The sequence below is a fragment of the Mesorhizobium dulcispinae genome (genome assembly GCF_033977345.1).
GTDB classification, from domain to species: domain Bacteria; phylum Pseudomonadota; class Alphaproteobacteria; order Rhizobiales; family Rhizobiaceae; genus Mesorhizobium; species Mesorhizobium dulcispinae.
In genome coordinates, this window is sequence record NZ_JAVIIY010000017.1 from 1 (window position 1) to 56,501 (window position 56,501).

50 protein-coding genes and 2 pseudogenes (1 of these 52 running past the window's edge) are annotated in these 56,501 nt (G+C 62.8%); 26 read left to right on the top strand and 26 right to left on the bottom strand.

Going from position 1 to position 56,501, the window contains the following annotated elements; translation table 11 throughout:
* Positions 1-161 (top strand): annotated as a pseudogene (locus tag RFN30_RS26830) (IS630 family transposase); the annotation flags it as partial.
* Positions 162-234: 73 nt separating this feature from the next.
* On the opposite strand, the gene RFN30_RS26835 reads toward RFN30_RS26830, so the two are convergent.
* Together RFN30_RS26835 and RFN30_RS26840 are read right to left on the bottom strand one after the other, a co-directional pair.
* Positions 235-1,710, bottom strand: a complete 1,476-nt coding sequence (locus RFN30_RS26835) for a cobyric acid synthase (protein WP_320265074.1) — start codon at positions 1,708-1,710, stop codon at positions 235-237.
* On the bottom strand, positions 1,710-2,318 hold the full coding sequence (locus tag RFN30_RS26840) for a dimethylsulfonioproprionate lyase family protein (protein WP_320265075.1): 609 nt from the start codon (positions 2,316-2,318) through the stop codon (positions 1,710-1,712). The genes RFN30_RS26835 and RFN30_RS26840 overlap by 1 nt, the downstream gene beginning before the upstream one ends.
* A 139-nt stretch (positions 2,319-2,457) precedes the next feature.
* On the opposite strand from RFN30_RS26840, the gene RFN30_RS26845 reads away from it, so the two are divergent.
* Together RFN30_RS26845 and mmsB are read left to right on the top strand one after the other, a co-directional pair.
* On the top strand, positions 2,458-3,624 hold the full coding sequence (locus RFN30_RS26845) for an isobutyryl-CoA dehydrogenase (protein ID WP_320265076.1): 1,167 nt from the start codon (positions 2,458-2,460) through the stop codon (positions 3,622-3,624).
* Between the two features lie 23 nt (positions 3,625-3,647).
* Positions 3,648-4,532: a 3-hydroxyisobutyrate dehydrogenase gene (gene mmsB, locus RFN30_RS26850; RefSeq protein ID WP_320265077.1), complete on the top strand. Its 885-nt coding sequence runs from the start codon at positions 3,648-3,650 to the stop codon at positions 4,530-4,532.
* A 329-nt stretch (positions 4,533-4,861) separates the two neighbouring features.
* Here the strand turns inward: mmsB and RFN30_RS26855 are convergent, their stop codons facing one another.
* The 4 genes from RFN30_RS26855 to RFN30_RS26870 all read right to left on the bottom strand — a co-directional run bounded on the left by RFN30_RS26855 (position 4,862) and on the right by RFN30_RS26870 (position 9,773).
* Positions 4,862-6,241 carry an aspartate aminotransferase family protein gene (locus RFN30_RS26855; protein WP_320265078.1) on the bottom strand — a complete coding sequence of 460 codons (1,380 nt, stop codon included), beginning with the start codon at positions 6,239-6,241 and terminating at the stop codon, positions 4,862-4,864.
* Between the two features lie 51 nt (positions 6,242-6,292).
* On the bottom strand, positions 6,293-6,415 hold the full coding sequence (locus tag RFN30_RS26860; RefSeq protein WP_320265079.1) for a capsid protein: 123 nt from the start codon (positions 6,413-6,415) through the stop codon (positions 6,293-6,295).
* Positions 6,416-6,461: 46 nt separating this feature from the next.
* Entirely contained in the window at positions 6,462-8,531 is a 2,070-nt protein-coding gene (locus RFN30_RS26865) for a prolyl oligopeptidase family serine peptidase (protein WP_320265080.1), read from the bottom strand.
* An 81-nt stretch (positions 8,532-8,612) separates the two neighbouring features.
* On the bottom strand, positions 8,613-9,773 hold the full coding sequence (locus tag RFN30_RS26870; RefSeq protein WP_320265081.1) for an MFS transporter: 1,161 nt from the start codon (positions 9,771-9,773) through the stop codon (positions 8,613-8,615).
* A gap of 291 nt (positions 9,774-10,064) precedes the next feature.
* Here RFN30_RS26870 and RFN30_RS26875 point away from each other — a divergent pair, with 291 nt between their 5' ends.
* The 4 genes from RFN30_RS26875 (at position 10,065) to RFN30_RS26890 (ending at position 17,348) form a co-directional block, all read left to right on the top strand.
* On the top strand, positions 10,065-11,642 hold the full coding sequence (locus RFN30_RS26875) for a trimethylamine methyltransferase family protein (RefSeq protein WP_320265082.1): 1,578 nt from the start codon (positions 10,065-10,067) through the stop codon (positions 11,640-11,642).
* A 178-nt stretch (positions 11,643-11,820) separates the two neighbouring features.
* Complete coding sequence (locus tag RFN30_RS26880; RefSeq protein ID WP_320265083.1) at positions 11,821-14,391, top strand: GcvT family protein; 2,571 nt, start codon at positions 11,821-11,823, stop codon at positions 14,389-14,391.
* Between the two features lie 83 nt (positions 14,392-14,474).
* The gene (locus RFN30_RS26885) at positions 14,475-15,986 is read left to right on the top strand and encodes a glycosyltransferase family 39 protein (protein ID WP_320265084.1); all 1,512 of its coding nucleotides are present in this window, start codon (positions 14,475-14,477) and stop codon (positions 15,984-15,986) included.
* Positions 15,987-16,001: 15 nt separating this feature from the next.
* Positions 16,002-17,348 carry a M24 family metallopeptidase gene (locus RFN30_RS26890; RefSeq protein ID WP_320265085.1) on the top strand — a complete coding sequence of 449 codons (1,347 nt, stop codon included), beginning with the start codon at positions 16,002-16,004 and terminating at the stop codon, positions 17,346-17,348.
* Here RFN30_RS26890 and RFN30_RS26895 read toward each other — a convergent pair.
* Both RFN30_RS26895 and RFN30_RS26900 read right to left on the bottom strand, forming a co-directional pair.
* Entirely contained in the window at positions 17,310-18,155 is an 846-nt protein-coding gene (locus RFN30_RS26895) for a phosphate/phosphite/phosphonate ABC transporter substrate-binding protein (RefSeq protein ID WP_320265086.1), read from the bottom strand. The two genes, RFN30_RS26890 and RFN30_RS26895, sit on opposite strands and share 39 nt — an antisense overlap.
* A gap of 76 nt (positions 18,156-18,231) precedes the next feature.
* Positions 18,232-19,242 carry a fatty acid desaturase gene (locus tag RFN30_RS26900; RefSeq protein ID WP_320265087.1) on the bottom strand — a complete coding sequence of 337 codons (1,011 nt, stop codon included), beginning with the start codon at positions 19,240-19,242 and terminating at the stop codon, positions 18,232-18,234.
* Positions 19,243-19,471: 229 nt separating this feature from the next.
* Here RFN30_RS26900 and RFN30_RS26905 point away from each other — a divergent pair, with 229 nt between their 5' ends.
* The 3 genes from RFN30_RS26905 to bmt all read left to right on the top strand — a co-directional run bounded on the left by RFN30_RS26905 (position 19,472) and on the right by bmt (position 22,123).
* Complete coding sequence (locus RFN30_RS26905; RefSeq protein WP_320265088.1) at positions 19,472-20,329, top strand: helix-turn-helix domain-containing protein; 858 nt, start codon at positions 19,472-19,474, stop codon at positions 20,327-20,329.
* A gap of 68 nt (positions 20,330-20,397) precedes the next feature.
* On the top strand, positions 20,398-21,000 hold the full coding sequence (locus RFN30_RS26910; RefSeq protein ID WP_320265089.1) for a DUF1989 domain-containing protein: 603 nt from the start codon (positions 20,398-20,400) through the stop codon (positions 20,998-21,000).
* 100 nt (positions 21,001-21,100) lie between these two features.
* Complete coding sequence (gene bmt, locus RFN30_RS26915; protein WP_320265091.1) at positions 21,101-22,123, top strand: betaine--homocysteine S-methyltransferase; 1,023 nt, start codon at positions 21,101-21,103, stop codon at positions 22,121-22,123.
* Positions 22,124-22,132: 9 nt separating this feature from the next.
* On the opposite strand, the gene RFN30_RS26920 is transcribed toward bmt, so the two are convergent.
* From RFN30_RS26920 to RFN30_RS26945, 6 genes are all read right to left on the bottom strand, one after another.
* A complete protein-coding gene (locus RFN30_RS26920; RefSeq protein WP_320265092.1) occupies positions 22,133-22,411 on the bottom strand; it encodes a hypothetical protein in 279 nt (92 codons plus the stop codon).
* A 136-nt stretch (positions 22,412-22,547) separates the two neighbouring features.
* Entirely contained in the window at positions 22,548-24,686 is a 2,139-nt protein-coding gene (locus RFN30_RS26925; protein WP_320265094.1) for a vWA domain-containing protein, read from the bottom strand.
* Positions 24,687-24,688: 2 nt separating this feature from the next.
* Positions 24,689-25,252: an RNA polymerase sigma factor gene (locus tag RFN30_RS26930; RefSeq protein ID WP_320265095.1), complete on the bottom strand. Its 564-nt coding sequence runs from the start codon at positions 25,250-25,252 to the stop codon at positions 24,689-24,691.
* Positions 25,253-25,429: 177 nt separating this feature from the next.
* Complete coding sequence (locus tag RFN30_RS26935) at positions 25,430-26,161, bottom strand: dienelactone hydrolase family protein (protein WP_320265096.1); 732 nt, start codon at positions 26,159-26,161, stop codon at positions 25,430-25,432.
* Between the two features lie 103 nt (positions 26,162-26,264).
* Positions 26,265-26,954, bottom strand: coding sequence for a 4Fe-4S dicluster domain-containing protein (locus tag RFN30_RS26940; RefSeq protein WP_320265097.1), 690 nt, complete (start codon positions 26,952-26,954; stop codon positions 26,265-26,267).
* 89 nt (positions 26,955-27,043) lie between these two features.
* Positions 27,044-28,618: a trimethylamine methyltransferase family protein gene (locus RFN30_RS26945; RefSeq protein ID WP_320265098.1), complete on the bottom strand. Its 1,575-nt coding sequence runs from the start codon at positions 28,616-28,618 to the stop codon at positions 27,044-27,046.
* A gap of 279 nt (positions 28,619-28,897) precedes the next feature.
* Here RFN30_RS26945 and RFN30_RS26950 point away from each other — a divergent pair, with 279 nt between their 5' ends.
* The gene (locus RFN30_RS26950; protein WP_278072931.1) at positions 28,898-29,596 is read left to right on the top strand and encodes a cobalamin B12-binding domain-containing protein; all 699 of its coding nucleotides are present in this window, start codon (positions 28,898-28,900) and stop codon (positions 29,594-29,596) included.
* 82 nt (positions 29,597-29,678) lie between these two features.
* Here the strand turns inward: RFN30_RS26950 and RFN30_RS26955 are convergent, their stop codons facing one another.
* Positions 29,679-29,816 (bottom strand): entericidin A/B family lipoprotein, encoded by a 138-nt coding sequence (locus RFN30_RS26955; RefSeq protein ID WP_081296086.1) that lies wholly within the window; start codon positions 29,814-29,816, stop codon positions 29,679-29,681.
* Between the two features lie 52 nt (positions 29,817-29,868).
* On the opposite strand from RFN30_RS26955, the gene RFN30_RS26960 reads away from it, so the two are divergent.
* A complete protein-coding gene (locus RFN30_RS26960) occupies positions 29,869-30,498 on the top strand; it encodes a DUF1638 domain-containing protein (protein ID WP_320265100.1) in 630 nt (209 codons plus the stop codon).
* A gap of 6 nt (positions 30,499-30,504) precedes the next feature.
* Here the strand turns inward: RFN30_RS26960 and RFN30_RS26965 are convergent, their stop codons facing one another.
* Positions 30,505-31,419 carry an NAD-dependent epimerase/dehydratase family protein gene (locus RFN30_RS26965; RefSeq protein WP_320265101.1) on the bottom strand — a complete coding sequence of 305 codons (915 nt, stop codon included), beginning with the start codon at positions 31,417-31,419 and terminating at the stop codon, positions 30,505-30,507.
* A 122-nt stretch (positions 31,420-31,541) separates the two neighbouring features.
* Between RFN30_RS26965 and RFN30_RS26970 the strand changes: the two genes are divergently transcribed.
* From RFN30_RS26970 to RFN30_RS26980, 3 genes are all read left to right on the top strand, one after another.
* A complete protein-coding gene (locus RFN30_RS26970; RefSeq protein ID WP_320265102.1) occupies positions 31,542-32,117 on the top strand; it encodes a DUF4893 domain-containing protein in 576 nt (191 codons plus the stop codon).
* A gap of 65 nt (positions 32,118-32,182) precedes the next feature.
* Positions 32,183-32,965 carry a formyl transferase gene (locus RFN30_RS26975; RefSeq protein WP_320265103.1) on the top strand — a complete coding sequence of 261 codons (783 nt, stop codon included), beginning with the start codon at positions 32,183-32,185 and terminating at the stop codon, positions 32,963-32,965.
* 57 nt (positions 32,966-33,022) lie between these two features.
* Positions 33,023-33,289, top strand: a complete 267-nt coding sequence (locus tag RFN30_RS26980; protein ID WP_320265104.1) for a type II toxin-antitoxin system TacA family antitoxin — start codon at positions 33,023-33,025, stop codon at positions 33,287-33,289.
* A gap of 113 nt (positions 33,290-33,402) precedes the next feature.
* Here the strand turns inward: RFN30_RS26980 and RFN30_RS26985 are convergent, their stop codons facing one another.
* Entirely contained in the window at positions 33,403-33,915 is a 513-nt protein-coding gene (locus RFN30_RS26985; protein WP_320265105.1) for a hypothetical protein, read from the bottom strand.
* Positions 33,916-33,950: 35 nt separating this feature from the next.
* Between RFN30_RS26985 and RFN30_RS26990 the strand changes: the two genes are divergently transcribed.
* From RFN30_RS26990 to RFN30_RS27020, 7 genes and pseudogenes are all read left to right on the top strand, one after another.
* Positions 33,951-34,253: a virulence factor gene (locus RFN30_RS26990; RefSeq protein WP_320265106.1), complete on the top strand. Its 303-nt coding sequence runs from the start codon at positions 33,951-33,953 to the stop codon at positions 34,251-34,253.
* Positions 34,246-34,836 (top strand): methylenetetrahydrofolate reductase C-terminal domain-containing protein, encoded by a 591-nt coding sequence (locus tag RFN30_RS26995; RefSeq protein ID WP_320265107.1) that lies wholly within the window; start codon positions 34,246-34,248, stop codon positions 34,834-34,836. The genes RFN30_RS26990 and RFN30_RS26995 overlap by 8 nt, the downstream gene beginning before the upstream one ends.
* A complete protein-coding gene (locus RFN30_RS27000; protein WP_320265108.1) occupies positions 34,833-35,924 on the top strand; it encodes a methylenetetrahydrofolate reductase in 1,092 nt (363 codons plus the stop codon). Before RFN30_RS26995 ends, RFN30_RS27000 begins: the two co-directional genes overlap by 4 nt.
* A gap of 142 nt (positions 35,925-36,066) precedes the next feature.
* Complete coding sequence (locus RFN30_RS27005; protein ID WP_320265109.1) at positions 36,067-37,044, top strand: methyltetrahydrofolate cobalamin methyltransferase; 978 nt, start codon at positions 36,067-36,069, stop codon at positions 37,042-37,044.
* Positions 36,986-39,156: pseudogene (locus tag RFN30_RS27010) on the top strand (ASKHA domain-containing protein). Before RFN30_RS27005 ends, RFN30_RS27010 begins: the two are co-directional and overlap by 59 nt.
* 182 nt (positions 39,157-39,338) lie before the next feature.
* The gene (locus RFN30_RS27015) at positions 39,339-39,524 is read left to right on the top strand and encodes a hypothetical protein (RefSeq protein ID WP_320265110.1); all 186 of its coding nucleotides are present in this window, start codon (positions 39,339-39,341) and stop codon (positions 39,522-39,524) included.
* A gap of 246 nt (positions 39,525-39,770) precedes the next feature.
* Positions 39,771-40,736 (top strand): alpha/beta hydrolase, encoded by a 966-nt coding sequence (locus RFN30_RS27020; protein ID WP_320265112.1) that lies wholly within the window; start codon positions 39,771-39,773, stop codon positions 40,734-40,736.
* Between the two features lie 106 nt (positions 40,737-40,842).
* Here the strand turns inward: RFN30_RS27020 and RFN30_RS27025 are convergent, their stop codons facing one another.
* Positions 40,843-41,742 carry a LysR substrate-binding domain-containing protein gene (locus tag RFN30_RS27025; RefSeq protein ID WP_320222916.1) on the bottom strand — a complete coding sequence of 300 codons (900 nt, stop codon included), beginning with the start codon at positions 41,740-41,742 and terminating at the stop codon, positions 40,843-40,845.
* 221 nt (positions 41,743-41,963) lie between these two features.
* Here RFN30_RS27025 and RFN30_RS27030 point away from each other — a divergent pair, with 221 nt between their 5' ends.
* Positions 41,964-42,149 (top strand): hypothetical protein, encoded by a 186-nt coding sequence (locus RFN30_RS27030; RefSeq protein ID WP_320265113.1) that lies wholly within the window; start codon positions 41,964-41,966, stop codon positions 42,147-42,149.
* A 255-nt stretch (positions 42,150-42,404) separates the two neighbouring features.
* On the opposite strand, the gene RFN30_RS27035 is transcribed toward RFN30_RS27030, so the two are convergent.
* Positions 42,405-42,758: a hypothetical protein gene (locus RFN30_RS27035; RefSeq protein WP_320265164.1), complete on the bottom strand. Its 354-nt coding sequence runs from the start codon at positions 42,756-42,758 to the stop codon at positions 42,405-42,407.
* Positions 42,759-42,960: 202 nt separating this feature from the next.
* On the opposite strand from RFN30_RS27035, the gene RFN30_RS27040 reads away from it, so the two are divergent.
* Positions 42,961-43,899 (top strand): GlxA family transcriptional regulator, encoded by a 939-nt coding sequence (locus RFN30_RS27040; RefSeq protein ID WP_348628162.1) that lies wholly within the window; start codon positions 42,961-42,963, stop codon positions 43,897-43,899.
* An 81-nt stretch (positions 43,900-43,980) separates the two neighbouring features.
* Here RFN30_RS27040 and RFN30_RS27045 read toward each other — a convergent pair whose 3' ends face one another.
* The 3 genes from RFN30_RS27045 to RFN30_RS27055 form a co-directional block, all read right to left on the bottom strand.
* Positions 43,981-44,373, bottom strand: a complete 393-nt coding sequence (locus RFN30_RS27045) for a beta/gamma crystallin family protein (RefSeq protein WP_320265115.1) — start codon at positions 44,371-44,373, stop codon at positions 43,981-43,983.
* A gap of 65 nt (positions 44,374-44,438) precedes the next feature.
* Entirely contained in the window at positions 44,439-45,287 is an 849-nt protein-coding gene (locus RFN30_RS27050; RefSeq protein ID WP_320265117.1) for a DUF1194 domain-containing protein, read from the bottom strand.
* An 88-nt stretch (positions 45,288-45,375) separates the two neighbouring features.
* Positions 45,376-47,937 carry a GcvT family protein gene (locus RFN30_RS27055; protein ID WP_320265118.1) on the bottom strand — a complete coding sequence of 854 codons (2,562 nt, stop codon included), beginning with the start codon at positions 47,935-47,937 and terminating at the stop codon, positions 45,376-45,378.
* Between the two features lie 221 nt (positions 47,938-48,158).
* Between RFN30_RS27055 and RFN30_RS27060 the strand changes: the two genes are divergently transcribed.
* Both RFN30_RS27060 and RFN30_RS27065 read left to right on the top strand, forming a co-directional pair.
* Positions 48,159-49,292: a hypothetical protein gene (locus tag RFN30_RS27060; protein ID WP_320265119.1), complete on the top strand. Its 1,134-nt coding sequence runs from the start codon at positions 48,159-48,161 to the stop codon at positions 49,290-49,292.
* On the top strand, positions 49,279-52,803 hold the full coding sequence (locus tag RFN30_RS27065; protein WP_320265120.1) for a DUF4062 domain-containing protein: 3,525 nt from the start codon (positions 49,279-49,281) through the stop codon (positions 52,801-52,803). The genes RFN30_RS27060 and RFN30_RS27065 overlap by 14 nt, the downstream gene beginning before the upstream one ends.
* A gap of 91 nt (positions 52,804-52,894) precedes the next feature.
* On the opposite strand, the gene RFN30_RS27070 is transcribed toward RFN30_RS27065, so the two are convergent.
* The 4 genes in view from RFN30_RS27070 to RFN30_RS27085 are tightly spaced (at most 24 nt apart) and all read right to left on the bottom strand, a layout consistent with a single transcriptional unit that may run on beyond the window.
* The gene (locus RFN30_RS27070; protein ID WP_320265121.1) at positions 52,895-53,650 is read right to left on the bottom strand and encodes an FkbM family methyltransferase; all 756 of its coding nucleotides are present in this window, start codon (positions 53,648-53,650) and stop codon (positions 52,895-52,897) included.
* Positions 53,647-54,882: a hypothetical protein gene (locus tag RFN30_RS27075; protein WP_320265122.1), complete on the bottom strand. Its 1,236-nt coding sequence runs from the start codon at positions 54,880-54,882 to the stop codon at positions 53,647-53,649. The genes RFN30_RS27070 and RFN30_RS27075 overlap by 4 nt, the downstream gene beginning before the upstream one ends.
* 9 nt (positions 54,883-54,891) lie before the next feature.
* Entirely contained in the window at positions 54,892-56,364 is a 1,473-nt protein-coding gene (locus tag RFN30_RS27080) for an aspartate aminotransferase family protein (protein ID WP_320265123.1), read from the bottom strand.
* 24 nt (positions 56,365-56,388) lie between these two features.
* On the bottom strand, positions 56,389-56,501 hold the final stretch of the coding sequence (locus RFN30_RS27085) for an NAD-dependent epimerase/dehydratase family protein (protein ID WP_320265124.1). 895 nt of this gene lie beyond the right edge of the window; 113 of the gene's 1,008 nt are visible here — the last part of the coding sequence; its start codon lies beyond the right edge, outside the window; it ends in the stop codon at positions 56,389-56,391.

Consider the following 56,501-nt stretch of genomic DNA (forward strand, 5'->3'; position numbering starts at 1 on the left):
TCGAGCAGGCCTTCGCCAAGATCAAACACTGGATGCGCCAGGCGCAGAAACGCACCGTCGAGGACACCTGGCGCCACATCGGCCACCTCGTCGAAACCATCGAGGCAGCCGAATGCATGAACTACTTCGCAAACGCCGGATACGCTTCCGTCAAAACGTGAAAGACTCTAATCGTCGAAGTAGTCGCCTCCATCAGACCAGCAAAGCTGATCCGACAACTTCCGTATCGAGCAACTATCGCGCCAACGCAAAAATCGCGTCACAGTCGAGATGGCTCTCCAGCTCGGCCGCGACCTCGTCCAGCGCCTTCTCGACCTCGGCGCGGTAGTCGATGCCGCCGCCGCTGACGCCCAGGCTCTCCAAATACGCGGTGCGGAAAGCGTCGGCGGAGAACAGCCCGTGCAGATAGGTGCCGATCACCTTGCCGTCGGCGGAAACCGCACCGTCCTCGACGCCGTTGATGATGGTCGACGGCCTTGCCGTATCAGGCCCCGTGGTGCGGCCGAGGTGGATCTCGTAGCCTTCGAGCGGCAGGCCGAACTGCACCGAACGGGCGCTTGAATTGCGCACCGTTTTTTCCGGCTCCATCACCGTTTCGATATCGAGCAGGCCAAGGCCTTCGGTCTCGGTGACGCTGCCCTCGATGCCATCGGGATCGCGCACCATGCGGCCGAGCATCTGGTAGCCGCCGCAGATGCCGACGACATGGCCGCCGCGCTTGCGGTGAGCGATGAGGTCGCGATCCCAGCCATTGTCGCGGATTTTCAGGAGATCGCCGATCGTGGATTTCGAGCCGGGGATGACCACCAGCCCGGCATCCTCCGGCAGCTTCTTGCCCGGCGGCACGAACACCACCTCGACCTGTGGCTCGGCCTTGAGCGGGTCGAGATCGTCGAAATTGGCGATGCGGGCCAGCATCGGCACCGCCACCTTCAGCGCCCGCTCATCGCCTGAGGCGAGGCGCTCCAGCACCACCGAATCCTCCGAAGGCAGCCGCGCGGCAGCCTTCAGCCAGGGCACCACGCCGAAGCACGGCCAGCCGGTGAACTTCCCGATCGCCTTTATGCCGTCGTCGAACAGCGAGACATCGCCGCGGAACTTGTTGATGAGATAGCCGGCGACCATGCGCCGGTCTTCCTCCGGCAGGATCAGATGCGTGCCGGCGACCGAGGCGATGACGCCGCCGCGGTCGATGTCGCCGACCAGGATCACCGGCACATTGGCGCGCGTCGCAAAGCCCATATTGGCGATGTCGCGGCTGCGGAGATTGATCTCGGCCGGCGAGCCGGCGCCCTCGACGATGACGAGGTCTGCCCCCTCCCCGACCTTCGCCCAGGAGTCCAGCACCGCGTCCATCAGCCTGGCTTTCATCGCCTGATAGTCGCGCGCCCGCGCCTCGCCGAACACCTTGCCCTGCACCACCACCTGCGAGCCGATATCGCTCTGCGGCTTGAGCAGCACCGGGTTCATGTGCACGGTCGGCCTTACCCCACAGGCCAGCGCCTGCAGCCATTGCCCGCGGCCGATCTCGCCGCCGCCGGCCCTGTTGTCGCCGGGGATATCGGCGACGGCGGCGTTGTTCGACATGTTCTGCGGCTTAAACGGCCTGACCTTCAGCCCGCGTTTTTTCGCCGCGCGGCAAAGGCCCGCCACCAGCACGGTCTTGCCGACATCCGAGCCGGTGCCCTGCAGCATGATCGCCTTGGCCATCAGTTCCTGCCCTCAGTGCCGCCGATGACCGACTTCTGTGCCAGCGGCCCATCACGCCAGATATAGAGCGCCATCAACGGTTCCTTGCCCGTACGCATGGCGTGGCTGACGTTGGATTCGTGGTGAATGATCTCGCCGGCCGCGCGAAGGTGAAAGCCGCCCTCGCCCATGCGCCATTCGGTACCGCCGGTCAGCGGGATGTAGATCTCTTCGGCGATATGGTGATGGTCGGGATAGACGATGCCGGGCCCAAGCACCAGCAGGCCGGCCGCGACCTCGTCATTGGCGAAATGGCCGCGCGTGCCGAACACCTCCAGCCAGCCATAATTGTCGATGAAGGCCTGGCCGAAATCGGCGGCTGTATAGGTCTGCCCCCAGCGCAGCTCATTCCGATGCTCGGCCACGAATCGCGCCAGCGGCCTGGCGCCCTGCGGCGCAAGTTCCGCGATGCGATCGAGATGGCGAAGGCAGTCGAGAGCGCGTGGTTCAAGCGGGCGAAAAGGCATGTGCCAATCGATGCGCGCGACCGAGTCCGCGACCAGATCGCTGTCGACGCCGGCGAGATAGAAGTGGAACCGGTCCAGCAACGCATCGAAAATTGTCGGCACGCAAAGGCTCCGTTGATCAAACCATGCACAGCCGGTCCGCAGGAGGCCGGGTTGCGCGGCGGCATCATTGGTCTAGATTGAACGGCGCGCAAAGCCAAAAACGACAGGCCACAAGGCCTGAAACGACAGGGAGCACGCCATGGACGCGGCAGTCGATGCGGGCACTGGCCAATTCGAACTCACCGAGGAGCAGCGCGCCATCCAGGAGATGGCTCAGGCCTTTGCGGCCGACCGCGTCGCGCCAAACGCGCTCGACTGGGACCGGGCAAAGCACTTCCCCGCCGATGTGATCCGCGAAACAGGGCCGCTCGGACTCGGCGGCATCTATGTCAAGGACGATGTCGGCGGCTCGGCGCTCGGCCGCCTCGATGCGGTGCTGATCTTCGAGGCGCTCGCCCACGCGGATCCGGCCTTTTCGTCCTTCATCTCCATCCACAACATGGCGGCCTCGATGATCGATCGCTTCGGCAGCGATGAGCAGCGCCAGCGCTTCCTGCCGAAGCTGACCTCGATGGAATGGCTGGCGAGCTATTGCCTGACCGAGCCCGGCTCAGGTTCCGATGCCGCGGCGCTGAAGACGCGGGCGGTGAAGAGCGGCGGCGACTATGTCTTGAACGGCGCCAAGCAGTTCATCTCGGGCGCCGGCGACAGCGATCTCTACGTCGTGATGGCGCGCACCGGCGGCGATGGGCCGAAAGGCATTTCGGCCCTCGTCGTGCCGAAGGACGCGCCCGGCCTTTCCTTCGGCGCCAACGAACACAAGATGGGTTGGCACATGCAGTCGACCCGCCAGGTTATCTTCGAGGATTGCAAGGTTCCGGCCGAGAACCTGCTCGCCAGCGAAGGCGCCGGCTTCGGCATCGCCATGGCCGGGCTCGACGGCGGCCGGTTGAATATCGCCGCCTGCTCGCTGGGCGGCGCGCAGTCGGCGCTCGACAAGGCGCTGGCCTATACGGCCGAGCGCAAGGCTTTCGGATCGAAGATCAACCAGTTCCAGGCGTTGCAGTTCAGGCTGGCCGACATGGAAACGGAGCTGCAGGCGGCTCGCATCTTCCTTTACGCCGCTGCCTCGAAGCTCGACCGCAAGGCGCCGGATGCCGGCAAATGGTCTGCCATGGCCAAGCGCTTCGTCACCGATATCGGCTTCGACGTCGCCAATGAGGCGCTGCAGCTGCATGGCGGCTACGGCTATCTGCACGACTACGGCATCGAGAAGCTGGTGCGGGACCTGCGCGTCCACCAGATCCTCGAAGGCACCAACGAGATCATGCGTGTCATCATCGCGCGTGCTCTGATCGGCCGCTGAAGCAAAGATTCTGGAGAACGACGATGACCACCATCGCCTTTATCGGCCTCGGCAATATGGGCAACCCGATGGCCGCCAATCTGGTCAAGGCGGGGCATACGGTGCTGGGTTTTGATCTCATTCCCGAGAACCTGACTGTTGCGACAGAGCATGGCGTCACCGTCATGGCCAATGCCGTCGCCGCGGTGAAGGACGCCGAAGTGGTCATCACCATGCTTCCCGCCGGCAAGCACGTCCTGTCGGTATACGAGGACATCGCGCCCAAGGCCAAGAAAGGCGCGCTGCTCATCGATTCCTCGACCATCGACGTCGAATCGGCGCGCAAGGCGCACGCCATTGCCGCAAGGCACGGCCTGCCGTCGATCGACGCTCCGGTCTCCGGCGGCACCGGCGGCGCCACCGCCGGCACGCTGACTTTCATGGCCGGCGGCTCGGACGCGGCCTTTGCCGCCGCCGAGCCGATCCTGGAGCCGATGGCCGGCCGCATCGTCCATTGCGGCGGCGACGGCGCCGGCCAGGCCGCCAAGATCTGCAACAACATGATCCTCGGCATCTCGATGATCGGCGTCTCCGAAGCCTTCGTGCTGGCCGAAAAGCTCGGCCTGTCGCATCAGGCGCTGTTCGACGTCGCCTCCACCTCCTCCGGCCAGTGCTGGTCGCTCACCGCCTACTGCCCGGTGCCAGGCCCTGTTCCGGCATCGCCCGCCAACCGCGACTATAAGCCGGGTTTTGCCGCGGCGCTGATGCTGAAGGACCTGAAGCTGTCGCAGGAAGCCGCGCAAAGTGCCGGCGCGGTCACGCCTCTGGGCGCGGAGGCGACGCAGCTCTACGCGCTGTTCAACGCGCAGGGGAACGCCGGCGTCGATTTTTCCGGCATCATTAGATTCCTGCGCGGCGATAAAAACTAAACGCCTGCTTTCAAAGGGTTATTAGCGGACTTTTTCGACAGAAAGCCGGCAAATTTAGATTTGCTTAAGGTCTCGATAACCCACCGGTAACGATGTGCCTTTAAAACGGACTGCGAGGCGGACATCGCAACCGCCCGGCGCTCCGGATCAGGTCTCGCGTACCGGAGCCCGTAAGTTTCGCAAGTCTCTCGTAGCGAAACGCCATGCGTATCTGGCAAAGCCGCGTTCCCGTTGGGACGCGGTTTTTGCGTTTCGGAATGGCTTCGCTGCACTCCGAATATTTCGAATAGCCGGGCGCCCCTCCCGCGAAGGGCGCCCGAGCGCGTTTCCTACCGCTTCCGCAGATCCGCCTCGGCGAGGTCGAGCGCCTTGGCGATGCGTTCGCAGGCCATGTCGATGGTGTCGCGCGTCCAGATCAGCGGCGGCGACAGGATCATCGTGTCGCCGGTGGCGCGCAGCATCATGCCTTGCGAGATCGCGTGGTCGCGCACGACTACGGCGGCACTGCCCGACGGCAGGTAGCGTTCCTTCGTCGCCTTGTCCTTGACGATCTCGATCGCCCCCATCAGGCCGATCGAGCGCACCTCGCCGACCAGCCTGTGGCCGGCGATGCGCTCCTGCAGCGCCTGCGCGAAATAGGGACCGGTGTCGGTCCTGACGCGATCGACCAGGCCCTCCCGTTCGATGATCTCGAGGTTCTTCAATGCCACCGCACAGGCCACCGGATGACCCGAATAAGTGTAGCCGTGATAGAACTCGCCGCCTTTCTCGACCAGCGTCTTGCTGATGCGGTCGCCGACCAGCAGCGCCGACAGCGGCTGATAGCCGGAGGTCAGCGCCTTGGCGGTGGTGATGGTGTCGGGCACCACGTCGAAGGTTTGCGCCGCGAACCATTCGCCGGTGCGGCCATAGCCGGTGATGACCTCGTCCAGCATCAGCAGCACATCATATTTCCGGCAGATGCGCTGCACCTCCGGCCAATAGCTCATCGGCGGGATCTTTACGCCGCCGGCGCCCATCACCGGCTCGCCGATGAAGGCGGCGACCTTGTCGGCGCCGGCTTCCAGGATCGCATCCTCGACCGCCTTGGCCGCGCGGATGCCGAAATCATGGTCGCTCTCGCCGGGCAGCGCGAGCTCGTACGCGTAGGGCATCATCACATGGACGATGTTGGGCACGGCGCCGCCGAGTTGCTTGTGCATCGGCTCCATGCCGCCGAGCGAGGTGCCGGCGATCGTCGAGCCGTGATAGCCCATCTTGCGCGAGATGACGCGGTTCTTCTCGGGCTTGCCTTCGAGCGCCCAGTAGTGGCGGACGAGCCGCAACGCCGTGTCGTTGGCTTCCGAGCCGGACGAACCATAGAAGACCTGGCTGACATGCTTGGGCGCCAATTCGGCCAGCTTCTTCGACAGCAGCACCGGTGTCGGCGTCGAGCATTTGAAGAAGGAGTTGTAGTAAGGCAGTTCCTTCATCTGGGCATAAGCGGCATCCGCCAGCTCGTCGCGGCCATAGCCGACATTGACGCACCACAGGCCGGCCATGCCGTCGAGGATCTCCGATCCTTCCGAATCGTAGATGAACGGGCCGTCGGCGCGCGTGATGATGCGCGAGCCGATCTCACGCAGTTCCTTGTGGTCGGTGAAGGGATGAAGGTGATGCGCGGCATCGATCTGCTGAAGCTGCTTCAGCGAATAGTTCTGATAGGTCATGGATTTGATCTTTCCTCTTGAATCAATCCGGCAGCGGCCGGGGCGGATTCGTCAGAGGAAACTGGGCGGCGAATAGCCGATGCGGGCGCACAGCCGCAAAAGCTCGGCACGCAGCGTGCGCGGTGACGGCGTCACCGCGACCCCGAAGGCGCCAGATGTGCTGATGCGAACCATGACGGCAGCTTATGCTGCCTGAGGTCCAAAATTCAAGCCGTCCCGGTCAAGCGGCGTTACCAAGCGCGCGCTGCAGAAACATGTAACGCATCGCCGTCTGCGCGGCCTGCGGCCGGCGGTCGCCCCGCCCGCCATGTCCGCCCTCCGTCTCCTCGAAGAACAGTGCCTTGCCGTGACCGGCTTCCTGCAGCCGTGCCGCCATCTTGCGCGCATGTCCGGGATGGACGCGGTCGTCGGCGGTCGAGGTCATCAACAGCACTGGCGGATAGGCAACCTCCGCCGCGACATGCTGATAGGGCGAATAGGCGCCGAGCCATGCCGCCTCCTCAGGCTTCGAGGGATCGCCATATTCGGCGATCCAGGAAGCGCCGGGCGGCAGTTCGGTGTAGCGCAGCATGTCGAGCAGCGGCACGTCGATGATGACGGCGCCGAACAGCTCCGGGCGCTGTGTCAACGACACGCCGGTGAGCAGGCCGCCATTCGAGCCGCCCTGGATGCCAAGCTGGGCAGCCGTGGTGATGCCGCGCCTGACGACATCCTCGGCCACGGCCGCGAAATCGTCGAAGGCCTTCTGGCGTTTTCCCTTGAGCGCGGCCTGGTGCCACGCCGGGCCGAACTCGCCGCCGCCGCGGATGTTCGCCTGCACGTAAGCGTTGCCCTTCTCCAGCCAGAGCCTGCCGCGAATGCCGGCATAGCCGGGCAAGAGCGGCACTTCGAAGCCCCCATAGCCATAGAGCAGCGCCGGCACCGGCCCTTTCTGATCGCGCGGGCGCACGACGAAATATGGGATCATCGTGCAGTCCTTCGAGCGCGCTTCGAACTGCTCCGAAACATAGGGCGAGGCGTTGAAGCGGGCCGGCTGTGATTTCACTGTCGCTAGCGTCTCGCCATCGTCGTCCGACCAGATGATCGAGCTCGGCGTCAGGAAATCGGTGAACGAGAAGGAGACTGTTGCGCCGAAATGCTCGGCATGGCTGATGCCGACATTGCCGTTGTCGGGCAGGCCGACCGGCTTCAGCGACCAGCCATTGGCCGTGCGATCGCAGGCGACGACCTTGCCGCGCACATTGTCCATCAGGTTGATGAACAGCCGGTCCTGCGTCCTCGCCAGACCCGCAATGGAAACGCGATGCTCCGGTTTGAGCAGCGTCTCGATCGGCTCGAACATGCCCGTTTCAATCCAACGGTCGAAATCCACCGAATAGAGACCGTCGGGCAGGCAGCGCGTGCCGTCGGGCGCCTGCCAGGGGCTGCGCACACCGAAGACGAGCTGCCCCTTGAAAATCGCGGTATCAGTCGCGTCGTCCGGCAGCGGGATGCGTCGGTTCTCGCCCGAGGCCAGGCGCAGGAAGCTGTGCGAGGTGAAGAAGTCGATGGTCCTGCCAAGCAGCACGTGCCGCTTGTCGCCATCGAACTCCACGCCGCCGCCGACCGCGAGATGATGCTTCTCGCCTTCGAAGATCGGCGTTGCGTCTTCCAGCTTCGTGCCACGCCGCCAGAGCTTGATCACGCGCGGATAGCCGGATTGGGTCTTGTCCTCTTCCTCGAAGGCCGCCGAGACGATCACCGTGTCCTTGTCCAGCCAGGAAAAGCCCGACTTCGAAGCCGGCGCGCGAAAACCGTCCTCGACGAAGGATTTCGTCGCGATGTCGAACTCGCGCATCTCGCTGGCGTCGCCGCCGTCCGGCGACATCGAGAGCAGGCAGCGCTCGAAATCCGGATAGAGTCGGCTCGCCCCGCCGAACACCCACTTCACGCCTTCTTTGACCGAGAGCTGGTCGAAATCGATGATCGTTTCCCAGTCCGGCCTGTCAGTCTTGTAGGAAGCGACCGGCGCACGCCGCCAGAGGCCCAGCGCATTGGTCTTGTCCTGCCAGAAATTATAGACATGGCCGGCAAGTGCTGCCCCAATCGGCATATTGTCCTCGGCCGTCATCAGGTCGAGCGCGGTGTCGAAGGCAGCCTGGTAGGAAGCATCGCCCTGCAACTCGGCGACCGTCACCGCATTCTGGCGATGAACCCAGTCGAGCGCTTCCTTGCCGTTGCGGTCTTCCAGCCAGAGGAACGGATCCTCGGCGGCGAGTTCGGGCTGGGTCTTGGTCATTGTGCTAGTCATGCAGGTCTCCGGGGTCTGGGCCATGCCTACATCGCGTTCGCAACGCCAACATTCAAGAGCCGGCTCGACGGCTTCCCGGCCTTACACGATCCGCCGGCGAAAGACAGTCGTGACGGCAAGCGCCGCGCAGATGATGCCGAGCGTCGCCGGCAGGCCTGCCGCGCCGATCACGTCCATCACGCTGCCGGTGAGAGGTGGCACCACGATCCCGCCGACGCCCCACATCAGCGAGAAGGCCGCGTTGCCGGCGACCAGCGTCGAGCCGCTGAAGCGCTCGCCGAGCTCGATGATCGACATCGTGTAGATGCCGTAGGAGACGGCACCCCAGACGAACACGCAGGGCCAGATCAGCGGCGTCTCGATGAGAACCGGCAACAGCAAGCATCCGAGGATCGTCACCGAAACACAGCCGAAGCGCACCAGGCGCGCCGTCAGCCTTTCGGCGAGCAGGCCGAGCGGTACCTGCATGGCGATATTGCCGGCAATCATCATCGACAGCAGCGCCGACATACGCGCCTCGGGAATGGCGTAATGCGTTCCATAGACGGGAAGCAGCGCCAGCACCGACTGCTCGAAACCGGCGGCGACGACGACCGACGACAGGAGCAGCCAGGCGAGCGGCATGAAGCCCAGCACCGAAACATTCTCGCCGGCCTCGTCGACCTTGGGCAGGCGCTTCACCACGACAGCCAGGCAGCCGCCGCAGAAGAGGAAGGCAAAGATGCCGACCAGGAATGGCGGCCAGCCTTCGGTGCCGACCGCAAGCAGGCAAAGCGGCCCGGCTGCGAAACCGGCCGAGATGATGGTCGAATAGATGCCCATGACGCGGCCGCGCCTCGACGGCGGCGCCAGCGCGATCACCCAGATTTCGCTGAGCACATAAAGCGGATTGGTCACCGCGCCGATCAGGAAGCGCAGCGGAAACCACAAATAGACGTCTTGCGTCCAGCCGATCAGCGCCAGCACCAGCGCCGACAGCACCGCGCAGGTGAGCGCGGTGCGCCCTGCTCCGAACCGGCGCGCCAACCCCGGGATCAGCGGCGAGGACAGGATGAAACCGATCGGCGTCATCGCCGCCGACAGGCCGATCACCGCAGGCGAGACGCCCTGGCGCTGCAGGATGAAGCTGAGCAGCGGATAAGAGAGCCCTTGCGCGATGGCGAACACCGACACGGTCGCGATCACGCCGGTGATCGCCGCCCACTGCACCCGTTCGCCGGTCTCCGATTTCGCCAGAGCCATCATTCCTGCTCCAATCGCCCGGAGCCTTAGCCGTTATGGCCGATGGCCGTAAGGCCCACCGGCGGCGAAAGCGCATGCTCCAGTCAGGACCTGTCAGGAGCGCTGCGCTTCAATCGTCTGTGCGCATTGTCGACCGGAACGGCGCACGGACGCCTCAGCAGCGGCAATTCGGCGATCCAGCCTGCCGTTCCGTCATGTCGCTTCCCTCGCCCTAGTAGTCGCCGCCTCCTCACCGGCAGCATTGCCGGCGGTCCATTATGCCGGCCACTTTCGCATCCTATGAGGCTTCTCATGACCGCCGCCCTTCATCCCGCCGAACCGGCATTGGCAACAGATCGCGCCCGCCGCGGCGGCCGTGCAGGAAAGCGCGCCGGCGGATCGGCGGCCTTCGAGCAGCCGGCCTTCCGGCAGCTGAAGAACCCGCTGACGCCGACCAAGCTGGTATCCGACGACGAGCTGGAATCGATCCACCTCGCCTCGCTGCGGGTGCTGAAGGAAATCGGCGTCGACGTGCTACATGAGGAAGCCCGCCGCATCATGAAGGCGCATGGCGCCGACGTTAGCGAAGGCAGCGAACGCGTGCGCTTCGACAGCGACATGATCCTCGAGCTCATTGCGCATTGCCCGCCCGAATTCACGCTGCATGCCCGCAATCCGGCGCACAATCTCCGCTTCGGCGGCAACAACGTCATCCTGTCGATGATGGCTTCGGCGCCCAATTGCTCCGACCTCGATCGCGGCCGACGCCCCGGCAACCAGGCCGACTACCGCAACTTCCTGCGCCTGGCGCAGATGCATAACATCCTGCAGTGCACCGGCGGCTATCCGGTCGAGCCGATCGACATCCATCCCTCGGTCCGGCATCTCGAATGCATCCGCGATCTCGCCATGCTGACCGACAAGGTCTTCCACATCTATTCGCTCGGCAAGGAGCGCAATGTCGACGGCATCGAGATCGCCCGCATCGCCCGCGGCATCAGCCGCGAGCAGCTGATGCAGGAGCCGTCTGTCTTCACCATCATCAACACCAATTCGCCGCTCAAGCTCGACGTGCCGATGATGGAAGGCATCATCCAGATGGCAAGCATGGGCCAGGTGGTGATCGTGACGCCGTTCACGCTGTCGGGTGCCATGGCGCCCGTCACCATCGCCGGTGCGTTGGTGCAGCAGAATGCCGAGGCGCTTTCCGGCATCGCCTTCGCGCAGATGGTGAAGAAGGGCGCGCCGGTCGGCTATGGCGGCTTCACCTCGAACGTCGACATGAAGTCCGGCGCGCCGGCCTTCGGCACGCCAGAATATATGAAGGCGCAGCTCGTCGGCGGCCAGCTCGCCCGCCGTTACAACATCCCGTATCGCACCTCCAACACCTGCGCGGCCAACACGGTCGACGCGCAGGCCGCCTATGAAAGCGTCTTTTCGCTGTGGGGTGCGATCCAGGGTGGCGGCAATCTGATGATGCATGGCGCCGGCTGGCTGGAAGGCGGCCTGCGCTGCTCCTACGAAAAGACCATTCTCGACATCGACCTTCTGCAGATGGTGGCCGAGTTCCTCACCCCGCTCGACATGTCCGAAAATGCGCTCGGCTTCGACGCCATCCAGTCGGTCGGCCCGGGCGGCCATTTCTTCGGCACCCAGCACACGCAGGAACGCTACAAGACCGCCTTCTATTCGCCGATCGTCTCAGACTGGCGCAATTTCGAGACCTGGACCGAAGCCGGCTCGCCGACGGCGCTGGAGCGGACCAACAAGGTCTGGAAGGAGCGCCTTGCCGCCTACGAGGAGCCCTATATGGACCCGGGCATCCGCGAGGAACTCAACGACTTCGTCGACAAGCGCCGCGCCGAAGGCGGCGCGCCGACCGACTTCTGATTTTCTGGTTGCTGATGAGCAGTCGACACCCACTCCGTCGAGCTGCGCTCGACACCTCTCCCCCGATCGACGGGGGAGAGGAAAGGCGCGAGGCGATTCCAGCTGGCGCCCTTCCTCTCCCTCCGGAGGGGGGACCCCGCTCACTCGATTCAATCTCTACAAGAACGGACCTATCTTCATGAAATCCCACGTAAAAGCGGTTGTTATCGGCGGCGGCGTCGTTGGCTGCTCGGTGCTCTACCACCTCGCCAAGGCCGGCTGGACCGACATCATGCTGATCGAGCGTTCGGAATTGACCTCCGGCTCGTCCTGGCACGCGGCGGGCGGCTTCCATACGCTCAACGGCGATCCGAATGTCGCCAAGCTGCAGGCTTATACCGTCCAGCTCTACAAGGAGATCGAGGAGCTTTCCGGCCAGTCCTGCTCGCTGCATCTGACCGGCGGCGTGATGATGGCGGATACGCCCGAGCGCATGGACTTTCTGCGGCTTGCCCACGCCAAGGGCCGCTATCTCGGCATGGACACCGAGCTGATCACGCCTTCGGAAGCGAAGGCGATGTTCCCGCTGATGGACGAGAAGAATTTCGTCGGTGCGATGTGGGATCCGGTCGAAGGCCATCTCGACCCGTCCGGCACCACGCATGCCTACGCTAAGGCGGCGCGAAAGCTCGGCGCCGAGATCGTGCTGCGCAACCGCGTCGTCGAGCTGACGCAGGAAGCCGACGGCACCTGGAACGTCGTCACCGAACATGGCACGGTCAAGGCCGAGCATGTCGTCAACTGCGGCGGCCTGTGGGCGCGCGAGATCGGCCGCATGGTCGGCGTCGAGCTGCCGGTTCTGGCGATGGAGCACATGTACCTGCTCACCGAGCCGATGCCGGAGGTCGAGGAATTCAACAAGTCGACCGGCCGCGAGATGATCGGCGTGCTCGACTTCAAGGGCGAAATCTACACCCGCCAGGAGCGCAACGGCATCCTGCTCGGCACCTATGAGAAGGCCTGCAAGCCGTGGTCGCCGGTCAACACGCCCTGGGATTTCGGCCATGAATTGCTGCAACCAGACATCGACCGCATCGCGCCGTCGCTGGAGATCGGCTTCAAGCATTTCCCGGGCATCGAGAAGGCCGGCATCAAGCAGATCATCAACGGCCCCTTCACCTTCGCGCTCGACGGCAACCCGCTGGTCGGCCCGGTGCAGGGCCTGACCAATTTCTGGTGCGCCTGCGCCGTCATGGCCGGCTTCAGCCAGGGCGGCGGCGTCGGACTCGCGCTGTCGAACTGGATGGTCCACGGCGATCCGGGCTTCGACGTCTGGGGTATGGATGTCGCGCGCTTCGGCGAATGGGCGACGCTGCGCTACACCAACGCCAAGGTGCGCGAGAACTATTCGCGCCGCTTCTCGATCCGTTTCCCGAACGAGGAACTGCCTGCCGCCCGGCCGGCGCAGACGACACCGCTCTACGACACCATGCTCGCCAACAACGCGGTCATGGGCGACTCGTGGGGTCTCGAAACCCCGCTCTGGTTCGCGCCGAAGGGCACCGAGCCGAAGGACATCGTCTCCTTCCACCGCTCCAACGATTTCGGCCCGATCGGCGAGGAAGTGCGCGCGACGCGCGACAAGGTCGGCGTCACCGAGATCGCCAATTTCGCCAAATACGAGGTGTCGGGTCCAGCGGCCGAGGATTTCCTCAACCGGCTGATGACCAACCGCATGCCGAAGACCGGCCGCATCGTGCTGACCCCGATGGTCAACGAGTTCGGCAAGCTGATCGGCGACTTCACCATCGCCAAGACCGGCGAGGACCGCTTCATGATCTGGGGCTCATCGGCCGCGCAGAAATATCACATGCGCTGGTTCGAGAAGCACCTGCCGAAGGATGGTTCGGTGCGCATCCATCGCTTCGACCAGACGCTGGTCGGGCTCTCGATCGCAGGACCGAAATCCCGCGACCTGTTGCAGAAGCTGGTCGATGTCGATGTCTCGACCAAGGCCTTCCGCTTCATGGATTTCCGCGAGATGGCGGTCGGCGGCGCGCCCTGCATGGTCAACCGCATCACCTATACCGGCGACTTGGGCTATGAGATCTGGATGGCACCTGCCTACCAGCGCCTGGTCTACAAGGCGATCAAGGAAGCCGGCGAGGAATTCGGCATCGTCGATTTCGGCATGCGCGCGCTGCTGTCGATGCGTCTCGAAAAGAACTTCCCGACCTGGTTCCGCGAGCTGCGGCCGATCTACGGGCCGTTCGAGGGCTCGATGGACCGCTTCATCAAGCTGGAGAAGAACGATTTCATCGGCCGCGAGGCCGCTGCCAAGGAGCAGGCGCAAGGCCCGAAGCTGCGCCGCGTTTCCTTCATCGTCGATGCCGCCGACGCCGACGTGATGGGCGACGAACCCATCTGGGCCAAGGTCAGCAAGGACTACGGCACGGTCGAAAAGCCGCATGGCTACGGTGCGCCGCGCTTCGATGAGACCGGCAAGGAAGTGCGCGGCTCCAAGGCCGCCGAAGGCGCTTCGGCCGTGCGCGGCATTGTCGACGGCGAATGGCGCGTCGTCGGCTGGGTCACATCCGGCGGCTACGCGCATTACGTGCAGAAGTCGATGGCGCAGGGCTATGTGCCGGCAGCATTGGCCGAGGACGAAAGCGCCGGCCTGTTCGAGATCGAGATTCTCGGCCACCGCCGCCCGGCCCGCATCAATATCGAGCCGCCCTTCGACCCGAGTGGCGAAAAGATGCGCACATAAGGTCCGGTACCGCTTTCGGATCGTGTGGGTGGTCGGCTATATAGCAGCCGGCCACCAACCCACCAGAAGAGACGACGACCCCTTTGCGGAAGCTGGAAAAATGGACCGACTGGCTCTGCGATGAACGGGTCGGCCCTTTCAGCGCCGCGATCGCATTTGTCCTTGCCTATTGCCTAGTCCAGATCGTGGTGATGACGTTCTCGTCGCACTTCGTGGGCACCGCTGTCGGCGTCGACGACTCCGAGCAATTGATGGCGATGCGCTTCCTCGCGGCCGGCTACGGCAGCTCGCAGCCGCCTTTATACACCTGGCTTGGCATCCTCACAGCCTCGCTGGTCGGAACCAATATCCTTGCGCTCAAGATCGTCAAATACAGCCTGCTGGCCGGTGGATTGACCGCGTGCTTCGCCGCGGTGCGCCGCCTGGGCTACTCGAACCGCGCGGCGACCGCCGCCATGTTCGGCCTGCTGCTTTTTCCGCAGATCGTGTGGGAGATGCAGCATGCCCTCACCCATTCGGTCGCGGTTTTTTGTTTTTCGTCGCTGCTGCTCCTGGCGGTGGTCGAGTTGCAGAAGCGGCGCTCGACGGCCGCTTATGTGCTGCTTGGCCTGGCGGCGGCCGCCGCCATGCTCTCGAAATACAATGTGGTAATCTTTCTCGCCGCGCTGTTCCTTGCGGCGCTGTCGCTTCGCGAAACGCGCGAAGCGATCTTCGATCGCCGTTTCGTGATCAGCGTGGTTGTGGCGATCCTTGCCTGCCTGCCGACATTCTACTGGAGCTTGATGCATCTGGCCGATCTGCTGGCGCATAGCGGCGGCTTGGGCGTCGCCGAGGGCGGCAGCGCGGCAAAGACCTTGTCTCGCGGCATCCTCGGCCTGGGCAATGCGATACTCAACTTCGCCGGGCTTCCGGCCGCGATCTTTGCCGTCGCGTTCTTCCTGGCGCGTGGGAAATCCGCACCATCGCCCGTGGCGGCACCGTGGCCGGAGAAGCTGGTCTGGCGGGCGATCGCCTTCGCCTTTCTGATCACGCTCCTGGTGGTGCTGGCGGGCGGCATCACACAGTTTCGCGACCGCTGGATGCTTCCCGTATTTGTGCTGCTGCCGGCCGCCCTTGCCATGCGCTTGGACGCGATGGGGGAACGAGGCAGGAAGACGCAAGCGACGATCGTCTTCGTCGGCGCCGTGATCGCCATCCTGGTGCTGCCGGTAAGCTGGTACATGCACGTCCACGGCGGCGACAACCGCGGCAGCATCGTGCGGATGGACTACGCTTCGCTCCATCGCCAGCTGACCGCCGACGGGCCCGTCGACACAGTGGTGTCGAGCTGGTTCTGGATCGGCAATCTCCGCCTGGTCGATCCCGGCCTCGTCGTGCTCGATGACGAGATCCCCGATTTCGCCAAGTCGATCCGCGAGCCCGCGGTGCTTCTCCTGGCGGACGATGAAGAACCAGCTTCGCTCATTTTCGACAGGATCGCCAAAGCCGGCTATGTGATGGACACCGCCCATCGCAGCATCGCGGTGCCGCAGCTCTTCGGAGGCATGCCGCGCCAGGTGACCGTCACCAGATTGCACAAGATGAAAGCGCCGTAGAGCGCCCGGGGATCCATGCACACACAACGCTTCGGCCGCCACCGCAAGATCATGCCGTTCGAACCGGGCTCGGTCGAGGCGCTGCGCGAGGCTTCTCGCGAGAAAGCCGCCGCGCTCAACCAGCATGTGCTGGGCTACGGCACGCAGGCCGAAGCCGAATGGGCGGCGGCAGGCATCGCCGCGCCCGACCTGCCGGCCATGCGAAGCTACCGGCTCGAGCGCATCCGCGCCGAGCTCAAGCGCCGGGGCTATGCCGGAGCCCTGCTCTACGACCCGGTCAACATCCGTTACGCGACCGACTCGACCAACATGCAGCTCTGGGTCGCACACAATCCGACCCGCCACTGTTTCGTCGCCACCGAAGGCCCAGTGGTGCTATTCGACTATTTCTCCTGCGAGCACCTGTCGGATCACGCTGGCATCGTCGACGAGGTGCGGCCGGCAGTGTCGTGGATGTATCTCTACAGCGGCGAGCTGACCGACAAGAAGGTCCGCCGCTGGGGAGCCGGCATCGCCGAACTCCTTGCCGAGCACGGCGGCGGTAACCGGCGCATCGCCGTCGACCACATCAACCCGGAAGGCGTCGAAGAGCTCGCCCGCCGCGGCATCACGGTCGGCAATGGCGAGGCGGTGATGGAGAATGCGCGCCTCATCAAGTCGCCCGACGAGATCCTTGCCATGCGCCGTGCCATCGTGGCCTGCGAGGCCGCGATGGGCGATATGGAAGCGTCGCTGAAGCCGGGCATTTCCGAGAACGAATTGTGGGCGGAACTGCATCGCAGCAACATCGCGCGCGGCGGCGAATGGATCGAGACCCGGCTTCTGTCGTCGGGGCCGCGCACCAATCCCTGGTTCCAGGAATGCTCATCCCGCATCATCGAGGACGGCGATCTCGTCGCCTTCGACACCGACCTCATCGGCCCCTATGGATTTTGCGCCGATCTTTCGCGCACCTGGCTTTGCGGGGATGGGAGGCCATCGAACGAGCAGCGCGACCTGTTCCGCATCGCCGCCGACCAGATCGCGCACAACACCGGCCTGATGCGGCCGGGCATCTCGTTTCGCGATCTCGTCGAGCGCGCGGCGGTGCCGCCCGGCGACTGCTTTCCGGCGCGCTACGGCGTACTCTACCACGGCGTCGGACTGGCGGACGAGTATCCGACCCTGCCGCATGCCGGCGACTGGACGGACGACACGCCGGACGGCGTGCTCGAACCCGGCATGGTGCTGTGCGTGGAAAGCTATATCGGCCGGCTGGGCGGCCGCGAGGGTGTCAAGATCGAGGAGCAGATCCTGATCACCGAGACCGGCAATGAAAAGCTCTCAGCCTACCCGCTCGACGACAGGCTGCTTGGCAACTGATCCTTCGAGGCCAAGCTCGGCGATGGCCTCACGCATGGACGCGACGACATCTGGCGATGTGGTCCTGGCGGTAATGAACGGCAAGCCCTTCCGTCTGGCCGTCCAGCCGACCACCTTCACCTGCCGCGCCGCCGGTTCGAAACGCTGCGCCAATGCCCAGCTTTGGCAGTCGATGGTGGCGATATCGGCCCTGCCCTCGGCGATAGCGACGATCGACGACCGGTGGCCGCCGCTTTCGCTGCGCGAGGCGAAGATCTCGAGACCTTCGCCGATCGCCTCCAGGTCGCGTGTCAGCCCGAGCAGCCCGGACATCGAATCGGGATTGTTGAAGGTGAACCGCTTGCCACGGATGAGATCGAGCGGAATGACGGCCTTGCCATCATCGGGGGAGAGAACCGATGGCCCGCCATCGGCAAGCGTCACCAGCGCGCTGGAGTAGAGCTCGCCCTGCCCGCCCTCGAATTCGTCGTAGCTTGGCTGGGCAATAACCTGCACATGCCGGGCCAAGCCAAGTTCCATCGGCCCCCAGCAGGTTTGCCCGAAAAGCAGCGTCGGGCTCAGCCAGAGCTGGTGAAAATCGAACTCGTCCGGGGGCAATGTCGCCGGGTCGGGCGCGATCAGCTTTCCGGCGCCGTCGCGGATGCCGCCGGGCACTGGCGGCAGGTCGCGATTGCTGCGCACCACCGCTTCCGGCGCATCGATACCCCTCTGCCGGAAGGCATCGCGGAGCCGCACCCACTGCGCGTCGACGTCGCCACGCACCTCGGGCCAGTCATACATAGGCAGGGCGGCAACCAATTTACTCATGACGAACAGCTTTCAAAAACAGGCGGCCATCGGCGCCTGCGTCCCGCGGCGAAAAAACAGTCGCGGAAAGTCGAAATTATTCCTTGGGCGGCTCAGCCGGCACTGGGGCCGTTCCAAGTCCATTCACATTACGCGCTCTGATGCGCGGTTTGAAGGCGCGGCCGGGTTCGGGCGCGCGGCGCAGCACCGGATGCACCACCGGTTCCTTGGCCTTGAAGGCAAAGGATTTGATCAGCGCGAAATAATTCGGATAGACATAGCCGTTGTTCATCCGCAGCCATTCTTCGCGGCGATCGCGAAACATCTTCGGCAGTCTGTACCAGGCGACCGTCGGGCTCTTGTGGTGCACGAAATGCAGGTTGTTGTTGAGGAACAGGAAGGACAGCGGCGACCGCTCGACGATGATCGTGCGGCCCTCCGGGTGTTCCGACCATTGATGCTCGGCATAGGTGCGGACAGAAATCAGCGACTGGCCAAGCCAAACCGGCACCAGAATATAGAGCCAGAGCGGGATGCCGAAGCCGAAGGTAACGATCGGTATCACAACGGCAAGGCCTATGGCATGCAGCAGCCAAGCCTTGCGGATCGTCTTGTCGCCGGCGGCCATCTGCCTGGCGTCGTCGATGAAGAAGCCGATCGACGACAGCCACGGGCCGAGGATGAAGCGGCCGACCATGGCGTTGTTGATTTTGAGCAGGAATTTCATTGCCGGCGGCATTTCTTCATGCATCCAGAGCGCCTGGTAATAGCTTTCCGGATCGTCGAGCGGATCGGTCAGCCGCTCGTCGGCATGGTGGCGAAGATGGATCGCCTTGAAGCGGCGGAACGGCCAGACCAAGCCGATCGGGAGGAAGACGAAGGCTTCATTGATGCTGCCGTTGCGGGTCGGATGGCCATGCAGCACTTCGTGCATCAGCGAGGATTGCAGGGCCAGTATCAGGGCAAGGATTGCGAGCGCCAGCAGCGGATAGGAAGGCCAGAGCAGGAAGCCGGCGGCGAGCCAGGCGCCGTAGCAGAAGAGTGTGAGGAATACCGTCGGCCATTCCACGGCCGGTGTGCTGCTGCGTCTCTTGCTTATGCCAGTCATGCTATCGACCACTGCCCTCCAGTCGCCGGAACCAGTTTGATTCCTGACAAGATTGTGTCAGGAGCCTGCGGTTACATCAACGCGACAAAGCGCACAAACTGTTGCGAATGCGCATTTTTGGCTGCATATGTTATACTTTGTAAACAAACTTGGGGATTCATTTGCGCTCTGAGCAGCCATTGGAACGGCCGCAGCGCAAATTTTTCCTCCTCGGGACAGGAGTGGCGTGATGGACAAGCGTGATCTGTCGACGATCTTCCGGGAGCGCCTGAAATTGCTCTTGACACGCTCCGACCTGAACCAGTCAGCCTTCGCGACGGCCGTCGGCATCGACCGTTCGGCGCTGTCGCAATTGCTGTCCGGCGCCTCGACGCGCCTGCCCCGCGCCGAGACGCTTCTCAACATCGCCGCCGAGTTCAAGGTGTCGCTCGACTGGCTGCTGGGCCTGAGCCAGGACGAAGGCGTCACCGGCGAGATTCGCGAAAGCCTGGAGATCGAGGAGGCGCCGGACGGCTTCGACCGCACCTTGCTCGCCAAATGGCACGCCGAGGCGGCAGGCACCAAGATCCGCTACGTGCCGGCGGGCATTCCGGACCTCCTGCGCACCGAGGCGCTGGTGGAATACGAGGCAGGCATCGCCAACAAGAGCCGCGAGGCGCAGGCCGGCGAAACGCAATACCGCATCGACTATAACAGGCGGCCCGAGACCGACATGGAGGTCTGCATGCCGCGCCATACGCTGGAGATCTTCGCGCGCGGTCTCGGCGTCTGGGACCGTTTCCCGGAAGTCGAACGCCGCAGGCAATTGCTGCATATGGCAACGCTGCTCGACGATCTTTACCCGACCTTCCGCCTGTTCCTCTACGACGGCCGCATGCGCTATTCGATCCCCTACACGATCTTCGGCCCCTACCGCGCCGCGATCTATGTCGGCGACATGTATCTGGTGCTCAACGCCACCCAGCCGGTCCGCACCCTGACCAGCCATTTCGACAATCTGATCCGCGCCGCCGACATCAACGCGCACGAGGCGGCGAGCTTCACGCAAAAGCTGGCCGGTATGTCCTTCCCTTCAGGCTCTGTCTGAACGCTGCGATCGTCGTCATCCTGGCATGCGGTCAGCAGTCTGGCCGACCCATCGTTTCAGGGAAATCCATGCAAGAACCACGTCATATTGTCGTTCCTCCGCAATCCGGCCGCTCCTTTCGCGTCAAGGCTGGCGACCGCATCCGCATCATCGATCCCAAGGGCCAGCAGGTCTCCGACCTCTGGGCCTTCTCGACCGACGGCAGGCTCGACTGGCTGAGCACCTCGCAGACCCGCGACATCACGGAAAGGCTGTTTCCGAAACCCGGCGACCATTTCTACAGTGCCGCCGGCAAGCCGATGCTGGCCTTGGTCGAGGACGCCTCGCCCGGGCCGCACGACATGCTCTACCCGGCCTGCGACAGCGCGCTCTACGAGCGGGCCGGATTGCCGAACCATCCGAACTGCCGCGACAATTTGATGAAGGCGCTCAACGCCGAAGGCATCGAGCTGCCCTTCGCGCCCGACCCCGTCGACCTTTTCCAGAACTCCATGCCGCAGCCCGACGGCACGCTTGTGGTCGAAGCCTCGATCAATCCGCCGGGCGCCTATGTGACGTTGCGGGCCGAACAGGATCTGCTCCTCGTCGTCACCGCTTGCTCGGTCGACCATCATCCGACCAATGGCGGCGTCTGCACCGAGATCGAGGTCGAGATCATTCCCAGGCCGTAAAGTCGGTTGTTCGACACGTCGCTGCGACCGCAAGTTCATTGACTAGATATAAAGACTTCTTTATATCGTTATCCGAATTCAGGATACGAAAGCCAAAGCCATGACCGCGACCAATCCGATCGACGCATTGCTTGCCGAAAAGGGCGTGCTCTTGGCCGACGGCGCCACCGGCACCAATTTGTTCGCCATGGGCCTCGAGGCCGGCGAAGCGCCCGAGTTGCTCAATGAGACGTCGCCCGACACCATCGCCACGCTGCATCAGAATTTCGTCGATGCCGGCGCCGATATCATCCTGACGAATTCCTTCGGCGGCACCCGCCACCGGCTGAAGCTGCATCACGCCCAGGACCGCGTGCACGACCTGAACAAGCGCGCCGCCGAAATCGCCCGTTCGGTCGCCGACAAGGCCGGCCGCAAGGTCATCGTCGCCGGCTCCGTCGGCCCGACCGGCGAGCTGCTGATGCCGCTCGGCGCCATGACATATGAGGATGCTGTCGACGCCTTTGCCGAGCAGATCGAGGGCCTCAAGGCCGGCGGCGCCGAAGTCGCCTGGATCGAGACCATGTCGGCGCCGGACGAGATTCGCGCCGCGGCGGAAGCGGCGATCCGCGTCGGCCTGCCCTATACTTACACCGGCTCCTTCGACACCGCCGGCCGCACCATGATGGGGCTTTTGCCGAGGGACATCCATGGCGTCGCCGACGGACTTTCACAGGCTCCGCTCGGCGTCGGCGCCAATTGCGGCGTCGGTGCCGCCGATATCCTGGCCTCGCTGCTCGACATGACCGACGCGAAGCCGGAAGCGACCGTGATCGTCAAGGGCAATTGCGGCATTCCGGAATTCCGCGGCAGCGAGATCCACTATTCCGGCACGCCCGAGCTGATGGCCGACTATGTCCGGCTGGCGGTCGATGCCGGCGCGAAAATCGTCGGCGGCTGCTGCGGCACCTCGTTCGCCCATCTCGCCGCCATGCGCAAGGCGCTCGACGCGCATGAAAAATCGGCGCGTCCGACCGTCGAGACCATCGTCGAGCGCATCGGCCCGATGCGCAACAAGCTCGCCTCAGCCGGTTCGGCCGAGGCCGGCGAAGGTCGCCGCGAGCGCCGGCGCAGCCGCGCCTGACGCGCTTTTCTATTCGCTGTTTTCGGCGTAGCGCGACAGCGCCGTATTGAGGTCGGTAGCGGCGCTGTTGTTGCTGTCGGCGCCCATCGTCATCAAGGCGCCGGACGCGCGCGGGTCGCTGATCTGTTCCAGCATCACGCGGAAGCGGTCATTGTTGAGCGCTGAGAGCGCCGTAGTGCGGGCCGCGTCGACATCGTTTCTGATACGCGCGGATTCGGCCGACGAGGTGGACGGTGCTCGCGCCTGAAGCTTACCCGCGGTCGACGTCACGTTCCCGGTGATATTCAATTCCAGTCCCTCAAACCTTCTATCAGCTTTGACTAACAGGAGGGCATTGCGACGAGGTTCCGGAAAAGCCACGCAATTTAACGATCGGCAAAAGGCCGGCGGGTTCCGCGCCGGCCTTTTGTCTAAGGTGAGCGTCCTATTTGGTGCCGCCGAGCGACGAGGCAAGCCGCACCAGCGACAGGAATTCGGCTCTGTAGCCGAACGGATCGGCGCCCCTGGCCGCGTTGGCAATCTCCAGGATGCGGTCGTAGCCGAAATTCGCCGTCTGGTCCTCGTCGCGCAGCTTCTGCCCGAAGGCGGCGACGGCGACCGAGAAGCGCTGGTCGCTTCCCGCCTCGGCGAAGGACGGCACCTCGTTGGCCGCGGTCACCGGCGTGGCGATCAGCTTGGAGACGTCTTCGTTGGGCAACTTGTAACGGATCTTGACGAAGGCATATTCGTCCGCATTGGCGACGCCGCCATTGTCGACCTTCGCCTCGCCGTAGCGCAGCGGATCGACCTGCTCGGCGCCGCTGCCCTTGGGCGTGATCTCATAGACTGCCGTCACTGAATGGCCGGAGCCGATGTCGCCGGCATCGACACGATCATTGTTGAAATCCTCGCGCTTCAAGGCGCGGGTCTCATAACCGACCAGGCGATATTCCGAGACCTTGGCCGGATTGAACTCGACCTGGATCTTGACGTCCTTGGCGATGGTGAACAGCGTCGATGAGGCATCCTCGACCAGCACCTTCTCGGCCTCGGCAAGCGTGTCAATATAGGCCGCCGTGCCGTTGCCGTTCTGGGCGATGGTCTGCATCATCTGGTCGTTGAGATTGCCGCGGCCGAAGCCGAAGACCGACAGGAACACGCCGGTCTTGCGCTCCTTCTCGATCAGCTGCTTGAGGTCGTCGTCATCGGTCTGGCCGACATTGAAGTCGCCGTCGGTCGCCAGCATCACGCGGTTGACGCCGTCCTTGACGAAGGACTGCTGCGCCAGCTTGTAGGCTTCCTTGATGCCCGCCTCGCCGGCCGTTGAGCCGCCGGGCTCGAGATTGTCGATTGCCGCAAGGATCTTCTGTTTTTCAGCCGCCTTGGTCGGCATCAGCACCGTGCCGGCATTGCCCGCATAGGTGACGATGGAGACGGTGTCGTCGGGCTTCAGCTTGCTGACCAGCAGCCGGAAGGCGGATTTCAGCAACGGGAGCTTGTCCGGCTCGTCCATCGAGCCGGACACGTCAATCAGGAACACCAGATTAGCCTTGGGCGCCTCGGCCGGCTTCACGTCGAAACCCTTGATCGCGACGTGCATCAGCTTGGTGCGCTCGTTCCAGGGCGTTGGCATGACGGTGACGGTCGAATTGAACGGCGTTGCGGCCGAGTCCGGCCCCTTCCAGTCATACGGAAAGTAATTGATCATCTCCTCGACTCGAACCGTATCCGGGTCAGGCAGGGTACCTTCCTTCAGCGAGCGCCGGACGAAGGAATAGGACGCGGTATCGACATCGATCGAGAAGGTCGAGACGGGATTTTGGGCGGCTTCGTGCACCGGATTGGTTTTGAAGGTCTCGATGCGGTCGCGGTTCTCCTCCTGCGGCTGCATCTGATCGGCGGGTATCGGCGCCGGCTGCACCATCAGCTTGGAATCGGCGATCGCGCCAGCGGGCATCTCGGCAGACCGCATGGCGGCTGCCGGCGCCTGAGCATTCGCGCGCCCGCCGGCAGCAAGCTGGCCGCTCTCTGCCGGCGCAGGCGGCGGTGCTGGCATAGCCTCCGGCGCCATCTCCTGTTTGACCAGGCTGTCGACCTCGGTAGCCGGCTTCGGCGGCGATGCCGGCGCGATCTGCGCCTCGTCTTCGACACGCCTCTCACTGTCAGCGTCGGCCTTCTTCTCCTTGGCGGGCGCAGCCGCCAGCGGTTCGTTGATCGCGGGCTGGTTCGGCGCAGGCTTCTGCGCCACCGGCTTGTCGGCCACCGTCTCGGTGACCTTCCCGTTTGAAATAACGGGCGGCTGCTCCTTCAACATCTCAAAAGCGGCATAGCCGGCAATAGGCAGCGCGACCAGCGCGGTGATGGCCGGCGTGGCAATGAGTTTCCGTTGCATGATCTCTCTCCAGAGCGTTCTTGCTCGCTCCGTGAGACGAAGACCTGTTGCCGTTCCTTGGGGGGCGGTCGAAATATTTTCTTGCGCATCGAAGGCGTGCATCGCCGCGGCGAAGGCGCGCGCTTTCGCGTCGCCGTCGGGGGCCGGAACGGCGAGATCGCGCAGCCTTTCGAGTTCGTTGTCGTCGACCATGGTCACACTTCCCCGGCTGAACGCATGAGCACCTTCAGCCGTTTCTTCGCTTCATGGATGTGCCAGGAAACCGTCGTCTCCGAGATCGCCATCACCTCCGCCGCCGCTGCGTGGCTGAGCCCTTCGCCGTAGACGAGCAGCACCGCGTCGCGCTGCTTGTCCGGCAGCATGCGCACCGCCACCCACAGCGCCTCGATTGGGTCCTGGCCTTCCGCCGAGCCCTCTTCGGCAATCAGGGCGTAGATGCCAAAGGCTTCGGTCTTGGCGGTGTCCCGCGCCCGCTTGCGCATCATGTCGCGCGAAGCGTTCAGCGTCATGGCATAGAGCCAGGTCGTAAAGGCGCCGTTGCCCTGATAGTCGCGGATCGCCCGGCCGAGCCGCACGCAGACATCCTGGGCGATGTCCTCGGCGTCGGCCTTCCTGCCGCACCAGCGATAGGCGGCGCGATAGACGAAGCCATAGTGCCTTTCGAGCAGTTTGCCGAAAGCCCCTCTGTCCCCGCCCCTCGCCCGCCCGATCAATTCGGCATCGGAGGCTTCGCTGTCGTCCAGCATCATCGCCGTCATTTGCCTGTTGGACGAAGGCTAATGGCCAATCCTTGGGACGATGGAAAGATTTTTTTGCGGAGCCATCTTCCTTCTCCCCGTTCACGGGCAGAAGGTGCCCGAAGGGCGGATGAGGGGCAGCGCAAACATACGAGGCTCGCGCCAGGCGCGCCCTCCCTGCAATCGGCGAGCGAAAGCCTATCCGAGTGTTTCGTTGAACAACATCGTCAGCCGCTTCCAGTGCCGCTCGGCGCCGGCTTCGTTGTAGACGCTGTGGTCCTTGACACACCAGCCATGGCCGACGCCGACATAGTTCTCGATCACATGATCGACCTCGGCGACCCTGAGCGCCTCGGCCAGCCGCGCCGATTGCTCTGGCGGAAAGCTGCGATCGACGCCGGCGGTGCCGACATAGACGCGCGCCTTGATCGAGGCTGCCTTGCGGTACGGACTGTCGGGCGCATCGCTTGCGAGATTGCCGCCGTGGAAGCTTGCCGCCGCCACGATGCGATTGGGATAGCTCGCTGCGGCGTTCAGCGCACGCGCTCCGCCCATGCAATAGCCGACGACGCCGACCGGCCCGTCAACGCCTTCAGCGGTGAGCGCGTCGAGGAAGGCCTCGCTGTCGTGGATGGTCATGTCCTGCGTGGTGCCCGAGACCAGCGCCATCAACTTGGTCTTGGTTTCCTCTACCGTGAATGCGGTCTTGGCGTCGAACGGGCCATAGGGCGCATTGCGATAAAAGAGATCGGGCACCAGGACGGCATAGCCGTCGCCGGCAAGGCGTTCGGCCATCTCGTCTAGCACCGGGCGCGGCCCGAAAGCGTCCATATAAAGGATGACGCCGGCCCTGGCTGTGCCGGCCGGCCGGAAAAGCCCCGCTTTGGCTCGGCCGTCCTTGGTCTCGATCCCGATCTCTTGCTTGGCCATGATGCCCTCCGTCGGTTGACGCGCGATAGATATCGGCGCGGGCCGCTCCGGCAAGACAATCCCGGAGCCTAGCGTTCAAGATTTCGTGCGGACGACCTTGCTCCTAGAGGCGAGCAAAGGCCGCCATGTGGAAGGCCTGCGCCTCCGGCGGATAGCGATAGTCCGTGCCATACGGACATGCGTTGCGGTCGAGGCAGCCGCCGGTGCGGCACGGCCCGCCTCGGGGACCGCGCACATGGCCGAGGCAGGCTTCATGGGCAAAACCCTGCTCGGAATAGGCATCGACCGGACAGGATTTCATGCAGGGTTTTTCAGCGCATGTGTCGCACAGATGAATTGCTTTGTGAGGTTCGGGGAGAAGTATCTCCTCCTCGAACAGCAGCGCACCGCGATAGGCATGCCAGAGCCCATACTGAGGATGCATGAGGATGCCGAGCGGCGAAGGTTTCAGCCCTTCGGCCCGCATCGCCCATTGCTGGAACGGCAGATAGGGCCGATCGGACGGCGACACGGCGCGGGCGCCGAACTCCTGCGCGACGGCGCCGAGCACCTCCCGCGACCATGTGTCGAGCGGATTGGCTATGGACTGCGGCTGCCGCTCTAGCCAGTGTTGGAAATACGGCCAAGGCGCCGCGCCAGCCTGCCCGACCAGGAGGGCGGACTTCGCGGGCGAACCCGAAAGCCCCGCAGGCGCGGCTTCATCGCTGGCGAAGCGGAAGCCGCCGCGAAGGATCAGGCCCTGGACGGCAAGCGCGGCCGCGATTCCATCGATCGTGCCGCGCGAAAGAATCATCCCTTCCGGTCCGGGTCGGAGAACGCGCTCCGCCAGACTTCCTTGTGGATGATGTTGGCGACTTTAGCCCGGCCTGACTCGGGCTCCTTTCAAGTGAAGGCGTCGGCCATCGAGGCTTTCTTCGTGGCGATGAAGTCCTTCAGCGCCTCGTCGATCGCCGGATCGAGATGCGGCGCCTCGTAGCTTTCCAGCCAGCGGCGCGCAAGCTCGTTGGCGCGCTGCGGCGCAGTCTTCTCGCCCTCGGCCAGCCACTGCTCGTAGGAATTGTTGTCGGCGATGTTGGAGCGGTAGAAGGCGGTCTGGAAATTCGCCTGCGTGTGGTCGCAGCCGAGATAATGGCTGCCCGGACCGACCTGGCGGATGGCATCCATCGCCTGGCCGTTTTCCGACAGGTCAACACCTTCCGCAAACTTCTGCTGCATGCCGAGCTGGTCGATGTCCATCATGAATTTTTCGTAGCAGGAGGCGAGACCGCCCTCGAGCCAGCCGGCCGAATGCAGCACGAAATTGGTGCCGGCAAGGATCGTCGAGTTGAGCGTGTTGGCGCTCTCATAGGCCGCCTGCGCATCCGGGATCTTCGAGGCGCAGAGCGAGCCGCCGGTACGGAACGGCAGGCCGAGCCGTCGCGCGAGTTGTGCCGCGCCATAGGAGACCAGCGACGGCTCCGGCGTACCGAAGGTCGGCGCACCCGACTGCATCGAGATCGACGACGCGAAGGTGCCGAACAGCACCGGCGCGCCGGGCCTGATCAACTGCGTGAACGAGGCCCCGGCGAGCACTTCGGCCAGCACTTGGGTCAGCGTGCCGGCAACCGTCACCGGACTCATCGCGCCGGCGAGGATGAAGGGCGTGACGATGCAGGCCTGGTTGTGGCGCGAATAGACCTTCAGCGCGCCGAGCATGGTCTCGTCGAACACCATCGGCGAGTTGGCGTTGATCAGGCTGGTCAGCACCGTGTTGTTCTCGACGAAGTCGTCGCCGAACACGATCTTGGCCATCGCCACCGTGTCCTCGGCACGCTCCGGCGCGGTCACCGAGCCCATGAATGGTTTGTCCGAGTACCGGATATGCGAATAGACCATGTCGAGATGGCGCTTGTTCACCGGCACGTCGACCGGCTCGCACACCGTGCCGCCCGAATGGTGGATCGACGGCGCCATATAGGCGAGCTTCACGAAGTTCCGGAAATCCTCGATCGTCGCGTAACGGCGGTTGCCGTCGAGGTCGCGCACGAAGGGCGGGCCGTAGACCGGCGCGAACACCGTCGCGTTGCCGCCGATCTGCACCGAGCGCTCGGGGTTGCGCGCATGCTGGGTGTAGATCGAAGGCGCGGTCTTGAGCAGCGAGCGGCAGAGCCCCTTGGGGAAATGCACGCGCTCGCCCTTGACGTCGGCGCCGGCCTCCTTCCACAGCGCGAGCGCCTCGGCGTCGTCGCGGAAGATGATGCCGATCTCTTCCAGCACCGTGTCGGTGTTCTTCTCGATCAGCGCCAGGCCTTCCTCGTCGAGGACCTCATAGACGTTGATCTTGCGCTTGATGTAGGTGAGCTGGGTGCCCGGACCGCCGCCGGCGCGCGCCGCGCGCCTGGCCGCCGCGCCGCCGCTGGCGCCGCGTCCGCGTCGTCCACCCGACGCTTCCTGTTCGACTGCCGCGTTATCGCTCATGATCGTTCTTCCTATAGATTTTAGATTTGGCCTGAATTGGCTCGCGGCCGGTTTGCCGCCGCTTCTTCTCGGATCGTAGCCATGCACCCTATTGGAAACGGCCCGCCAGCGCCAACGCCTGTCGCAAAATCGACAAGAAAAGCGCCAACTTTTCAGTCGCTTTCCTTTTGCGGGAAGTCGCAAATCAGCTATGGCTACCTTGCCCTCGCGGGTTAGGTATTGGCCCATTGATTTTTAGGCTGCCGCAATCACTCCGAGCAGCAAGGAGCCCGAGAAAAAATGTCCGACGACGAGATCATCCTTTCCGAGCTTTCCGACGAGGAACTCGTGCAGCAGATGCACGACGACCTCTATGACGGGCTGAAGGAAGAGATCGAGGAAGGCACGCATATCCTTCTCGAGCGCGGCTGGCAGCCCTATACAGTGCTGACCGAAGCGCTGGTTGAAGGCATGCGCATCGTCGGCGAGGATTTCCGCGACGGCATCCTGTTCGTGCCGGAAGTGCTGCTTTCTGCAAACGCCATGAAGGCCGGCATGGCCATCCTGCGCCCGCTGCTCGCTGCCACCGGCGCGCCCAAGCAGGGCAAGATGGTGATCGGCACCGTCAAGGGCGACATCCACGACATCGGCAAGAACCTTGTCGGCATGATGATGGAAGGCGCCGGCTTCGACGTCATCGACCTCGGCATCAACAACGCCGTCGAGAAGTATCTGGATGCGATCGAGCAGCATCAGCCCGACATCATCGGCATGTCGGCGCTGCTCACCACCACCATGCCCTACATGAAGGTCGTCATCGACACGATGAAGGAAAAGGGCATCCGCGACGACTATGTCGTGCTGGTCGGTGGCGCGCCGCTCAACGAGGAATTCGGCAAGGCCGTCGGCGCCGACGCCTATTGCCGCGACGCGGCGGTGGCCGTCGAGACCGCCAAGGATTTCATGAAGCGCAAGCATAACGTTCGCGCTTCCGCCTGACCTAAGGCATCAGGATGGACCGAAAAAAGCCGCGCCTTGCAGCGCGGCTTTTTTGTTCCCAGATGATGGACGAGACTGAAGATCAGTTGGCGACAGTGTCTTTGACCGCCCTAGCCGTCGATTTGACATCCTTGCCGACGCCCCGAATGGTGTTGGCGCAGGCCGTGAGTGCAAGCGCGCAGGCAAGGATGGCCATCGGCGCGATGCGTAGCAGTTTCATGGACGGTGTCTCCTTCGACAGATATTAGCCCCGCAGCGAAAGCCGGCTCGACTTGGTCAAAACGCAAAAAATGGAACCGAATCAAACAGACAGGCTGCTCGTCATCGCCTGCGGGATGATTGCGCGCGAAGTTTTGGCCGTCAAGCAACAGCTAAAGCTCGACCACCTCGAACTGACCTGCCTGCCGGCGGAGTTCCATTTCTATCCGGACCGCATCGCGCCGGCCATGGACAAGGCGATCGAGAAGGCCAAGGCGGAAGGCTATCAGCACATCTTCGTCGGCTATGCCGACTGCGGCACCGGCGGCCTGCTCGACCGCGTGATCGAAAAGCACGGCGTCGAGCGCATGGCCGGCCCGCATTGCTTTGCCTTCTACCAGGGCATGGACGCCTATGCGAAGGTCGCCGACGACGACATGATGTCGTTCTACATGACCGACTTCCTCTGCCGCCAGTTCGAGGCCTTCTTCATCAAGCCGCTCGGCCTCGACCGGCATCCCGAGTTGATCAAGGACTATTTCGGCAATTACGAGAAGCTGATCTATCTGGCGCAGACCGACGATCCGGAACTCGACAAGGTCGCCGAACACGCCGCCCGCCTGCTCGGCCTCGCTTATGAGCGCCGCTCGACCGGCTATGGCGATCTGACGGCCGAGTTGGCGCGGGCGGCAGCCGGCGCCTGACCGCCTTCACGCCTCCGCTTCGAGCGCCGCCAGCACATCGGCAAAGCTCGTCTTGCAGACAAAGCCCAGCCTCTCCCTCGCCCGCGACGGATCGTAGACGCGGTCGATAGAGGAGAACATCGCCCAGCCCTTCCTCGCATAGAGCCTGGGATAATCGGGGAAATAGCGCGCGACGACGGCCGGCGCGTCGGCGATCAGCTCGGCGCAATCCTGCGGCCGGAACGGCGTCGGCGCCGAGACGATGAAGATGTCGAAGCCAATGCCCGGCGCCTTCTCCAGCGCCGCGACATGGGCCTCCGCCGCATCCTCCACCGTCAACCGCCTGAACAGCAGCTCGTTGGCCTTGGTGTTGGCATCCGACTGCTCGATCGCATGAGCCATGTCGTCGGCCTCGGGAAAGAAGCGCGCCGTGCGCAGCACCGCTACCGGCAACCCATGCTCGATATGATAGAGGCGGCAGAGATGCTCGGCCGAAAGTTTCGTCACGCCGTAGATGTTGCGCGGCTCCGGCGACATGCCTTCCGTCAGCCAGGCGGCCTTGCGCGCGCCGCCTTGGAAGCCGGCGCGGATCGCTCGTGAAATCATCAGCGATGTCGTCGAGGTGAAGACGAAACGCTGGACTCCGCAGGACACTGCAGCATCGAGCAGGTTGATTGTCCCCTGCACGTTCGTCGCGACGAAGTCCGAATTCTCATAGTGCTCGATGTTCGGCTTGTGCAACGCGCCGCTGTGGATGATGGCCTCGATGCCGTTCTCGCCGACGGTCCGCAGCACGAGCTCGCGATCTGCAACCGAGCCGACCACCTGGGTCTGCGCCGACGGAACCGGGTCGAGGCCGATCACCTCATGGCCAAGGCCGCGCAGCCTCGGCGCGAGCGCGCTGCCCAGCCAGCCTGATGATCCTGTAAGCAAGATACGCATCGATCAAACCGCCATTTCCGCTCCCACGCTGTTAAGCACGGATGACAGCAGCCCGCGAACGGGTAAGTTGTACGCCACACCGAGAAACCGCTGTTCCAGCCACCGATCCGAGAAATGCATCCATGACCCCTCGCCTGCTGCTTGCCGCCCTTTGTTTGATCGGCTTCGCCGTGCCGGCCCATGCCGATGGCGAGGTGCAGAAGCTGATCACCGCCGCCGACAAAGCGCGGCTCGACAAATATGGCGAGACGCGCAAGGCCGCCCTCGAGGAGGCGAAGGCCGGCGACCCCGCCGAGGTCAAACAACTCGATGCGCTGCTCGCCAAGCCGCTGGTCGCCTTCTCCGACAAGGACCTGACCGGCAACTGGAAATGCCGCACCATCAAGGCCGGCGGCTTGAGCCCGCTGGTCATCTACGGCTGGTTCAAATGCAAGGTGACCGATGACGGCTCTGGCTGGCGGCTGCAAAAGATCAGCGGCTCGCAGCGCACCGCGGGCCGTTTCTTCGACGATGGCGAGAAGCGCGCCATCTATCTCGGCTCGTTCTCGGTCAATGACGACAAGGCCAGGTCCTATGGCAGCGGCCCCGAAAGCGACCAGGTCGGCTATGCCTTCCGCAACAGTGCCACCGAATGGCGCATCGAATTCCCCGCGCCTTATTACGAATCGAAGCTCGACATCATGGAATTCAAGCGCTGACGGCTCACCAAAGGTTAACCCGCTCGCCCTAGCATGCGCCCGATTTTTGAGAGCGGGTGCTTGCCATGGCAGCGTCGGAATCCAGTCCGCGATCGATCGTGGTCGTCACCGAAGGCGGACCGCATATCTGGGCCATCGTCAACGCCGTCGCGGATCGCGTTGGCCCTGTCAGCGTCATTCTGGAAACTCCTGAATCCAAAAAGCGATTGCTGCTCGGCCGGGCGCGGCGCCAGGGCTGGATCTCGGCCATTGGCCAGCTCGGCACAATGGTGCTGACCAGGCTCGGCAAGCGGTTCTTCGCCGGCCATGCCGCGCGCCTGATTGCCGAGGAGAAGCTTGAAACCGAGCCCCGTCCAAGCCAGACGGTCATCCATGTCCCGTCCGCCAACGGGCCGGAATGCCTCAAGGAGATTGCAGACCTCAAGCCGGGCGTCGTGCTGCTCGCTGGCTGCCGGCTGCTGTCGAAAGACACCCTCGCGAAAATACCCTGCCCGGTTCTCAACTATCATGCCGGCATCGCCCCGAAATATCGCGGCATGAATGGCGGCTATTGGGCGCTGGCCTCCGGCGATCGCGGGAATTTCGGCACCACCGTGCATCTGGTCGACGCCGGCGTCGACACCGGCGGTGTGCTGAAGCAGGCGCGTGGCAGACCGAAACGCGGCGACACCATCGCCACCTACGCGCTGCGGCAGGCCGCGTTCTCGCGCGACATCTGCGTCGAGGCGGCGAGCGATGCACTGGCGGGGAAGCTTACGACGATCGATCCCGGCTTGCCCTCGAAGCAGTGGTTTCACCCGACGATCTGGTTCTATCTCTGGACCGGCCTGACGAAGCGCGTCTGGTAACCATCTGTCAGCCAAGCGATTTGTATGCTATTGTCATACAGAAAAGCGAGACAGACCATGTCCAATATGGCTCCCCTCAGCGTGCGCGTCACGCTGGACGAACGCGAAATACTTGAAGCCGCAGCCAGTCAGGCCAACACCAATCTCAGCGACTTCATCCGCCGCAAGGCCGTCGAAGCCGCCGAAATGGAGGTGCTGGACGGGCGTATCGTAACGATTCCGGCGACCGATTGGGAGAAGTTCGAGGCTTGGGCGAAGTCACCGCCAAAGGCACTGCCAGGTCTGCGAAGGCTCGCTGCGTCTCGGCCCGTATGGCAGGACTGACGCCGCCTCGACCGCTTGCGGCGGACGACGACAGGGACGCTTTCGACTGCGGTCGGGAGTCGCTCAACAACTGGCTTCGCCGCCATGCCTGGCGCAATCAGCAAGACGGCGTCTCACGCACCAGCATCATCTGCGATTCCGCGAGCGGTCTCATTGCCGCTTACGTTACCCTCAGCGCCGGCCAGATCGAGCGGGCATATCTGCCCAAGTCTTCGCAACGCAATCGCCCCGATCCGGTCCCAATGATACTGCTTGGCCAACTTGCTGTGGGTCACCACTATCAGGGTCGAGGCTGTGGACGCTCGCTCCTGTTGTTCGCGCTCAGAACTGCGGTTCGATTCTCCACCGAGATCGGCTGCTTCGGCGTCCTGACCCATCCGCTCGACGATGCTGTGAGAGCCTTCTACCGCAGCTTCGATTTTGAAGAACTGCCATTCGATCCCAAGCGAAGCATGATCGTTCGCATCGCCGACCTGAGAGAAAGCGGCTTCGGAAACGAATGAGGGCTTGACCGGATCGCTTTGGTAGGGGGCGCGATCGCCAATTTGAACCTTCCTTCCGGCGATAAGCAGCGTCGCTTTTGAAGGCGCGCGCGTCGTCCCATAACAAGCGGCCCAAGGGCGCATGCGGCAATGCTCCAAGCATCGAGGAGTGAGAGTTCATGGCCGATCTGATCGTCGTCTACTGGCGCGACATTCCAGCCCAGGTCATCGTCAAGAGGGGCCGGCAGAACGCCAAGCGCGAACTGCCGCTGCGCTTCACCGAGGCGATCGATATGTGCGCCATGCGCACCGGTGCCGGCGGCACCGACGACTATCTCGCCGAATGGCGCAAGGCCGATCCGGTTCCGGTCGGCGACGACATCGAGGCCGAGGTTGAGAAGGCCTATCAGGAACTCGACGCAAAATACGACCGTGAGCGGCTGGTCGCTCTGGTCAAGGCTGGCGGGAAAGAAAATGTCTGAGAAGCAGCCGGCGGTTACCCAGGCCACATTGGTCAAGAAGGCAGCGCCGAAGTCCGACTACAAGCCTGCCGACGTGTCGCCGCAGCGGCGCGTCCAGCGGACTTTTGCCGTGAGATTGTGGTCGATCCGCCACTCGCGATTGCTCGAATGGTTCTACAGCAGGTTCGCCGACGTCTTCCTGCTCCTGCATCCGCTGTGGAAGGGCATCGGCTACGGCCGTGTCGAAGCGCCGGTGAAATTCGTCGAGAAGCGCGTCAAGGGCTTCATGTTCGACTGCCGCATGTGCGGCCAGTGCGTGCTTTCCTCCACCGGTATGTCGTGCCCGATGAACTGCCCGAAGCAGCTGCGCAACGGCCCGTGCGGCGGCGTGCGCGCCAACGGCAATTGCGAGGTCGAGCCGGACATGCCCTGTGTCTGGGTCAAGGCCTGGGAAGGCTCGCGCAACATGGTGCACGGCGACAAGATCCTCGACGTGCAGAAGCCCGTCGATCAGTCGCTGCGCGAAACCTCTGCCTGGCTGCGGGTGACCGCGCAGGCTGCCGCCGCGCGTGAAACGAACAAGAACCCGGGAGCTTCGGCATGAGCGTCCGCCAGCGCGACGAGAACCCGGCCGGCATCCACCTGCCGCTCGATCCCCTGCCCGGCCACACTTCGCGCGGCCGGTTGGAGCGCGTGCTGCGCCGCGGCGAGTTCGCGGTGACGACCGAGCTCAACCCGCCCGACAGCGCCGATCCTGAAGACGTCTATAACCGCGCCAAGATCTTCGACGGCTGGGTCGACGCCATCAACGCGGTCGACGCGTCAGGCGCCAACTGCCACATGTCGTCGGTCGGCATCTGCGCGCTTTTGACCCGCATGGGCTACGCGCCGATCATGCAGATCGCCTGCCGCGACAAGAACCGCATCGCCATCCAGGGCGACGTGCTGGGCGGCGCGGCGATGGGCGTCGCCAACATGCTCTGCCTCACCGGCGACGGCGTTCAGGCCGGCGACCAGCCGGGCGCCAAGCCGGTGTTCGACCTCGATTCCATGTCGCTGCTCGAAACCATCCGCATCATGCGCGACAACGGCAAGTTCCTGTCCGGCCGCAAGCTGACGACGCCGCCGCAGGTCTTCCTCGGCGCCGCCGTCAACCCCTTCGCGCCGCCTTACGATTTCCGTCCGATCCATCTCGGCAAGAAGATCGCCGCCGGAGCGCAATTCGTGCAGACGCAGTATTGCTTCGACGTGCCGATGTTCAAAACCTTCATGCAGAGCGCGCGGGACTTGGGGCATACGGAAAAAGTCTTCATCCTGTGCGGCGTCGGCCCGCTCGCTTCCGCCAAGACGGCGAAATGGATCCGCTCCAACGTGCCGGGCATCCATATTCCCGACGCGGTGATCAAGCGGCTCGAAGGCGCGCAGGACCAGAAGAAGGAAGGCAAGCAGCTCTGCATCGACATCATCAACGAGGTGAAGGAAATCCCGGGCGTCGCCGGCGTCCATGTGATGGCCTACCGCCAGGAAGAGTATGTCGCCGAGATCGTCGATGAATCCGGCGTGCTGAAAGGCCGCCAGCCCTGGAAGCGGGAGATCCGCCGCGACGACCAGATCGTCGCCGAGCGGCTCGACCACATACTGCACGACGAGATTACCGAAACCCAGGTGGACATGGTGAAGACCGCGCATTGATGTATGTCGCCCAAAAGTGGGAACCGGTTTTGGGGCAACGACATACATTAACTTAGAGTCTGGGTGCGCGGCCGGCACCATTCACTTGAACGAAATCAGATAACGATATAAAGAACTCTTTATATCCCGACGGAGAGATCGCATGACCCGCACCATCGTCGCCTCGGCGACCCGAGAAATCGTCATCGGCTTCGATCAGCCCTTCTGCGTGATCGGCGAGCGCATCAACCCGACCGGCCGCAAGAAGCTGGCCGCCGAGATGGTGGCCGGCAACTTCGAGACCGTCATCAAGGACGCGCTGGAGCAGGCCGCCTGTGGCGCCACCATGCTCGACGTCAATGCCGGCGTCACCGCCGTCGACCCCAATGCGACCGAGCCGGCGCTTTTGGTGCAGACGCTGGAGATCGTGCAGAACCTCGTCGACCTGCCGCTGTCGATCGACTCTTCGGTGACCGCCGCGATCGAGGCGGCGCTGAAGGTCGCCAAGGGCCGCCCGCTGGTCAACTCCGTCACCGGCGAGGAAGAGAAGCTCGAGGCGATCCTGCCGCTGGTCAAGAAATACAACGTTCCGGTCGTCGCCATCTCCAACGACGAGACCGGCATCTCGATGGATCCGGACGTCCGCTTCGCCGTTGCCAAGAAGATCGTCGAGCGCTGCGCCGACCATGGCATCCCCGCGCATGACGTCGTCGTCGATCCGCTGGTGATGCCGATCGGCGCGCTGGGCGATGCCGGCCGCCAGGTATTCGCGCTGCTGCGCCGCCTGCGCGAGGAGCTCAAGGTCAACACCACCTGCGGCCTCTCCAACATCTCCTTCGGCCTGCCGCATCGCCACGGCATCAACGCCGCCTTCATCCCGATGGTGATCGGCGCCGGCATGACGAGCGCCATCATGAACCCGGTGCGCCCGCAGGAGATGGAGGCCGTGCGCGGCGCCAACGTGCTCAACGGCACCGACGAGAACTGCACCACCTGGATCCGCACCTACAAGGACTACAAGCCGGCTGAAGGCGGCCATGCGGTCGCGGCTCCGGTCGCGGTCACCGCCCCTGGCGACGGCAATGCTGCTGCCGGCGGTCGTCGCCGCGGCGGCCGAGAGGCCCGCATGGCGAGGGCATAAGGTAAAGATTGTGACTGTTTCGACAGAGGGAGGTATTCGCCTATGAACCCTCCCCCAAACATAACCGACCCGCTCGTGCTGTTCATGCCGTCAGGCAAGCGCGGGCGGTTTCCCGTTGGCACGCCGGTGCTTGATGCCGCGCGCCAGCTCGGCGTCTATGTCGAAAGCGTGTGCGGCGGCCGCGCCACCTGCGGGCGCTGCCAGATCGAGGTGCAGGAAGGCAATTTCGCCAAGCACAAGATCGTCTCGTCCAACGATCACATCTCGCCCAAGGGCGCCAAGGAAGAGCGCTACGAGCGCGTCCGCGGCCTGCCGGAGCGCCGTCGCCTCTCCTGCTCGGCGCAGGTTCTGGGCGACCTCGTCATCGACGTGCCGCAGGACACGGTCATCAACGCCCAGACCATCCGCAAGGACGCCGACACCAGGGTCATCGCCCGCGATAGCGCGATCCGCATGTGCTATGTCGAGATCGAAGAGCCCGACATGCACAAGCCGCTCGGCGACCTCGACCGGCTCAAGATCGCCTTGATGAAGGACTGGGGTTTCAAGAACCTCGAATTCGATTTCTATCTGCTGCCGCAGGTTCAGGGCATCCTGCGCAAGGGCAACTGGACCGCCACCGCCGCCATCCACAAGGATGCCGACAGCGACATCGCGCGAGTCATCGCGCTTTGGCCCGGCCTGAAGAACGAGGCCTATGGCCTGGCCTGCGACATCGGTTCGACCACCATTGCCATGCATCTGGTGTCGCTGCTGTCGGGCCGCGTCGCCGCTTCCTCCGGCACATCCAATCCGCAGATCCGCTTCGGCGAGGATCTGATGAGCCGCGTCTCATATGTGATGATGAACCCGGACGGCCGCGAAGGCATGACGGTCGCCGTGCGCGAGGCCGTCTCCGGCCTCGTCGACAAGGTCTGCGCGGAAGGCAATGTGCAGCGCAACGACATCCTCGACGCGGTGTTCGTCGGCAATCCGATCATGCACCATTTGTTCCTCGGCATCGATCCGACCGAGCTCGGCGGCGCGCCGTTTGCGCTCGCCGTCTCGGGCGCCGTGCGCATCAAGGCCTCCGACCTCGGCCTGAAGCTGAACCAGGGCGCGCGCCTCTATATGCTGCCTTGCATCGCCGGCCATGTCGGCGCCGATGCCGCCGCCGTCACTCTCTCGGAAGGCCCACACCGCCAGGACGAGATGATGCTGATCGTCGATGTCGGCACCAATGCCGAGATCGTGCTCGGCAACAGCACGCGCGTGGTCGCCGCCTCCTCGCCCACCGGCCCGGCCTTCGAAGGCGCCGAGATCTCCGGCGGCCAGCGCGCCGCCCCCGGCGCAATCGAGCGCGTGCGCATCGACCCCGATACGCTCGAGCCGCGCTACCGCGTCATCGGCTCGGAGCTCTGGTCCGATCAGCCGGGCTTCGCCGAAAGCGTGCAGGCAACCGGCGTCACCGGCATTTGCGGCTCCGGCATCATCGAAGTGGTAGCCGAGATGTATCTCGCCGGCATCATCTCGGAGGACGGCGTCGTCGATGGTTCGCTGGCCGCGCGCTCGCCGCGCATCGTCGCCAACGGCCGCACCTTCTCCTACGTGCTGAAGGACGGCGAGCCGAAGATCACCATCACCCAGAACGACGTGCGCGCCATCCAGCTTGCCAAGGCGGCGCTCTATGCCGGCACCAAGCTTTTGATGGAAAAGCAGCACACCGACCATGTCGACAGCATCCATTTCGCCGGTGCCTTCGGCTCCTTCATCGATCCGAAATACGCCATGGTGCTGGGGCTGATCCCGGACTGCGACCTCGACAAGGTCAAGGCCGTCGGCAACGCCGCCGGCGCCGGCGCGCGTATGGCGCTCCTCAATCGCGGCTATCGCCGTGAGATCGAGGAGACGGTGAGCAGGATCGAGAAGATCGAGACCGCGCTGGAGACGAAGTTCCAGGAGCACTTCGTCTACGCCATGGCGCTGCCGAACAAGGTCGACCCGTTCCCGAAGCTCGCGGCTGCGGTAAAGCTGCCGCCACGCAAGGCAACGAGCGAGGATGGTGCTGCCGGCGACGCCACCCCGCGTCGGCGCTCGCGCGAGGAGCGTGCGGCGCGGCGTGGACGCGAATAGGCTTCTTGCCGCCTCCCACCTTTCATTTTTCATTTGCATGCAAATGTTTCCGGATCGACCCGATCCGGAAACCGAAACGCTGTTTTCGTGAAATCCATCCGATACACGCGTGAGACATTTAACGGCCCATCGAACGGCGGCCCGGAATAGTCCTCAGCCGCCGCTCTTCAAGGGAGATGAAAATGTCGATGTTCGAAAACCTCGGCCGCTTCGGCGTGACCATCAGGCAAGCCCATGCACGGAGCAAGGCGATCCGTGCGCTCAACGACCTGCCGGTGCATGTCCAGAAGGATATTGGCTGGCCGGCCTCGCCGCCGAGCGACCCGCAGGCAGCCCTTCGCAAGCTGCTGCTCGGCACGCCGCGCTGATGACCTTCGCCGACAAATGCAAGCTACTCGGCAGGCGCCGGGACCGGCAGGCGGCCTCGGCGACCGGCGACAACAGGCTGCGCGCCGCGCTGCTGCCGGGGCGACGGTGACGCGCCTGTCATCGAACCGGGGCACCGGCATCACGCCGATGTGCCATGGCGCGCCTTGACATTTTTAACGGAGCTACGATCTTCGTTTAGCGGGGGGATCTCTCTTAGTCGGCTCTGCCGAAGTCCGTGTATCCGCATGCCCAGTTTGAAAAGCCACGTCGTCTCGTTCATTCTCAGGCACAGCCGCAAGAAGGCCTTCTCCAGTCCTGAGAATCTGCAGCGCTGGATCGCCTACGCCCGCAAGACCGAAGACTATCATCCGCCGGCCCTTCTGAAGGCGCGGCTCGACATCGCCGAGACCAGCGTCGACGGTTTTCCCGTCTATGAGATCGCGCCGAAACCCGGTGAGCGCCGCCGCATCCTCTATATGCATGGCGGTGCGTTTGTCTTTCAGATCACATCCTATCATTGGGTGCTCATCGCCGAGATGGCGGAGCGGCTGGGTTTCGGCGTCACCGTGCCGATCTATCCGATCGCGCCGGAGTACAATTTCCATGACATGTTCGGCATGGTCGGCGACGTCTACCGGCGCATGCTGGAAGAGACCGATGCCGAGGACATCGTGTTCATGGGCGATTCCGCCGGCGGCAACATGGCCGTCGTGCTCACCATGATGGCCGCCGAGGAAGGCCTTCCCTCCCCGTCGCGCCACGTGCTGATCTCGCCCGGCCTCGACATGTCGCTGTCCAATCCGGAGGTGTTCGAGGCCGAGCGCAACGATCCCTGGCTCGGCATTCCCGGCGGGCTCGAGGCGATCCGGCTCTACAGCGCCGGCATCGACCGCGCCGACTGGCACATCAGCCCACTCTACGGCGATCTCTCCGTGCTGCCGAAGACGCTGCTGCTCACCGGCTCGCACGACCTGCTCAGCCCCGACAATCTGATCTTTGCCGAGCGCGCCCGCGCCGCCGGCGTCGAGGTCGACGTGGTCTATGAGGAAGGCATGTTCCACGTCTGGCCGCTGATCGAGATGCCGGAAGCGCGACGCGCGCGCAACAGCATCGTCAACTTCCTTACCAGCGAGCTGGCGCCAATCCGCGCCCCTGCGCGGCGGAGGACAAAGGCCACGGTGGCAGCCAGTCCCGCGCCGGCGGCCGAATAGCTTAAAGCGCGTCGCGTCGAAACGGATTCGAACCGACGCGCTTTAAATCTTTGTTTTTATGCATGTCGTTCTCCCAAAACCGCTGCGCACTTTTGGGCGACATGCATCAGAACTTGCCGGTTTCCCGGAACAGCTCGAACGTCGCGCGGATGTGATCGGCGACGGCCTTCACCGGCGCGCTGGCGTCGGGCGCCACCACCATGGCGAGATTGTACGTGCCGATATCAGGCATGCCGTCCTTCTGGCCTAACTCCACCATATCATCGCCGAGGAAGGATTTTGGCAGCGGCGCGACAGCGAGATCGGCCATGATCGCGGCGCGCTGGCCGGCCGTATGCGCGCTCATATAGGCGACGCGGTAGTTGCGGCCCTCGCGGCCGAGCGCCTCCAGGGCGCCCGCTCGCCAGGCGCAGCCTTCTTCCCACAGCGACACCGGCAGCGGCTCGCGCAGATGCGCGCAGCCGCCCTTGGCGCCGGCCCAGACGATCGGCTCGGTCAAAAGCACCTCGGCGCCGAGCGCGCTGGTCTTGTAGGAATTGGTGAGCAGCGTGATGTCGAGCGCGCGGTCGTCCATGCGGCGGCGCAGATTGATGCTCTGGTCGATGGTGACGTCGACGGCAATCGACGGATGCGACTGCGCAAAGCGCTTCAACACATGCGGCAGGATACGCTCGCCATAATCGTCCGGGGAACCCAGCCGCACCACGCCGACAATGTCGGGAATGATGAACTTCGACACCACTTCGCGGTTGATCGACAGCAGCCGCCGGGCATAGCCGAGCAGCATCTCGCCGTCTGTGGTCAGCGTCACCGAACGCGCGTCGCGCGCGAAGACGGAGCGGCCGAGAATGTCTTCCAGCTTCTTGATCTGCATGGAGACGGCCGAGGGGGTGCGGAACACCGCATTGGCTGCGGTGGTGAAGCTGCCGGTCTCGGCGATCGCCACGAAAGTGCGCAGCACGTCGAGATCGAGCAGGGGCAGAGGATGGTTGAGCGGGGCGTTCATCGGGGCTTGCCTTCAATTTTTCTGATGCAAACGATCATCCCATTTCGTTTGATTGAACCTTACTTCGGGCGCATAGTCAACTCGATCGATGCAGTATGCTGCCAAAAGCAGCCACCAGACGACCACGACACGGACCTGCAATCGACATGAAATGAAGCTGAAACAGACCTGACGTAACGCATTGCCGGGCGCCTCCCTGCCCGAGTCATAGGAGAAAGAAAATGACCATCCTGTCGTCCATCGGTCGGCTTGCGACCGAATTCAGCGCGGCCCGCGCCCGCTACCAGACCGAACGCGCAATCCATGCGCTGCCGATCGAACTGCAGAAGGATATCGGCTGGCCGGAAGCCGCCGACGCCAAGACTGGTGTGCGCCTCGGCGTCGGAACGTGGGCCGGAGCCAAGTAGCTGAGTGTGTATCAAGTTCTGAAGGCCTGCCGTGGCGTCAGACAGGCAGGCCTTTTTGTTTGTACTCAAATGACTTTTCCAGCCATGCGGCCGCTGCATGACGCATATGAACCACTCGCATAGCGGCTTAGGCTGCGAATTAAGGCACTGTAAACAATAGTCAATTTCGGGCACACTGCCCAAGAATGTCGCAATCGATGTCGCTTTTCATATCAAGCGCTTCGCTTTTGCGATTTAGTTTTCGCTGAAGCAAGCCTATATCACGGCCAGCCAAAACGAGCTGCCCCACTCCATTAAGCGAAGGCGACCCGTCTGAGCAACCAAATGGAGATGATGATGAAGCTGTTTGCCCGCCTTTTCACCCGCCGCGAAATGAACCTGACGACCGCTCTCGAGCGTCAGCGCCTTGCCAAGACCATGCCCGGTCAGACCGGCGCCATGGCCGCCGCTCGCCTCGGCTTCGTTGCCTGAGACAGCCATTGCCGACGGCATCTGATGCCGTTGTCTTGTATGGAATTCGACGCCGCCCGGCTTCGCCGTGGCGGCGTTTTTATTGTGGACGTCGCCTTCTTTGGGTACCTCAAGTGGTAATCTCCAGGCGCGCCCCATCGGCGATTGCCCATTTGCGACCCGTGTCGCAAATTTAATCTTCGCTTAGCCGTCTACCCGATTGACAGGAATGATTTTTCCTGATGTCGCTATGCTATTAGCGACATTCTGTTCGCGTCATAGCCGCGTGAGGTTTACCGTGAATGCCGTAAAGCACCCGATCAAGAGATCGTTTGTATTCTTCCTCATCCCCGATTTCACCATGATCGCCTTCGCGACGGCGCTCGACCCGCTGCGTTCGGCCAACCGGATGCTCGGCTACGAGGCCTATAGCTGGCGGCTGGCCAGTATCGATGGCAAGCCGGTGCGCGCCTCGAACGGCGTCGAATGCGCCGTCAATACCTCGCTCGAGGAAGAGCGCAGGAAGATGGCCGGGCCGGATAGGCCGAACATGGCGATCGTCTGCAGCGGCATCAATGTCGAGCGCTACCACAATAAGTCGGCCTTCGCCTGGCTGCGCGAGGAATACAACCGCGGCGTCGCCGTGGGCGGTCTGTGCACCGGCGCGCATATCCTGGCCGCCGCGGGCCTCTTGTCCAACAAGCGCTGCGCCATCCATTGGGAGAACCTGCCGGGCTTTTCGGAGGCCTTCCCGAAGGCCAATGTGTTTGCCGACCTCTTCGAGGTCGACCAGAACGTCTACACCTGCGCCGGCGGCACCGCCGCGCTCGACATGATGCTGAAGCTGATCGGCGACGATTTCGACGAGAGCCTCGTCAACCGCGTCTGCGAGCAGGTGCTGACCGACCGAGTGCGCAGCCCGACTGATCGCCAGCGTCTGCCGCTGCGTGCGCGCCTCGGTGTACAGAACTCCAAGGTGCTGACCATTATCGAATTGATGGAGGCGAACCTTTCCGAGCCGCTGTCGCTGATCGAGATCGCCGACCATGTCGACTTGTCGCGCCGGCAGATCGAGCGCCTGTTCCGCACCGAGATGGGCCGCTCCCCCGCCCGCTACTATCTGGAGATCCGGCTCGACCGCGCCAGGCACCTGCTCATCCAGTCGTCGATGCCGGTGGTCGAGGTGGCGGTGGCCTGCGGTTTCGTCTCGGCCTCGCACTTCTCCAAATGCTACCGCGAGCTCTATGCCCGCTCGCCGCAGCAGGAACGCGTCGACCGCAAGCAGCTTCTGGCGGCCTGAAGCAGATAGACCGCAGGCCGCGTCACGAAGCGCCTTAACGCCTGACCGGTTGCAACCGCTCGCCGGGGCTGCCGCCGGCGTTCAATACCGGTCGCAATAGCACTCCGCCGACGAGATGCGGTCGTTCCAACCGGAACCTCCGAAATCACGGACCCTGCGGCTGAGCTCGATCGAGCGGCCGCGCATCCCGGAATGCTCATAAGCGACGAGCGTACAGCCTCGACGAACGAGCACCGAGGAAACGCGGTCGTTCCAGAACCCGGCCCGGAAATTGACGGAGTCGTCAGGACCCATTTCAAGCGAACGTCCGCGGAAGTTTGCATGCTCGAACAGCACGCAGGCTGCCTCGCCGTAAAATTGGGCGCTGGCGCTTCCGGCAAATATTGTCGACGCAAGTGCGGTCAGGATGACCAGACGTTTCATGTAATGTTTCCTCATTTGATCGCGTTGCGCGATGGCGCCGGCCCACTGCATTTTGCCATCGTGCCGCACGAGGAAGCAAGTCCACGGCCGCCGCTCCGTTCGACTATTGCTTGTGGTTAGTGGCTGTCCAGCATCCAGCCGCGATTGCGCCACATCTTCTCGCCGGCCAGGCAATCGGCCGCCGGCCTGTCGTCGGCGAGCACCACCGGCGGGTGGGCCGCCTCGTCCGCCGCCCATTGCGGCGAGGCCGGACCGGCAAGCTCGAGCACCAGCTTGCGGCGGATCGCTTCCGGGAACTGCGTCCAGTCGTTGACCGGGATCATGAAGGCGCCCGGCCCGCCGATGACGCAGTCGCTGTAGTAGCGGTCGAGATTGTCGACATCGAAGGCGCCGCCGAAACCGCCGCGCGTCATCAGCGGCAGCCCGTTGATGGTGATGCCCTGTCTCACCACCTCGTCGCGCGTGATATCGACCGGCGCGCCCTGGTTGTTGGGTCCGTCGCCCGAAACGTCGATGACGCGCTTGGTGCCCTCAAAGCCGCTTTCGGCGAAAAGGTCACTGCCGAAGGCCAGCGCGCTGGAGATGGAGGTGCGTCGCGCGCTGTCCGGCGGACTCGCATTCATCTGCGCGACAACCCGTTCGGCATCGGCGCGATTGGCGATCACCGTCCACGGCACGACGACCCGCTGCCATCTTGTGCCGGCCCATTCGACATAGGTGACCGCGATCTTGCCATAGGCGCCGTCGGCGATGGCCTTGAGCACATTGTCATGCGTCAGTGCCGCGGCATAGCCGTGGCGCTGGATCTCGAGTTCGGCCGGCGACATGGAGAGCGAAACATCGACAGCCAGCACCAGCTCGACATCGACCGGCTCTATTGCCGTCGATCTCGCGGTCAGGGTGAGGAGCAGCGCCAGCGCGGCGGCGCCCGAAAGCCAATGCCCTGTTCGACGGGAAGCGGACATGACGCAACGGTAAGCGATAATTGAGCATGAACAAAGCAAAAAGGCCCGGCGTCGACCGGGCCTTTTGGCAATGCAGACAAACCCGCGTTTAGCTGCGCGGCTTGAGGTTTTCCGGGTCGTAGAGCGGCTTGTAGCCGACGCCGGCCACCTCGACCGGATAGGTCTCGCCGAAGTACTCCACCTGCAGCTTGCGGCCTTCCTGGCAGTAGGCCCAAGGCAGATAGGCGAGCGCGATGTTCTTGCCGATAGTCGGGCCGTAGGCGACCGAGGTGGTGAAGGACCGGCGGCCGAGCTCGTCGACCAGCGTCTCGCCGGTCGCCGGATCCTGCACCGGCATCGTGCCGACCGGGTAGCGCGCGACGCCCTTGGAATCAGTGTTCTCGGTCATCACCAGCGTGCAGAGCATGGCCGGCTGGTGCTCGCGAGCGCGATATTCCAAGTGCTTGGCCTTGCCGCAGAAGTCGTTCTCCTTGACCTTCGGGCGGGCGAGATCGGCTTCGAGCAGATTGTACTCGGTCAAGAGATCGGCGTTCTGCAGCCGCAGGCTCTTCTCCATGCGGCGCGTGTTGGCATAGGTCTCGACGCCGAAAGGCATCACACCGGTCGAGCGCAGCGCGTCCCAGACGGCGAGCCCGTCCTCGTAGCGCATATGCAGTTCCCAGCCCTGCTCGCCGACATAGGAGATGCGGAAGGCGGTGACGTCCTTGCCGGCGATGCGGATCGGCTTGATCGCGGCGAACGGGAAATTCTCCGGCGAAAGCCCGTTCGGATCCTCGACCACTTTCTGCAGGGTGGTGCGCGCGTTCGGGCCCCAGATACCGATGGTGACGTATTTTTCGGTCACGTCCGTGACGGTGGCATCAAAACCTTTGTCCTGCGCGGTGCGCTGCATATAGCGAAAGTCGCGCGGACCGGCGTCGGCGCCGTCGATCACCCGGCAGCGGTCGGCCATGCGGATCACCGTGAAGTCGGCACGCACCATGCCTTCCTCGTCGAGGAAGTGGGTATAGATGCCCTTGCCGATATTGTTGTCGCCGCCGATCTTGGCCGCGCACAGCCATTCCAGCAGCGCGACATGATCCGGACCTTCGACATCATACATCGAGAAATGCGAGAGGTTGACGATGCCGCAATCCTCGCTCATCGCCAGATGCTCGGCATTGGAGACGCGCCAGAAATGGCGGTTGTCCCACTCGTTCTCGCGCACCGGCACACGGTTGCCGTATTTTTCGAGCAGATGCTCGTTGGCGGCATAGCCGTGGGCGCGCTCCCAGCCGCCCAGCTCCATGAAATATCCGCCGAGCTCCTTCTCGCGTTCCCAGAAAGGCGAGCGGCGAATGTTGCGGCCCTTGGAGAAGGGCTCGCGCGGATGCACCGCCGGATTGTAGACCTTCATCGCCGTCTCGGTGCAGCGATCCCAGATGAACTCTTCCTTCGTCTGGTGCGGATAAAAGCGCGAATAATCGATCGCGTGATGGTCGATCGACGTGCGGCCGTCGGTCATCCAGTCGGCAATCAGCTTGCCCATGCCGGGGCCGTCCTTGACCCAGATGGCGACGGCGTACCACAGCCCCCTCACCTTCTGGCTCTCGCCCATGGACGGGCCGCCATCGGTGGTGACCTGTAGCAGGCCGTTGAAGGAATGGCCCTCATTGTAGCCGAGCTCGCCGAGGATCGGCGTCAGCTCCATGGCCCGCTCCAGCGGGGCCATGATCTGCTCCATGTCGAGGTCGCGTTGCGAGGGCGACAGTCGCGCCTGGTCCTTTTCGAGCAGGTCGCGCGGATGGCAGAGACGCGGGTTGGCCTCCTCGTAGTAGCCCCATTCGATCTGCCCGCCCTCGGCGGTCTTCGGATCGCCGGTATCGCGCATATAGGCGGAGTTGCCCTGGTCGCGCAGCAGCGGCCAGCCGATCTCCTTGCCGGTGCCGGCGAACTCGTTGTAGGGGCCGAAGAAGGTGAGCGGATGGTCGATCGGCATGACCGGCAGGTCCTCGCCGACCAGCGCCGCGGTGAGCCGGCCCCAGATGCCGGTGCAGACAACCACATAATCGGCTTCGATCGTGCCACGCTCGGTCACCACGCCCTTGATGCGGCCATTGTCGACGATCAACTCCTTGGCCGAGGTGTTGGCGAAAGCCTGGAGCTTGCCGGAGGCTACGCCCTGGTCGACCAACTTGCCGGCCACCGTTTGCGAGCGCGGGATGACGAGGCCGGCGTCGGGATCCCACAGACCGCCCTGCACCAGATGCTCTTCGATCAGCGGGAATTTTTGCTTGATCTCGGCCGGCTCGATCAGCCGCGCGCGTGTGCCGAAGGCCTTGGCCGAGGCGATCTTGCGCTTGATCTCGTCCATGCGCCCGTCGTCGCCGACGCGCGCGACCTCGAGGCCGCCGATGCGCGCGTAATGGCCCATCTTCTCGTAGAAATCGATGGAATAGAGCGTCGTCCAGCAGGACAGGAAATCGTGGCTGGTCGTGTAGCAGAAATCGGATGCATGCGCCGTCGAGCCGATATCGGTCGGGATGCCCGACTTGTCGATGCCGACAATGTCGTCCCAGCCGCGCTCGATCAGGTGATGGGCGACCGACGCGCCGACGATACCGCCAAGACCAACGATGACGACCTTCGCCTTTTTCGGAAACTCTGCCATGGCCCGCGACTCCAAATGGATAAAGCGGGCGGGACTATAGGGCGGAGCGGTGGGGCGATTGAAGCCTGTTTGCGACATCGGCAAAAAGCCGTGCGACGAACTGACAGAACGGCCCCGGTAAGGCGGTCAGGACGCCAGGAGCCATTACCCCCATTAGATTCTGATGCTAGCATTCGACTATTCATAATTTATCCGCTGATTCTTAAAATCACTCGCGGCACATGGCAAAACGGGAACATAAGCCACCAAGATCGCGACCGGACTCGAAAGGTTTCGATTTTGGTACTCCGGCGCCATACATCGGCGCCTTCAATCTGGATTGGGTCGATCATCTTACACGATCGGAGGTAGTAGGTTGTGCTTACGCCTGGGCCGAAGCATCAACTGTACGCGCCGCCGTGCCGACAATCTCACTGGTTGTCAGGGATGGAATTCTAGCGAAAAAAGCGTTCGATGAATTTGAACGGTGGGCAGAGAAAAGCGATGATGATGCTGTCGAGCTAACGGTCGTTTTTTTGCAATCTGGCGGATATCTCTTGGGTCTTTCACCGGAACCAAAAAGACGACTCGCCAAGACGGCAATTCCGGCAATCTTTGATCCTTTGATGATGGTAGAAGCCTGGATAAAAACCCTTGACACCACGAGTCAGCCGATAAGGGATTTAGAAGTCTATAGCAGAAGCCTAATCGCTCCAATTATTTTTGAGGCTGTTACTTTACCTTCTGGTGTTAATCAAATTTCTCAATACACCCCTTTTGAAGCAGTACCTGGAACGAGACCGTTTCTAAAGTTCTGCACTGAGTTCGCGCACGAAGGTGACGACAAGATGTCGCCCGCAGCAGAGATGGTACTTTATAGCCATCTTAACCGTGATCGACCGAAGCGGAAGTCTGCATTCAAACCAAATGGCGCCCAAACGGACGCCCGGCAGTGGGTTCAAAAACGCCGAAATGTCCTTTATGAGTTGTTCCCGATGACAATTTTTCGAGCTCGCAACTCTGGATTAATTTCAGCTGTATCAGAGAAATTTTCCAAGCATAATATACCAAAAAGACATATAGAGCAGGCAATATGCAACATAGTCTTGAGTAAAGTAATTGACGGAGAAAACCCTCATTATGACCAAATAGATCGAAATAGCCTCCTCAAGCGAATAGTTGAAGGCTCAATACAATACACCGAGAATACCGGAGAAGTCAAAAAGGTTGCGGAAATTTCTGTCGACGACGTCGTTAGTCAGATACGCCTTGATGTGGCATATGTGACAGATGTCATTGGAGAAAGGAAGCACAACAATAGTCTTGGTGCTCAGCTCACTATCTTAAAGCGGCGGGGTTATCTTGACAGCGCGTGACCACTCTCAAGTGCTGGCGCCTTTCGACAAATTGAGCATATTTGTCAGTTCAACGATCGGAGAATGCGCCGCAGAGCGAAAACATGCTGCAGCGGGAATCCGAGGCACCAACCATGAGCCTGTCGCATTCGAAAAACTTGGCGCTCGGCCCTACCACCCAAGAGAGGTTTATCTTTCTAGATTGCGCCAGTCGCACATAGTTGTAGCGATCTACAAGGATCAATACGGCTATATCGATGCTGCCAGCGGCATGACGATCTCAGGCCTGGAGGACGAATACCGACATACAAGAAACTGGGGATTGCCAATCCTTGTGTATATCCAGAAAGACGCAACTAACAGAGCTCCACGACTGCAGGCGCTCATAGCCGAGATCATGTCATCGGGCACCACAGTAGCGTTTTACGAAAGCCCCGCTGAACTCGAAACGCAGATCAAGGATGATGTCACCGCGCTGACGACCCAGCGCTTTTTCGATGCCGATGCTTTGAGCAAGGCTCTTAGAGAAAGATTGGACATCGCTTCTGCTCCGCCCGGAGGCCTGATACCGCGCGCGGATGTGCTTCAAGCTCTCGATGAACAAATAAGGAGCAGCAAGCTCGTGCGACTCGCTGGAGCGCCGGGTTCAGGCAAAACGACGTTGCTTTCAGAGCTAGCGAAGGCCCGCGGCTACAAGCTGGTCTATGCAAGCCAGTTATCACCAAAAGAAATATTTGCCGTTCTTGCCAATCAACTTCGTGGCGTTTCGGCTGATGCAGCTCAACAGTTTGCAACCTTTGAAGGCGCAAAACACGCTTTTGCGTCCGCATGGGCCGAGGCCAGCGAACTCACGTTAGTTATCGATGATAGTCCGTACATAGATGACATTATTGAGGTAGCGTGGAGCAAAAAATCGACCCAAAATCACCAAGGTCGCATACTCTACTCGACGCGTGATTTGGATCCAGTGGACAGTCGCGTAGAGTCGATCTTTCATCTACCACCAATGAATCTCGAACAGACGGCGCTAATGCTGAAGTCTGTAAGGCAAGATCATACGCAAGAGGAAGCCATCCGCCTTTGGGAGGTTACCAAAGGTAATCCACTTCGAATTAGGCAACAACTGGTTTCCTCGGGGCGGTCAACGAAACAAGTGTGGCAAGATCTTAACCCCTCGCAGCGAGAAATTGTTACGTATTTGACCATCGCGAGGTCTGGTCTGGCCGTTGAAGACTTGCTTTCATTGCGCAATGATATTTCGTACGGCCCGGAAAATTTGTTTGCCGATGTCGACCTGTTGCCTGAACTAACCGTTGGCACAGGAGTGGGATTCAGGATCGTACATGAGGAAATCCGAGACGAACTCTGGAAGCTTATCGCGGCTAGACCTGAGCGAATTCAATTTGCTGCCGGCCGGCTAAGCAAATTCCTAGAAGCCGAAGGTCGAGTTGTCGAGGCGTATTTCGTTCTCGCCAAATCTGGTCATAAGGACGCTGGACGCCTTTTAGGCAAAGCAGCTTTTGAAGCGGCAAGATCGGGAGATTGGAAGTCGTCAATCTCGATTCAGGAAGAACTGCTCAAGCGGGCCGAGCGCCGCAAAGACATCGACGATGCTATTCATACCCGTCTGGCGTTGGCGCAAGCTTATCAGATAAGTGGCAATGTGAACGTCGCCCGTGAGTTTCTGGAGCGCGTTCGCCAGGATGTCACGAAAGCCAGTAAAGAGATTCGGCTGTTCGTGGAGCAGTTCATTCTCTCATCTACGGCGCTGTTTGAGCTAACGCCGAAATCTGTTTCTGACCTTGAGGCACTCAAATCTCAACTAAAGACGGCAGGGCGAGAATGGCATGCAGCACGGATTTCGATCGATCTGAGTGTCGCCTACATTCATGCGCACAATGCTCCCGCAGCTGAGCGTGAAGCGCGTGAGGCACTTGTAGTCTTTGAAGCGGTAGACGACGGCTACGGATTCGAAATCGCGCGAAGAAATCTTGCGTCGGCTCTCTATGCACAGGGTGGCAGAGATCAAGAGGCAGATCGACTTGTACGTGAAATCGAGTTGGCTGAGCCGGATCAAGACGGTCGTCGTTCACGTGCTTGGCTCTGCAACATGCTGGTGCGTAAGAATCGAAAAGTCGGAGCGCTTGGAGAAGCGGAGGAAAACGCCCTTGAAGCGATCAATATCGCCAGGGAACTGGGCGACGAAGCGCTCGTTGCTGTTAATCAGATTTGCCTTGGCAACGTGCTCAGCGACAAGAAGCAATTCGCCGAGGCAATAAGGGCCTACGACACAGCAGCCAATTTGGCTCAGAAGTGTGGTCGCCATGAAGTTGAAGCGCAGGCGTCTTACCTAGCAGGAGATACCTACAACAGCATCCCAAACGATCATCCGGATCGAAAAAGCGATTCTGCCGAACGAGCGGAGTTGCTTTCGAGGCACGCCATTGGGCTGATGCGGGGCACCATTGCTTACGATCATATGTGGAGGGCATACGACACCTTGGCTGACGCACTCTACGACCAAGGCAGAAAGAAAGACGCCGTCGATGCGCAATTTCAGTCCGCCACTTATCTTCTAAAAATCAGAGACTGGGATAATTTTGAGCGGCTGTTTATGACTGCATGCCACAACGCTGCTGATATCGGTCCCTTGATATATTTGAAGGGTATCGGAGCCACCTTCGGCCTTGATACCACGTCTAAGGAAGATAGTACCCTCCTGGAGAGACTATACGAACCGCTTGATGTGATTTTCAGAGAGCTTCCGCCAAACGTCTTGTTACCTTTCTTCGGACTTCACCTGCATCTGATGTCCCGGCACCTGCCGGCTCCCGTTACCCGGCGACTAGTCGATCTGATCTTCGATCTGCTCCGCTCTGTAGCCAAGGAGCGGCCGGACGAACCTTGGCGGGTAGTTTATCCCGCGATCACTTTGGCTGCGGGTTGTTCAGCTTCCTTGACGATTCAGGACTTCGTTCGGATCGCACAAAATGTCTCTGAGTTTGTTCCCGATCTGCATATTCGCCAAATGCGCGAGGGCGACTGTCGTTGGACCGTTGTCCTATCGCTGCCTTCACCTGTTGCGATCAGCATCTCTCAGATCGACGACGAGAAGCCAACTGTTCTCGCTTGCCTTGTTTTGTGGCTGTTTCTAAAGGGTTTCGAGGCGGCGCTGGCGTCCGAATTGCTCGGAGGCGTCACACTACTCAATGAAATAGCTCTCCAGATAGCCAACGGTCCAACAATGCCACCAGACCTTCAAAGACACGTCGCAGCTTCGCTAAAGGAGACGCCCTGCGTAGTCTCCCGCCCGGCTAATATTGAGGCCGACGACGTCAAAGATCCTACCCTAGTCTTTCTCTCTGAGACATTCCTCGCTGACCTCAGCATAGGTCAAGGACGTGGAGGGGCTCTCCAGATTTTGTTTGGCCTCACTGCGATCGAACTCGCTTACCGCCTATTACGTGGAACCGTTGATATTGAGGCTCTGGGGCCCAAAGTCACGGCTGTCGTAAAGCAATCCATCTCTTAAACGATTTGGCCTTGCTAACGTCCGTCATCGATCCCACGGATAGTATTCTGAAACAAACAAGAAAAGAGTATTCCGACACTGAAGGGCTCGCTCAGGCGAAGGCCCAGATGTCCTCGGCCTGGAAGCCGACCTGGTAGCGGGCGGTCTTGAGCTTGACCACGACCTGGCCGATCTCGGCCGCCGGCAGCGCGCCGACCTCGATCTTGATCATGCCGGGGCGGTAGCGCTGGAGGTCGAGCTGGTCGAACACTATCCAGTCCGCGCCCTCGCAGTCTACCAGGAAGGCGTCGATATACCCGATGGCGTTGCGGTCGAGCAGCGTCTGCAACGTCTCCGACGGCACCTCGATGTCCTTCAGATGCGGCGCGAACTTGTTGAAGTTGGCATCCGCCTCGCCCCAGGCGTTCTTGCCAGACATAAGATTGGTGTCGGTCACCGACGAGCAGCCGATGAACTCGATCGGCAGCGTGCCGGCCTCCAGCGCTGCGGCATCGAACGTATGGACGGTGATGGTGCCCTTTGTCCTGGTCACCGCCACAGGCTCGATGACGAAGCGGCCAGTGTCCGGATAGTTGGCGCGCAGCCGCTTCTGGTTGTAGGGGATCGGCTCGACAAGCATCGCCCGAGCACCCCTGATGCGATGCAGCCACGGCGTCACATCGTCGAACAGCGCGCCGTCGCAGGCGCCGACATTGACCATCTGGAACGGCCGGCCACCACCGAAGCGCGCCTTGAGCGCCGCCTTGGCGAGGAACTTCGTGCCGCGCAGCGCGGGCCCGCGATCGAGCAGGCCGGCGGGCAGACCGAGCGACAACAGAACGCGCGCGAGGCCGGAAACCGAGTTCATGACCTGTCTCCAGGAATGGCCGGTGGCGCGGCGCGCTGCCCACCCTGGCTCGCCGATGCCCACAACGCCATCAGCGGCGCGGCCAGCAGCAGGAAGGGCGGCAGAAGGTTGGGGAAATAGATGCGGGTGTCATGGATCGGGAAGACCGTGAACTTGGCGAGCACGCCGAGCACCAATGCCGCAAGCAGGATGCCGGCGCGGCGCTCGAGCCGGAAGCCGGCGCGGTCGAGCCCGTACCAGCCTGCCAGTGCCAGCACCGAGACGCCGACCCAGCTGTCGACGTCGATGGCGCGCACCACCGAAGCGGCAAAGGCCTTGAGATAGGCCGCCACGGAGAACGGCGGTTCGAAACCGTCCATGTTGTAGTGCTGCTCGACGCTGGAGAACCACAGATGCGGCCACCAGCCGGGATGCTGCGCCCAGTGCGAGATGGCGAAATAGGCGACGAAGGAGGCAGCGAAACCGGCCAGCGCGCCCCATGCCTTCTGGCGGAACGCGACGAGCAGCACGGCGAAGATGGCGAGGAAGACGATGTTATCCGGCCGCGCCATGAAGGCGAGGAAAAGCAGGACCGCCGTCGCGACCTCGCGTTTGCGGACATAGGCGAACAGCCCGCCGAGGAACAGCGCCGAGCAGAGGAGGTCAGGCGTCGAGGCTCGCGCGGCATCGCCGAAATCGGCCATGATCAGGATGGTGCCGGCGACCGGCGCCAGCGCCAGCGCACCTTCCGCCCGCAGCCAGGTGAGCGTGACGGTACCGAACAAGAGCACCGAAAACACCTGCACCAGCCGCATCGCCTCGACCGGCGAGACGACATGACTGAGGCTGGACAGGATCTCGGCGTAGAGGAACTTGATCCGATACATGCCGAGCAGCGAATGGAAGTCGGCGGCATTCTCCGCCATGTGGCTGCGGAAGCCGCCGCCATCGTCGGTCAGCGTCTTGTAGTCGCCCGCCGACACGCCTTCCTTGGCGGTGCTGTAGGCATAGTGATGCAGCGCCTGCGGATCGGGATAGGTGCCTTCCTCGGCGATCGCCAGATAAGGCAACATGTCCCAGTTGGCGTCGGGCATGAACCAGGCCGTCACGGCGGTGAGCAGGATGTAGAGCGAGAAGGCCGCCGCGCCGATCGGCGCGGCCCATTTCGCATACGCCCCCTCGCCCCAGGCAAGACCGGCGCCGGTCAACCGTTCCAGTGCATTGGGCGGGGCAATGGGCGGCCTGGTCAGCATCGTCTGCCCTCAGCGGACCTGGCTTTTCGCGAAATCCTTCACGATCGTCACGATGCCGCGCGACAACAGGCTGTCGAAGGCATCGACGAAGCGGTCGACATGCTCGCGCTGGCAGATCAGCGGCGGCTCGAGCCGGATGACGTTGCGATTGTATTCGGTGAAGGCGACGAGCACGTCATAGTCGCGCAGCAGCAGCGAGCCGACGAAGCCCGACAGCGAGCCCTTCAGCTTGTCATCGAGCACGCTCACCACCGGACGCAGCACCATCGGCAGGGTCTGCGAGAAATCGCGGAACTCGAGCCCGACCATGAAGCCCTTGCCGCGCACGTCCTTGATGATCTTCGGATATTTAGCCTTCAGCGCCTGCAGCCGCTGCAGAAGGTAATCGCCGGTCGAAGCCGCATTGTCGATCAGGCCCTCGTCATAGAGCACGTTCAGCGCCTCGATCGCCGTGACGCACGCTTCGCCCATGCCGCCGAACGTCGCCATGGCATGGATCATCGCCGTCTTCGGCGTGCCATACGCCTTCATGTAGACGTCGCGCTTGGCGATCATGGCGCCGACCGCCGCCTTGCCGCCGCCGAGCGATTTTGCCAGCGCCGTCACGTCCGGCACGACGCCGTGGTGCTCGAAAGCGTAGAAGCGGCCGGAGCGGCCATAGCCGCACTGCACCTCGTCGGCGACCCACAGCACGCCGTACCGGTCGCAAAGCGCGCGCAGCTTCTGCCAATATTCCGCGGGCGCCTGGATGATGCCGCCGCCGCCCTGGATGGTCTCCAACACAATGACACCGATCTCCGGATCGCATTTGAACAAATGCTCGACGGCGTCGATGTCGGCGAAGGGCACGCGCACAGCATTGTCGGCCACCTTGAACTCGGCGCGGTAGAGCTGGCCGTCGGTGATCGCCAGCACACCCTTGGTCTTGCCGTGGAAGGAATTCTCCGCATAGACGACCTTCGGCCGCTTCGGGCCCGCGGCGCGCTCGGCGAGCTTCACCGCCGCTTCCATGGCTTCGGAACCGGACGAGCCGAGGAACACCATGTCGAGGTCGCCGGGCGAGCACTTGGCGATGTTGTGCGCAAGGGCTGCCGCGTATTGCGACATGAAGGCGATGGCGATCTCCTGGCGCTTCTCCTCCTGGAATTTCTTGCGCGCATCGAGGATGCGCGGATGGTTGTGGCCGAAGGCCAGCGAGCCGAAACCGCCGAAGAAATCGAGGATCTTGCGGCCGTTCTGGTCGATATAGAACATCCCCTCGGCGCGCTCGATCTTGACCTTGTGGAAGCCGAGCAGCTTCATGAAATGCAACTGGCCCGGGTTGAGGTGCGCCTTGAACAGGTCGGTGATGCGGGCGACATCCATCGCCTTGGCCTGCTCGACGCTGATCAGGTCGGGCTTGGCGATTGCTGCGGGCGACAGCGCCGGCGCCTCGACCAGCGCGCGCGTGCCCGTGTGTTCCGGCTTGGCCATGACGGTCATCTCGAAATCTCCCCTTCGCCGCCTTTATTCGGCGGGAACGTGTTTGGCGGCGACGGCGTGGCCGTCCTTCTTGGCGCGGTATTCGCTGTAGGCGGCGATCAGCATGTCCTCGTCGCGGTATTGCGGCACCCAGCCGA

Excerpts from the sequence above, each read along its gene's own strand:
- RFN30_RS26835 (WP_320265074.1), bottom strand. The coding sequence starts at position 1,710 with ATGGCCAAGGCGATCATGCTGCAGGGCACCGGCTCGGATGTCGGCAAG.
- RFN30_RS26845 (WP_320265076.1), top strand. The coding sequence starts at position 2,458 with ATGGACGCGGCAGTCGATGCGGGCACTGGCCAATTCGAACTCACCGAG.
- mmsB (WP_320265077.1), top strand. The coding sequence starts at position 3,648 with ATGACCACCATCGCCTTTATCGGCCTCGGCAATATGGGCAACCCGATG.
- RFN30_RS26855 (WP_320265078.1), bottom strand. The coding sequence starts at position 6,241 with ATGACCTATCAGAACTATTCGCTGAAGCAGCTTCAGCAGATCGATGCC.
- RFN30_RS26860 (WP_320265079.1), bottom strand. The coding sequence starts at position 6,415 with ATGGTTCGCATCAGCACATCTGGCGCCTTCGGGGTCGCGGTGACGCCG.
- RFN30_RS26865 (WP_320265080.1), bottom strand. The coding sequence starts at position 8,531 with ATGACTAGCACAATGACCAAGACCCAGCCCGAACTCGCCGCCGAGGAT.
- RFN30_RS26870 (WP_320265081.1), bottom strand. The coding sequence starts at position 9,773 with ATGGCTCTGGCGAAATCGGAGACCGGCGAACGGGTGCAGTGGGCGGCG.
- RFN30_RS26875 (WP_320265082.1), top strand. The coding sequence starts at position 10,065 with ATGACCGCCGCCCTTCATCCCGCCGAACCGGCATTGGCAACAGATCGC.
- RFN30_RS26880 (WP_320265083.1), top strand. The coding sequence starts at position 11,821 with ATGAAATCCCACGTAAAAGCGGTTGTTATCGGCGGCGGCGTCGTTGGC.
- RFN30_RS26890 (WP_320265085.1), top strand. The coding sequence starts at position 16,002 with ATGCACACACAACGCTTCGGCCGCCACCGCAAGATCATGCCGTTCGAA.
- RFN30_RS26895 (WP_320265086.1), bottom strand. The coding sequence starts at position 18,155 with ATGAGTAAATTGGTTGCCGCCCTGCCTATGTATGACTGGCCCGAGGTG.
- RFN30_RS26900 (WP_320265087.1), bottom strand. The coding sequence starts at position 19,242 with ATGACTGGCATAAGCAAGAGACGCAGCAGCACACCGGCCGTGGAATGG.
- RFN30_RS26905 (WP_320265088.1), top strand. The coding sequence starts at position 19,472 with ATGGACAAGCGTGATCTGTCGACGATCTTCCGGGAGCGCCTGAAATTG.
- RFN30_RS26910 (WP_320265089.1), top strand. The coding sequence starts at position 20,398 with ATGCAAGAACCACGTCATATTGTCGTTCCTCCGCAATCCGGCCGCTCC.
- bmt (WP_320265091.1), top strand. The coding sequence starts at position 21,101 with ATGACCGCGACCAATCCGATCGACGCATTGCTTGCCGAAAAGGGCGTG.
- RFN30_RS26925 (WP_320265094.1), bottom strand. The coding sequence starts at position 24,686 with ATGGTCGACGACAACGAACTCGAAAGGCTGCGCGATCTCGCCGTTCCG.
- RFN30_RS26930 (WP_320265095.1), bottom strand. The coding sequence starts at position 25,252 with ATGACGGCGATGATGCTGGACGACAGCGAAGCCTCCGATGCCGAATTG.
- RFN30_RS26935 (WP_320265096.1), bottom strand. The coding sequence starts at position 26,161 with ATGGCCAAGCAAGAGATCGGGATCGAGACCAAGGACGGCCGAGCCAAA.
- RFN30_RS26940 (WP_320265097.1), bottom strand. The coding sequence starts at position 26,954 with ATGATTCTTTCGCGCGGCACGATCGATGGAATCGCGGCCGCGCTTGCC.
- RFN30_RS26945 (WP_320265098.1), bottom strand. The coding sequence starts at position 28,618 with ATGAGCGATAACGCGGCAGTCGAACAGGAAGCGTCGGGTGGACGACGC.
- RFN30_RS26950 (WP_278072931.1), top strand. The coding sequence starts at position 28,898 with ATGTCCGACGACGAGATCATCCTTTCCGAGCTTTCCGACGAGGAACTC.
- RFN30_RS26955 (WP_081296086.1), bottom strand. The coding sequence starts at position 29,816 with ATGAAACTGCTACGCATCGCGCCGATGGCCATCCTTGCCTGCGCGCTT.
- RFN30_RS26965 (WP_320265101.1), bottom strand. The coding sequence starts at position 31,419 with ATGCGTATCTTGCTTACAGGATCATCAGGCTGGCTGGGCAGCGCGCTC.
- RFN30_RS26970 (WP_320265102.1), top strand. The coding sequence starts at position 31,542 with ATGACCCCTCGCCTGCTGCTTGCCGCCCTTTGTTTGATCGGCTTCGCC.
- RFN30_RS26975 (WP_320265103.1), top strand. The coding sequence starts at position 32,183 with ATGGCAGCGTCGGAATCCAGTCCGCGATCGATCGTGGTCGTCACCGAA.
- RFN30_RS26980 (WP_320265104.1), top strand. The coding sequence starts at position 33,023 with ATGTCCAATATGGCTCCCCTCAGCGTGCGCGTCACGCTGGACGAACGC.
- RFN30_RS26985 (WP_320265105.1), bottom strand. The coding sequence starts at position 33,915 with ATGCGCCCTTGGGCCGCTTGTTATGGGACGACGCGCGCGCCTTCAAAA.
- RFN30_RS26990 (WP_320265106.1), top strand. The coding sequence starts at position 33,951 with ATGGCCGATCTGATCGTCGTCTACTGGCGCGACATTCCAGCCCAGGTC.
- RFN30_RS26995 (WP_320265107.1), top strand. The coding sequence starts at position 34,246 with ATGTCTGAGAAGCAGCCGGCGGTTACCCAGGCCACATTGGTCAAGAAG.
- RFN30_RS27000 (WP_320265108.1), top strand. The coding sequence starts at position 34,833 with ATGAGCGTCCGCCAGCGCGACGAGAACCCGGCCGGCATCCACCTGCCG.
- RFN30_RS27005 (WP_320265109.1), top strand. The coding sequence starts at position 36,067 with ATGACCCGCACCATCGTCGCCTCGGCGACCCGAGAAATCGTCATCGGC.
- RFN30_RS27015 (WP_320265110.1), top strand. The coding sequence starts at position 39,339 with ATGTCGATGTTCGAAAACCTCGGCCGCTTCGGCGTGACCATCAGGCAA.
- RFN30_RS27020 (WP_320265112.1), top strand. The coding sequence starts at position 39,771 with ATGCCCAGTTTGAAAAGCCACGTCGTCTCGTTCATTCTCAGGCACAGC.
- RFN30_RS27025 (WP_320222916.1), bottom strand. The coding sequence starts at position 41,742 with ATGAACGCCCCGCTCAACCATCCTCTGCCCCTGCTCGATCTCGACGTG.
- RFN30_RS27030 (WP_320265113.1), top strand. The coding sequence starts at position 41,964 with ATGACCATCCTGTCGTCCATCGGTCGGCTTGCGACCGAATTCAGCGCG.
- RFN30_RS27035 (WP_320265164.1), bottom strand. The coding sequence starts at position 42,758 with ATGGGGCGCGCCTGGAGATTACCACTTGAGGTACCCAAAGAAGGCGAC.
- RFN30_RS27040 (WP_348628162.1), top strand. The coding sequence starts at position 42,961 with ATGATCGCCTTCGCGACGGCGCTCGACCCGCTGCGTTCGGCCAACCGG.
- RFN30_RS27045 (WP_320265115.1), bottom strand. The coding sequence starts at position 44,373 with ATGCAGTGGGCCGGCGCCATCGCGCAACGCGATCAAATGAGGAAACAT.
- RFN30_RS27050 (WP_320265117.1), bottom strand. The coding sequence starts at position 45,287 with ATGTCCGCTTCCCGTCGAACAGGGCATTGGCTTTCGGGCGCCGCCGCG.
- RFN30_RS27055 (WP_320265118.1), bottom strand. The coding sequence starts at position 47,937 with ATGGCAGAGTTTCCGAAAAAGGCGAAGGTCGTCATCGTTGGTCTTGGC.
- RFN30_RS27060 (WP_320265119.1), top strand. The coding sequence starts at position 48,159 with ATGGCAAAACGGGAACATAAGCCACCAAGATCGCGACCGGACTCGAAA.
- RFN30_RS27070 (WP_320265121.1), bottom strand. The coding sequence starts at position 53,650 with ATGAACTCGGTTTCCGGCCTCGCGCGCGTTCTGTTGTCGCTCGGTCTG.
- RFN30_RS27075 (WP_320265122.1), bottom strand. The coding sequence starts at position 54,882 with ATGCTGACCAGGCCGCCCATTGCCCCGCCCAATGCACTGGAACGGTTG.
- RFN30_RS27080 (WP_320265123.1), bottom strand. The coding sequence starts at position 56,364 with ATGACCGTCATGGCCAAGCCGGAACACACGGGCACGCGCGCGCTGGTC.